This is a genomic window from Mesorhizobium sp. B2-2-3 (genome assembly GCF_006442405.1).
Classification (GTDB): Bacteria; Pseudomonadota; Alphaproteobacteria; order Rhizobiales; family Rhizobiaceae; genus Mesorhizobium.
Genome location: NZ_VFWC01000001.1, coordinates 571251 through 628921 on the forward strand (window position 1 = coordinate 571251; position 57671 = coordinate 628921).

A 57671-nucleotide genomic window follows, 5' to 3' on the forward strand; every position below is an offset into this window, starting at 1 on the left:
GAATAGACCCGCCCGTAGGCAAGCGCCGCCAGCGGTTCGCTGTCGACCAGCACGCCGTCGCAGTCGAATATGATCAATGTGTCTTGCATGCTCGCTCCGGTTTGCGCGCCAGGTGTCACAGGCCGCGTAGCGCTTCAAGAAGTTCGTCGTGAATGAGCCCGTTCGAGCCGACCTTCTGCGTGTCCTCGTCTGCGGAATCGGCACCTGAAAGCGTGGTGACCTTGCCTCCTGCTGCGCGTAGCAGCGGCATGGCAGCCGCGTAGGACACGACGTCGGCCTTGATCGAAACCGCCGCATCGAGCTGGCCGGCGGCGACCATCGAATGTTCAAAGGCCCCTGAGACGATAACGCGCACGCCGCGCGCGCCGACGCCGAGCCGCCGCACGATCTCTGCGGTGCGCGCCACCTCCTCGGCCGAAAAGTGCGACGTCAGCACGACGGCAATGACCGCATCGGCCAGTCTTGCAGTTGTCGACACATTGGCCGTCTTGCCGTTGACGGTCGCGATCCCCTCGCAGGTGTAGTGCGCCTCGAAGCCGGCGGCGGGCGCGACGGTCAGGCCGACCTTCGTCGCACCCTGCTCCTGATAGGCCATGGTGACGGAGAACCACGGCAGGCCGGACGCGTAGTTTATCGTGCCGTCGAGCGGGTCGACGATCCAGCGGCTTTCGCCCAAGATTCCCGTCGTGCCGGCTTCTTCCGACAGGATGGAAGCTTGCGGCGTAAGCGCGCGCAGCCCGTCGATGACAATGCGCTCCGAAGCGAGATCGGCGGCGGTGACAATGTCCAGCCCTTCCTTGCGAGTGACGTCGAGGCGCTCCTCGCGCATCGACATCAACGTCGCGGCTGCCTTGCGTGCGACGGCATCGGCGTCTTTCAGGATTTGACGGTAGTCGCTCATGTTTCGTTTTTCCCGGGGTAGTCGACATCGGTGATGAAATCGTGGGCGGGGCCAAAATCGCCGATCGGGACGACGTGCGAAACGATACCGGTCTGCGGCGACCAGGCGTGCAGGGCGAAAGCCGGCGGTTCGAAGATGAAGCGATTGGGCTCGCCCGGACGAAGATCGAGCGCGACCTGGTGCGCGACGCCCGGCGCGACGAAGCCGACCGTGCCGGCAAAGCGCGTGGTGATGGGTCGGTGATAGTGCCCGCAGGCCACACGCTCGATTTCGGCGTGGGACCTGATCATGTCGCGGAAGCCGTCGCCGACGACGCACATCATGATGTCCATGCCGTGCACGCCGACGGGAAAGGGCGGATGGTGCATGAAGACGAAGGTCGGGCGGCCGTCGCCCTCGGCGAGCCGCTCACCGAGCCAGGCTTCGCGCCGCTCGCAGATCGCACCACCGTCCTCTCCCGGCTGCACCGTGTCCAGCCCGATGAGGCGGACCGGAAGGTCCTCGATCGTATAATGCAGGAAATCCGGCGACTGGCTCAGATAGGGGAATTTCGGCGCCATCACCTCGCGCATTGTCTCACGCCGGTCGTGGTTGCCAGGGATGATGAAGACGGGCATGGGCAGGGCCGACAGCATGTCGGCGACCAGCGCATACTCTTCCGGGCGACCGCAATCGGCGAGATCGCCGCTGACGAGGACGCAATCGGGTGCCGGATCGAGCGCGGCGACGGTCGCGATGGCGCGACGAGTCATGGTGTTGGTCTCGAGACCCTCATAAGCCATCTGGCCATCGGGTCGGATGTGAAAATCGCTGATCTGTGCAATGAGCATCGGGAGGTCCGGCAGTGTGAAGGGAGGGCTGACACAAGAAGGGCGCCACATCGGCGCCACCTTAAAAAGGGCGCGCCAGCCGAAGCCGGCCGGCGCGCGTGGCATGGCGACTTATTTCATGAGTGCCTGTGTTTCGGAGACGAGGCTGTCGAGCCCGTCCTTGATGGATACGTCGCCGCTCATGACCTTGCTGATGATCTCGCGCTGGGTGCGCCAGATGCGGACCGTGTTGCCCGCCGAATAGCCGGGCCACGGGCGCGACAGTGCCATCTGCTTGGCAACGGTGGCGTAATTCGGGTTCGCTTCGTAGAACGGGCCGAGATAGTCGGTCCCGGTGGCGGCCTTGTTGGTCGGGAGGTAGCCGCTCATCTTCACGACCTGCTCCTGCGCCTTGGGGCCGGTGACGAATTTAAGGAATTCCCAGGCCGCCTTCTGCTTTGCCGGGTCGGAGGCAGTGATCACCGCCGCGTTGCCGCCTGTGGGCAGGCCACCCTTTTCCTTGTCGTCGACCGGGAAGACCGCGGTACGCAGCTTGAATCGGTCGCCGATCAGTTCGGTATCCTGGCTGAGACGGGCAGGCGTATCGAAGAAGATGCCAATCTGGCCGGCGATAAAGGCCTGGCGCGACTGATCCCAGTCGATCAACGGCATGCCGGCATCGGTGACGAAGCTGCGGAAATATTCCAGCGCCTTCAGGCCGTGCTCGTCGCCGAAGGCCACCTTGCCGTCCTTGGTCAGCTCGCCGCCGCCCTGCATCAACATGGCGTCCCAGAGCCATTCGTCGGGCCAGTCATGAATATTGTAGGCGAGGCCGGCGATGCCGGAACCGGTGGCCTTGATCTTCTTGGCGAGTTCCATGATGCCCGGCCAGTCGGTAGGCATGTTGTCGGGATCGCCACCGGCCTTTTTAACCAGGTCGGCATTGTAGAACATGATCGGCATGGAAGCGTTGAAGGCCAGTCCGTAGAGCTTGCCGTCCACCCGGCCGAGGTCGAGAATGTTGTCGGCGTAGTTGGCGTCGCGCCATTCCTTCGACTCGGCGTCCATCATCGTGCCGAGGTCCAATATCTGGTTGCGCGCCTTCAGCTTGCCGACCAATTCATGCAGGACGTGATAGCCCGAATAATAGACGTCGGGCAGGTTGTTGGTGATGGAGGCCCGCAGCATGGCCTGGTGGCCTTCGTCGTAGCTGGCCGCCGGCGCGCGGAACTGGATCTTGATGTCGGGATGTTCCTTCATGAATTCCGCGGCCAGCGGCTCATGGAACTTCGCGAAGGCCGGGAATGCGTAGTAGACGTCGAGCGTCACGGGAGACTGGGCCAGCGCTGTCGACGCCGCTCCCAGCAATACGGCCGAGGCCGCGATGATCTTTGACAGGAATTTCATTAAGGCTTTCCTCCGGTTATGCGATTTGCCCGATGCTCTTGAGGCGATGATGCCGCCTTGCCCCGCGAAAGGTGTGGGGGAACGGCGCGACCGGGCTTCTAGCCGCGCCAGTTGTCAGTTTTATTTCACGCCAGTCATCGTGACGCCCTCGATGAAGCGGCGGCGTGCGAACAGGAACGCGAGCAGCAGAGGCGCGGTCAGGATGGTCGCGGCGGCCGTCAGTGCGCCGTAGTTGGTGCCGGCTTCGGCGTCCGAGAAGAACATCATGCCGAGCGGCGGCGGCGCCAGGTTGACGTCGGATATGACGATTAGCGGCCAGTAGAGGTCGTTCCAGTGCGCGACGAAGGAAAACACCGCGAAGGCGGCGATCGCCGGCATGGCGCTGGGCGTGACGATGCGCCACACGATCTCGAACTCGCTCATCCCGTCGAGCCGCGCGGCATGAATGATGTCGTCGGGGAAGGAACGGAAAAACTGCCTGAACAGGAAGATCGCGAAGACTGAGAGGAAGAAGGGCACCATCATGGCGAAATAGGTATTCAGCAGGTCCATCTTCGCCAGCGCGATGTAGATCGGCAGCGCCGGCACCTGTTCGGGCACGCATAGGCCGAGCAGGACGAGGACGAAAAGCAGGTTGCGGCCCGGGAACTTCAGCTTGGCCAACGCGTAGGCGCATGGGATGGCGACCAGAAGCTGGATGATGAGGATGCCGCCGCACACTATGACGCCGTTGAGAGCGAAGCGCAGCAGCGGCGCGCTGGTCAGCGCCATCGCATAATTCTCGAAGCCGTAGAAATGCTTCGGCCAGATCCTGAGCTGGGCGTTGAACACCTCTTCCGGCGGCTTGATCGAGGTCACCAGCATCCACAGGAAAGGCAGGAGAATGAACGCCGCGCCGGTGATCAGGATGCCGTGAGTGATGAACAGAGAGGCGAAGCGTCGGCCGGCGGAGCCAGCTGGTGTGGTTGTTGTGCCCCCCATCGCGGGAGCGGTGATGGTTGTGTCGGTCATCAGTAATGCACCCTGCGGTCCATGACGACGGTCTGGAGGATCGAGAAGACCAGAATGAAAATGAGGAAGATGAAGGTGAGGACCGACGCATACGCCATGCGGAAGTACTGGAAGCCTTCGAGGTAGACTTTGTAGAGCAGGACCTCGGTCGATCCCACCGGACCGCCATGGGTCAGCACCGCCACCGTGTCGAACACCTTGAAGGCGGTGATCGAACTGGTGACGATGACGAACATAGTCGTCGGTCCCAGCAGCGGCCACGTGATCGTCAGGAAGCGGTCGATTTCGCCGCCGCAGCCGTCGATCTCGGCGGCTTCGTAGAGGTCCTTTGGAATGGTCGAGAGGCCGGCCAGAAACAGGATCATATTGAAGCCGACCAGTTGCCAGATGCCGATCACGGCAAGCGTCGGCAGCGCCAGCGAGGGATTGCTCAGGAAGGCGACCTCGCCGATGCCGAGCCAGCGCAGCACCGCGCTCACCGGGCCGAGGCTGGGGTGCAGCAGGAACTGCCACACCGTCGCCATGGCGATGAAGGTCGAGGTCACAGGCAGGAAGTAGATGATTTCGTAGAGCGAGCGGGTGCGCTTGCGGCGGTGAACGAGGACGGCGACGAGCAGCGACAGGATCACCGAGCCGGGCAGGACGATCGCGACGTAGACGAGCGTGTTCTTGAGTGCGCGGCGGAATTCCGGATCGGTCAGCGCGTCGGTGATGTTTTGCAGGCCGACATAATGGACATCGACCTCGCCGAGCTCGTAGTCGGTGAAACTGAGATAACCGAGCACGCCGAGCGGCACGAGAATCGTCAGCACCAGCAAAAGCAGGGCAGGCAGCGCGAAGCCGCCGGCGACCAGCCTCTCGATGAAGGCCTGCCGGGCACCGGGCCGGGCGGGCGGAGCGGGGACCGCGGTCAGGCTCATGATGCGCGCGCTGCCTCTGCGAGGCGCAGCTTTCCCTTGGCGGCGGTGGCCGCGTCTTGGGAAACTTGGGGTTCCACGCGGTTTCCGGCGGCATCGAAGACATGGCAGGCCGAGGGATGGAACAAGAGTTCGGTGTTCTCGACCTCACCGTCCGGCACGCCCGCGCCTATGCGCGAGGTCACCAAAATCCCAGGGAGCGAGGGAACATCGAAATGCAGGATCTTCTCGGAGCCGAGATGCTCGCTGCGCCGCAGCTTCGCCGGAAGCGGGACCTGGTCCGCCGACTGGCCCGAGACCGCGCCGGGCAGGATCATTTCCGGGCGGACGCCGATCGTCGCTTTCTCTCCGGCGGGGAGGGCGGTGCCGATCGGCAGAGGCTTTCCGAGCAATTCCAGTAGCCCACCGACCCCCACCGTCACGGGAATCAGGTTGATCGTCGGGCTGCCGATGAACTGGGCGACCTGGACGTTGGCCGGCCTGTCGTAGAGTTCGTCGGGCGTGCCGAGTTGAAGGATGTCTCCGCCTTCCATCATGGCGACCCGGCTTGACATGGTCATCGCCTCGACCTGGTCGTGCGTGACGTAGACGAATGTCGCGCCGAGTCTCTGGTGAAGCTCGGCCAGCTCGCTACGCATGTGGACGCGCAGCTTGGCGTCGAGGTTAGAAAGTGGCTCGTCCATCAGGAAAGCGGCGGGCTGGCGCACCATGGCGCGACCGAGCGCGACGCGCTGACGCTGGCCGCCGGAGAGCTGGGCGGGCTTGCGCTCTAAAAGAGGTTCAATCTGAAGTTGCGCCGCGATGCCCCTGACCTGCTTGCCGATCTCCTGCATCACCTTGCGGCGCCGGGACGAGAGTAGCCGGACGAGCGGCAGGCGCTCGTAGAGGCTAAGCCCGGTCATCGTCAGGGGCAGGGCCATGTTGTTGAAGACGGACATGTGCGGGTAGAGCGCGTAGCTCTGGAACACCATGGCGATGCGCCGCTCATGCGGCCTCAGATGATCGATCGGCGCGCCATCGACGAGGATCGAGCCCGAGGTTTGCGGCTCGAGGCCGGCGATGATGCGGATGAGCGTCGATTTTCCGCAGCCGGAGGGGCCGACAAGCGTCAGGAACTCGCCATCGTTGATGGACAGGTTGATGTCTTTGAGAACCCGGTGGGGCCCGAAGGACTTCGAAAGGTTCTTTATTTCCACTGCAGCCACTGGGGTTGCTCCGTTTCGCGAACAATTGGGTAGAGGCGCTATCTCGGTGGATAGACCTCATGCACGACATCACCGATGAAAAAGGGTGTGAGGCCCGGAATTTCATGAGGCCGCACGGTGAAATCGGACCCGGAAAAGTCGTAGACGAGCACGCCCAAGGTGGCTTCTCCGGCCATCCCTTCCGGCTGCAAGTGCGCCTCGACGAGGAAGCCGGACGACGGCCCCCACAGGTACCGGACGCCGCCGAGTTGACGATCGTAGAGTTTGTGCAGGTGGCCGCTGGCCACGAAGGCCACGTCGTAGCGGCGCACCATGTCGAGCAGTTGCGCGCGAGGCTCGGGAGTGGGCGCCCAGTATCCAACGTCGCCTTCGGTCGGCTCGCCGATGAAGAGCGGGCGATGGGTGAACCAGCCGATCCGGCGCCCGGACGCTTCGCGCATGGCGTTTTCCAGCCACGCGATCTGCTCCGTTTCGGCCGGCTCGTCGCTGCCGAACAGCATCGAATCGAGTCCGATCAGGCGCCAGCCCTCGATGTCGCGATGCCACCAGTCCGGCCCGAAATGACGTCGCCAGCGGGCCAGGCGTTCTGCGTTGACTGGCTGATAGAGATGCTTGGGCTCGCCCACGTCGTGATTGCCCGGCACGGCGAGATAGGGCAGTCCGATGGAGTCCATCATCTCGGCGCAATAGCGCATGTCCTCCTCGACATCGGCGCCATCCACGGTGACGTCGCCTGTATGGATAACGAGGTCGGCATCGCTTTCCTTCAGCCAGTCGAGGAGCGGCTGGCTGTTGGCATGGAAGTGTCGCTTGCCAGGGCTGAGATGGGTATCGGAAATCTGCACTATTCGCGTCATCGGACGTTCTGGAACCTTTGCCGCGTCTCGCGGCGTTGATCTCGTCGTTTTGAAAAAAGCGCCTGAAGCCGGATGCACTCTTTCCCCTGCCTGTGAAGGTGTGACGACGACGCCGGATTTTTAGGTCCAGGACGCGGCGTCTCCCGCAGGAAAGGCTCACTCGGTTGAAACGGCTTGGACCGGCATATTGAACCTCCCATCGTGTTCTCCGTCCGATGCCCATTGTCAGGGCATTCTGAGGTGCGGAAAACTTCCTCCAGCATTTAATTGAAAAAAATTTCACAGCTTGATAAAAATATCAAGACAAAAATCGCGACCGTAGCCGCACCTCGAACTGCGGCGCCTAGAGGGTGCTGCCGAAGCGGTGCAGATCGACCAGACCGAGATCGAATGTTTGAGCGCGGCCGTGAACCGCTACTTCAAAGAGAAGCTGCGCCCCCAGGACTTGCTGTATGCGTTCTGGGGCGTGCGGCTGTTGTTCGACGACGGCAATGGGAACCCTTCGGCGGTTACGCGCGACTACGTCTTCGACCTTGACGAGACCGGGGACACGCCACTGTTCAATGTCTTCGGCGGCAAGATCACGACCTTCCGGAAATTGGCCTAGCGCGGCCCATCGCCTCGAACATATCTTTCCGCAGATGGGGGGCGACTGGACCGCGAGTGTGCCGCTGCCGGGCGGCAACATGCCGAACGCGGACTTTGAGCCTTCCGTCAACGGATTATGCGAAACATGGCCGTGGATGCCGCGCGCCCTCGTTCATCATTACCGGCGGCTCTACGGCACGCGGTCAGGAGGTGGTGGGCGCCACGGCTGGCATGTCCGACCTCGGGCAGCACTATGGCGGGCTGCTCTACGACTCGGAAGCGCGTTACCTGGTGGCGAGGGAGTGAGGGCGCACGCCCGAGGACATCCTCCCGCGGCATGGCGGGCCCCTTGGGACGACTTGCTGTGGGTCATAAGCTGGACGGTTTGACCGGCGCTAGCTGCCAAGCCAGTCCCGGACAACTCCATTGAATTCGCGTGGGCGATCGATCATGACCATGTGAGCGGCATTGGCGAAAATGTGCATGTCGGCTTGCGGCGCGCGTTCCAGCAGCTTGATGCCGCGCGCCACCGGCACGGTTTCGTCGCAGCCTGACCAGGCTATGAACAGCTTGGCCTGCATGGTGGGCAAATGCGGAAGGAGATGGTCCTCCTGGATCTGGGTATATTCGGTGTCGTCCTTTTTCCGGGCAGCCTGCTTGAAGCGCTCCAACTGACCGGACTCGCAGGCCAGGCGGTAGTTCTTTTTTAGCAGCTCCACGAACTCCGGCGGATTCTTCGTGCTTAGCCTCGCATTGGTTCGCAGAAAGTCTTCCTCGGTGTCGCATCCCTCGAGCACATTATACGCTGCTGCCGCTGCTGCCTGCCAAGCGTGGTCCTCATTTCCGCCGAGGCGCGGGGAGGTCGCACCGCTGCTCACGACGACCACCTTATCGACCAGACCCGGCTTTTCAACGGCGAGCATTGCCGCGATGAAACCGCCTTCGGAATGGCCGACGAGCGCGCATCGGGTAATGCCGAGCGCTTCGATGAAGGCTGAAACGTGATGCCGCCTTTCGAGGCGGGGAACGTGTTTCCCGTCCACCGGCGCATCCGAGAGACCGAAGCCGACCAGATCGGGCGCCAGCACCCGGAAGTCATGCGCGAGTGCCGGGATGGTGTTGTGCCAGGTGGACCAGGCATCGATCGCCAGTGACGAGCCGTGCAGAAGGATCACGGCCGGTCCGCTGCCAGCTTCGAAATAGCGCGTACGGATGCCGCCCGCCACGACATAATTCTCCTTCACCGTCGCCGCGGGTAGCGGCGGACGGGCGGCGTCTCGCGCTTTCAAGCGCCGCCGATCAGCTGACGGATTGGTTTTCAAGCTGTTCGATCATCCCGAGCGCGAACTGGGCGGCTTTGCGTACATGCTTTTTTGCAAGCCGCTCGGCATCCGATGCCCTGCGATTCACAAGGGCGTCGAGCAGGGCTGCCAGCTCTTCCTGAGATGCCTTTCGCCGCTCTGCATCGGAAAGAGAAATCATGCGCAACTGTGAGGCCCGCATATGGATGCTGCGAAGCATCCGTTCCGCCTCGGAATTGTTCGCGCCCGCTACCAAGACGTCGTAGAATCTAGTCTTTGCAGCTATCATTTCGCGCGCCACACCGACGCGATAGGTTTCCATCAACTCGTCATACACGCCCCGACAACGCGTGATATGATCGTCAGTCGCATTCTCGCAAAACAACCTGCATACAAGCGCCTCCAGCGCCTCGCGAAGATCAAAAATGTCCTTCGCGATCTTGGGATCGACGACAGAGACGATAAGCCCCCGGTTGGGCAGGTTCGTGACAAGGCCCTCGTTCTCGAGCTCGCGCATCGCTTCCCTGAGCGACGTCCGCGAAACGCCCATGCGCTCGCAAAGCGTGCGCTCCACCAGCCGCTCTCCCGGCGCCAGTTCTCCGACGACGATGGCGTTGCGGATGGTATCGGCCACCTGCGTGTACAGGCGCGGCGGAGCATGGACTCGCAGATCATACACGGCGGATTTGCTCCTTTGAAACGTGCGCGAACGAGTGCAATTTCACAAGCATATCAGCTTACCGCAAGCATTGTGCTTCATTCAGTGGCCTGAGGCGTTCAGCGGCCGTGGCTCGTAGGCCCCGTCGATGCGGTCGATATGTTCGGAGGTAAGCACTATGTCCAATGCCGCGACTGCCTCGTCGACATGGTCTGTCGAGGTCGCTCCGAAGATGGGCGCGGTAATGCCGGGGCGCGCCAATGTCCAGGCGAGAGCCACCTGCGCCGGTGTCTTTCCGATGTCGGCGGCAACGGCAGCGACGGCTTCGCGCACGGCGTGGTCGCCGTCGCGGTGGTAATATTTCTGCGTATAGTCGTCGCTTTTCGTGCGCGCCGTCTGCTGGCCGGGATTGCGGCGATCCGCGGCAAGGAAGCCGCGCGCGATCGGGCTGAACGGTATCAGGGCAACATCATCGTGGCGGCAGTAGGCAAGCAGTTCCCGCTCGCACTCCCGGTGAGCGGGATTGTATTCGCATTGCATCGAGATGAATGCCGGAAGGTCGCGTGCGCTGGCAGCCGCACGGCATTTTGCGAGTGTCCAGCCGGGCATCGTCGTGACGCCTACATAGAGCGCCTTTCCGGCGCGCACGATATCCGCCATGGCATCGACCAGTTCGTCGAGGTCGGTGTCCTTGTCCCAGATATGCGTCTGGAAGAGGTCCACGTGATCGGTTCCAAGGCGGACCAACGAATCGTCGATTGCCTTGAACAGGTGCTTTCTGGAGTAGCCGCGGCCGTTGCAATGCGCGGCCATCGGGTTTCCCGCCTTGGTGGCGATGACGAAGCTGTCGCGCGGCTGCTTGAGAACGAGTATCTGGCCGAGAATGCGTTCACTCTCGCCAGCCGAATAGAAGTCGCAGGTGTCGAAGAAGTTGATGCCGTGGTCGAGGGCGCGCGCAACGATCGGCGCCGACGCCTTCTCATCGAGCACCCAGGCCCGCCATCCCGCGGATCCGAATCCCATCGCGCCGAGGCATAGCCGGGATACCTTCAGATTGCTCTTGCCGAGCCTGACATAGTTCATGTGTCGATCCGTTGCTTGCGTGATGAGGATTTGGCGTTCTGCCCAGAGTCCCGCAGCAGCGACAGCGCGAAAGCCGCGGATCTTTCGACATACCCGCGCGTGAGCTTTTCGGCGAGGTCGGCATCGCGCGCGCGCAGCGCGTCGAAAATGCCGTGGAGCAAGGCCATCGTATTCCTGCGCCGTTCAGCCGAGGCGACGCGGGTGGTGACGGTGCGCAGATAGGTGACGCGGCCATGCAGGAGAAAGGTCATTTGCCTGGTGATGTCGTTGCCTGCGCCTTGCATGATGATGTCCCACACCGCGTCGAGCTTCTCGGCATGCTGCCTGGCAAGCTCGGAGGTGTCGGTTTCGCCTGCTTCCGAAATACGCCGCGCCAATTCGTCCATTTGTTCCTGGCTGGCCCGTTCGACAAACAGGCGCGCCATGGCCGATTCCAGGATTGCGCGGGCCTCGTAGATCTGCCGGACTTCCCGTTCCGACAAGCGGGTCACGAACATGCCCTTGCCGGCTACCCGAGTCACAAGCCCTTCGGACTCAAGCTGGCTCAGCGCTTCCCGAATGCTTGTGCGGCTTACGCCGGTCTGCTCGGCAAGCTTCCGTTCCACCAGCTTGTCACCCGGCTTGAACACTTCGTTGAACAACGCCTCGCGCAGCGTGACAACGGTCTGCTCGCGCAATGTCGGCGAATCCGCAATCGACCAGTCCGTCCATTCATGCATCGCGGCGTCCTCTCCCGTCGTTCCTTCCATGACAGCTACGCGTTCGACTCTTTCATCACAAGTAGCCGATTCAAATACGGTTGACCATATGCCTGTCTGTCGGTATACCAAAAAAATCGAGTTCGAACGAGGGACCTGGGATGGCGCCGATGCGCACCAAAGACGATCTCATCGCCTATGAGAGAAGCGGTAAGGGCCATCCTCTCGTGCTGGTGCACGGTGTCGGCGCCAACCTGCAAAGCTGGGAGGACGTCAGCCTCCAATTGGAGGGCAGCTTCGACATTATTCGCTCCGACCTGCGCGGTCATGGTCAGTCCGCGCACATCGATTCGGAATATTCCGTCGAGAAGTTTGCCGCCGATATCGTTCGGGTGATGGACGACGCCGGCGTGCGCAAAGCCCATCTGGTCGGCTTTTCATTGGGGGGCTTGATCGCGCAAGAACTGGCCTGTTCCTATTCGGACCGGTTTGAGCGCGTCGTGCTTCTTTCCGCAGTTGCGGGGCGCACCCCCGCCGAACGTGAGAAGGTTGTGGCGCGCCTGCAGATGATCCGCGACGGCGGTATGGACGCAGTCGTTGGTGCTGCGCACGACCGCTGGTTCACCAAGGAATTCGCCGAGCGCCATCCCGATGTGATCGAGCGGCGAATTGCCGAGCTCAAGGCTGTCCACGTGCCGTCTTACCTGGAGGCGTATCGGGTGTTCGGCCTTACCGAACTGGTGGATCGGCTTCCCGAGATCAGACAGCCAACGCTGGTGATGACGGGCGAATTCGATCAGGGGTCGAATGTCCGGATGGCCGAGACGATGCACCGGCTGATCCCCGATTCGGAATTACGCATTCTGGCCGGCCTGAAGCACAGCGTCCTGGTCGAGGCATCAAAGCTGGTGTCCGACCATGTCCGCGAGTTCCTTTTGCGTCCACGCTGAAAATGAAGGGAAGACGAATGAACGAGACGCTATTTGAGCGTGGGCTGGAGCGGCGCAAGGCGACGCTCGGCAGCGAATATGTTGAAAATTCGCTGAGCAAGGCAACCGAGTTTTCCAAGGGTTTTCAGTCATTTATCACAGAATATTGCTGGGGAACGGCCTGGGGTGACGACAGGCTGGATGCCAGGACCCGCAGCATGCTGAACATCGTCATGATTGCCGCGCTCAACCGCATGCATGAGTGGGAACTGCATTTTCGCGGCGCCCTTCGCAACGGGGTCACCCGTGACGAGCTGGACGCGTTGATAACCCATCTCACGATTTATTGCGGCGTTCCTGTCGGCGTCGAATGCCATCGCATCGCCAACCGCGTGCTTGCCGAACTCGCAGCCGGCGGAGTGGAAAAATGACTGGGGTCCTGATCCGCAAGATCGTCGATTTCGTCGAGGACACGCTTATCGAAGGGGGGCGCGTCGCGCCGGTTCCGCTTCGCATGGCCGCCTGCGCGGCGGTAATCCGCAATCCCTGGGCAGGATCGGCATTCGTCGAGGACCTGCAGCCGCACATCATGGAGCACGCCAAGGCTCTCACGGATGCCCTCGTGCCTCGCCTGGTGGCGATCATGGGCGGTCCGGACAGGATAGAAGCGTTTGGAAAGTGCGCGGTGACCGGGACGGACGGCGAAGTCGAACACGCGGCCGGCCTGATCCACACGCTGCATTTCGGCAATGTCTTCCGCATCGCCGCTGGTGGCGATTCCTTTCTCCCGTTCACGAACAAGCGTGCCGGCGCCGGCACCGCGCTCACCGTTCCCTTGACCCACAAGGACGCTGAGAAGAAGGGAAGCCGCGCTCATTTTCTGACCGTGGAATTCACCATTCCCGACGCGCCTGCGCATGACGAGATCGTCATCGCCTTGGGCGCCGCGAGCGGCGGGCGTCCGCACCATCGCATCGGCGATCGGTTCAACGACATGCGGATCATGGGAGTCGATCAGGCCGGCCGGCCGCTGCCAGCCGAGAGCAAATAACGCGCAAGCCTCCGGGTCCTTGCCCGGAGGCCAATAACGGCAATGCCGATAATATCGGGAACTGAACCAACGGAGGATTTGTCATGGATAGAAGGCAATTTATGGCCGCCGTCAGCGGCTTCGCAATCGTGGCCTCTTTGCCGGCGGTAGCGCTGGCTCAAGATACCCAGCCGGTCACCGGCGGCACGCTCAACGTCGGCTTCATCAGCGACGTCCGCACGCTCGACCCGCTTCAGTCGTCGCAATGGACCGAGCGGCAGATCCTTTTCCTGATATTCGATACGCTTCTCGAGACCGAGGCGGACTTCTCCCTGAAGCCTGCCCTGGCGAAAAGCTGGGAGTTTTCGGACGACGGCAAGCGCGTGGTCCTGAAGCTGCAGGAAGGCGTGAAGTTCCATGACGGCACACCGTTCAACGCCGAGGCCGTGAAATGGAACCTTGATGCGCGTCTCGATCCGAAAGGCAACTCATCGCAGCTCAAGTTGCTGGAAGGCGTCAAGAATGTCGAAGTGCTGGACGAATTCACCGTCGCCATCGACATGAAGGAACCTTATCCGCCGCTGCTGGCGCTGTTTGCCGACCGCGCAGGGCTGATGGCTTCGCCAACTGCGGCCAAGAAATACGGCAGCGACGTCGGTTCCAATCCTGTCGGGACCGGTCCGTTCGTTTTCGGCGAATGGGTCCGCGGGTTGCGCATCGCGCTCACCAAGAACGACAGCTATTGGCAGAAGGGAATGCCATATCTCGACGGCATTACCTTCCATGACATTCCGACGAACGTCGTCGGCATTCAGCGCATGGCCATCGGTGAACTGGATTTCATAAGCCAGCTTGATCCGTTGGATACGCGCCTTTCCAAGGCCAGCCCGGACATCGAGCTTGTGCCGTCGAAGGGTGGCGTCTGGTATTCCTACCAGTGGCGGTGGGACGCCGAGCCATATAACAAGCCGGAACTGCGCCAGGCCATCGCGCATGGCCTCAACCGCGACCGCATCAACCAGATCATATGGGCGGGGCAAGGCAAGATTTCCGACAGCTTCACGCCAGACGGCCTGTGGTGGACCCCAACCGATCTGGTGCACTACGAATACGATCCGGAAAAGGCGCGCAAGATCGTGGCTGATTCCGGCCTGAAGGGCACCACCATCAAGCTTGCGGCGCCAAGCGGCGATACGCTGCGACGCTTTGCCGAACTTGCCAAGGAAGACCTCGACGCGATCGGCCTCAACATTGAGCTCGAGCCGGTCCCCCAAAGCGACTACTACGCAAAGGCGGTCTCAGGCGAGATACGCTTCACGCCGATGCGCTGGACGCAACGGGCGGATCCCGACGGCCTGATCCACTATCTCTTCTCCAGCAAAGGCACCGCGAACTCCACGGGGTACAAGAATGACCAAGTGGACAAATGGATCGATGAAGCGCGGGTAATTTCCGATCAGGCGCGCCGCAAGGAATTGTACGAAAAGATCCAGCGTCAGATTTCTGCCGATCTGCCTTACATGCCCGTCGGGTTCAGCGTCGAATTCAACGCCATGCGCAACACCGTCAAAGGGTTCGCTCCGATGCCGGACGAGATCCCGCGGTTCCGTTACGTCTGGAAAACGCAGGCCTGATCTTCATGCTTTGCCGCGGCGCGGCGCGGCGCGCCGCGGCCTCTGGCGCGGGTGGGACCTGGTCCCGCCTGCAACCGGTAGAGGAACTTGATCGCCATTATGACCGCCGCCCATCGGATGTGCCCAACCGCCCGCTTTGCGGGACGGGCGCCCCGGAGGCGTTTCTTCAATCCTTCGCGATGAACTGAGGCCGGCATGCTTGCGCTTGTACTTTCCCGCATAGCGATCATGGTTCCGAACGTTATCGTTCTGACGTTTCTGCTGTTCACGTCGGTGACGTCCTTTCTGGGGACGCCGGCGGCGATCATGCTGGGCGAGAACGCATCCCCCCAATCGATCGCCGAACTCAACGCGAAGCTAGGCTTCGACCAGCCCATTCTGTCGCGTTACTGGAACTGGATCAGCGCCGCATTGTCGGGCGACCTGGGCCGGTCTTATTCCACCCAACAGCCTGTCGCGCAAATGATCGCGGATGCCCTTCCTCTAACGCTTGAGCTGGCATCCTGGGCAATCCTCATCGCTTTCCTGGGCGCCACGCTGATCAATTCGGCGACGTTCATGAAAAAGCTGGTGGACCGGCTCACCGCCGCCGTCAGCATCGTCGGCATCACCGTACCGAATTTCTTTCTCGGACTGCTGCTGATCTACCTGTTTTCGGTTCAACTCCGCTGGCTACCGACGACCGGATGGTCGCCGTGGTCACGGGGCGCCGGGCAGCATCTCATCCACATGATCCTGCCCGTCATCACGCTTACGACCTTTTATTTTAGCTCCTTCACGCTCGTCTACAAAGCCGAATACCAGTCGGTGAAAGGCAGCCTCTACATCCAGGCCGCGCGTTCGAAGGGGCTGTCCGAGGCGCGCATTTCCTACCGGCACATTCTGCCCAACAGCATATTGCCCTTGATCACCTATGCCGGTCTTTCGCTTGGACAACTGGTTGGCGGCGCGGTCGTCACCGAAACCGTCTTTTCGATGCCGGGCATGGGCCGGCTTCTGGTGGAAGCGATCTCGTCCCGGGATTTTCCTGTCATGCTGTCGGTTGGAATGGTGATCATCGTCGGCGTGATGATCCTCAACCTTGTGGCGGACGTGACCTACAGCCTCGTCAATCCGCTCGTGCGAACATCGGCTTAGCATCCAATGAGAAAACTTCCATTCCGATTGGTCCTTGGCCTGACGCTTCTGGTGATCATCACTTTGATCGCGGTGTTCGCGCCCTTGATCGCGCCCCTGCACCCGACCGCCACGACGGTAAACGTCCTCGGCCCGCCTTCGGCTGAAAACATCCTTGGCACGGATCAACTTGGCCGGGACGTGCTGTCGCGCGTCATCTACGGAACAAGGGTTTCACTGCAGGTGGGCGCTTCGGCGGCCATAGTGGCTGTGCTGATCGGCGCCCCCATTGGCCTGATCGCCGGATTTTTCCGTGGCTGGATCGATTTTGTCCTCGTCCAGATCATCGACATTTTCATCGCCTTGCCGGGGCTCGTTCTCGCATTGATCATCACCGCGATGCTCGGGCCATCGGTGGTCAACCTGGCGGTCACGCTGGGTGTCGTCACCGCGCCGACGGTCGCCCGGCTGGTTCGTGGTCAGGTCTTCGTCGTCCGGGAAATGGTCTTCGTGGAAGCTGCGCGCGCCACGGGCGCAAGCTCTTTCTGGATCATCCGCCATCATATCATGCCAAACACGATGCGCGTGGTGTGGGCGCAGTTCGCAATCAATGTGGCCTTCGCGATCTTCACCTCCGCAAGCCTCAGCTTCCTGGGGCTGGGCGTTCCTCCGCCGGCTCCGGACTGGGGCGGCATGGTACGCGACGGTTCGATGTTCCTGCCGATCCTGCCGCTGCTCAGCCTGGGGCCGGGCGCTGCCGTCGCCCTTACAGTTTTCACATTTTATCTTGTCGGGTCGAGCATGAACGAGGCCGCGTCCCGCAATGATCGCTGATTGGAACAGGGAAATGACGTCTAACCAGATCGAGCCGCCGCTGCCGGCATTCATAGAACAACGCCTGCAGGAGTTTGCCGGCCGGGAAGGTGCCCTGAAAGCGCGGCGATGGATGCGGCCGGCGGATGTTCTGATGCGTGTGGAGAACCTTCGCTGCTTCAAGGCTTCGCGCGTCAGTTTTGCCGACATGTTGTTGCGCAGGATCGTTCGCGAACGCTGGCAGATAAGGATGATCTCGGCGGAATGCGGCGATGACGGCGCGGCGAGATTCGTCTACCGGATCGACGCGGAAGGCCATTCCTTCTCCTATATTGCCCGAGCATATCCATGGGACGGAATCGAAAAAGTCGGACGCCGCTCCGATGGCGCGGACCGTGACATGTTCGGCGCGCTCTTCGTCAATCTTGCCAGCCAACAGCGTATCGAGCGGGAATTTGAAACATTCGACATCAAGGCTGAAGGCCAGATGCGTACGGATTCGGATGTGGTCGGCTGGACCCCGGCCAATCGCAGCAGCCGGCATTTCGACGCCGTAGTCGAAGCACTGTCCCGCGGCGAACAGCCCGCCCCCGAGCTCGGCATCGCCTATCTCATGCGGAACGGTGGCTTTCAAAGCAGCGGCCGGAATGGCACGGTTTCCTATCCGGGCATTCCCGAGGGGCATCCGCTGGCGCACCCGTTCTTTGCGGATATCTTCGCCATCTACCTGGTGCGGCTCGTCTCCATCGATCTCGTCAATGCCGTGGCGCGGCGGCGCAATCCGGACGCAGCGCAGCTCGACATTTCGATCGCGCGCGGGCTTGGAATAGGCAACTCCTCAGGCCAGGGCATGTGCGTTGCCCTCCAGCGCTGGCCGCATTGGGTCGCCACATGGGTGACCGTACGCGAGGCGGCTCTTGGCTACGCAAAAAGCCTGCCGGTCGATGCGGGAAGCATTTCAGTTGTCCGCGGCTCGATAGAGAGCACCATCCGCATCTATGCGCAGACCGACCCACAGACGCAGGACTACGTGGTGGCCAACGAAACCATCATCGAGAACCTGACACGCATATCGGCAAGCCTGCGCGAAGGACAGTTTCGGTGCTGGGGCGACGTTGCTGCGCACGTCGCAGAAGTCATGGATGGCGAGACCAGTGAGCAGTTCCACAGCGTACTTCTCGACGTGGTACCGGACTTTTGTGACGCCATCGCGCCCTATTTCCAGATCGGCGCAGCCCGCAAGCGGCAATTGCAGCCAGCAATGACGGTCGCTGAATTGCGCGAGATCCTGCGCAGGAACTACGTCTGGGCTCTCACCGCCGACCGCACGCTTGCCGAAACCCATCAGCACTTCTGGTACCATTCGATCGACAATGGCGAACAAAGGCGCGGCGAGCGGGTCATCGACCCGCACGAGCGTTTCGAATCCTTCATCGATCATATCGGATTGATCCAGAGGCTGGCGGCGGTGCTGGTCAGCCGTGGTGACAAGGAGCGCGCCGGCGACGTCGTCCTCGACCATCCGGACTTGCATTACGCCATTTCGCGGGTGCAATATCTGGATGGCCTGCTCTATGCGGAAATACGCGATCCGCTCGCGCATCGCGATTTCGTCCCCGCCGATCTCATACGGTTTTTCCTTGCGTCGCTGGGCATTCGCGGCTCGACGCCGCTCAGCATCCGCTATGTGCGGGGGACTTTCTTCCAAGACCAGCCGCTGCCTTCGGAATTCCTCGAGCCTGGCAGGCCGGGTTCCCGGGTTCGCAAGCATGAGAATGAGGTCGCCCTGTGAGCACGAGCATGTTTGTTGCCTATTCCGAACTGACTCGCGTCCTGCCGTGGTCGCTCAGGGCGCTGGGCTACGCGTTCGGAACCGCTGACCGGGGCGCTCATCTCGTTGCAACAGGTGCGGCGCTCGATCCGGCTATTCTGGATGAAATTCGCCAGGCGGGACCGCGGCCCTCCCATGGCTTCCGCTACCGGAAATCGAACGGGCTCACGATGCTGGACGCCGCCGGCGTTTCATTTCTGGAAACGGGACCTGCCGCGATCGATGCTCTCGCCGCGCATGCAGGCGGCGCCAAATGGGAAATGTGCCGGATATTGGCGGCGACCGAGCTGTCGCTTGTTCCGGCCACGCTGGTCGGTGCGATGGACTACAATCTCTCCTCTATCGGCATCATCGCCAGGGATGGAACCTTCGACTGGCTGTTGGCTGACCCCGACGCACGGGGTGTGCTTTATTCGGGCCGGGGCCGGGATGCCCTGGCGGCGCTCCTCGGTGAGGACACGGCGGTTCTGGAATCGATCGACGCCGCCGGGCTGACGCCGGGCTGCGCGCTTCTCATGGTCAGCGCCCGCAGGCCTGAACTGAAGGCGTCCGGGCACGTTGCCGTTCGGCCTCGGGAAAAGATCGCCATGGCGCACCAGAAGGGCATTCCCCTGTCGCGCGAGACGCTGGATGCGCTGTACGCGCTCGAAATGCTCACCTGGGCTCCAACTTCGGAGCGCTCTCGCTCGCAGGCGGGCTTCACTGTTGCACCGGCGCCAAACTCATGAGTGAACGGAAATCCGATCCAGTGGTCGAGGTAAAAGGCCTCAACGTCGCTTTCGGCAAGCATCAGGTGGTGCATGATGTCGATCTGGCCATCCATGCTGGCGAGACGCTGGCGCTTGTCGGCGAGTCGGGGTCCGGCAAGAGCGTCACCTCCATGACGATCATGGGACTGCTTTCCGGCAATACCCAAGTGACCGGTTCGGTCATCGTGGATGGCCAGCAAGTGGTGGGGGCGTCGACATCGACATTGCGGCGGGTGCGTGGCGGCATTGCCAGCATGATCTTCCAAGAACCGATGATGAGCCTGAACCCGGTTCTGCAGGTCAGCACCCAAATCAAGGAAATGCTGCGCCAGCATCGACCCTTAAGCGATGCCGAGGCGCGGGAGGAGGGCATCCGGCTTTTCGACCGCGTTCGCATTCCTGACGCGCGGCGGCGGTTCAATGACTATCCTCACATGTTCTCCGGGGGGATGCGGCAGCGGATCATGATCGCCATCGCATTGGCGTGCTCGCCGAAGCTGCTTATCGCCGACGAGCCGACAACAGCGCTCGACGTGACGATACAGGCGCAAATCCTCGATCTCCTGAACGAGGTCCAGCGCGATACCGGCACTGCGATCCTGTTCATCACGCATGACATGGGCGTAGTGGCCAACATCGCCGACCGCGTCATGGTCATGCACAAGGGACGCGTGGTGGAGACGGGAGCAGTAAAGGACGTTTTCGAGCGTCCGCGCGAGGACTATACGAGGATGCTGATCGACGCGGTCCCCCGCCTGGGGCAAGGCGTCGCCCGCTCCTACCGCGCGCCCGCCAAGGATGCTGTGCCGAAGCCGGTTTTGAGCGTGCGCAAGCTGGTGACCCGGTTCGACGTGCGTGGCGGGGCGATGCGTCGCAAGGTGGGGCGTCTCCATGCCGTCGAGGGTCTGAGCTTCGACATCATGCCTGGAGAAACGCTGTCGCTGGTTGGCGAATCCGGCTGCGGCAAGTCGACGACCGGACGCAGCATCCTGTTTCTCAATCCTCCGGATTCCGGCGAGGTGGTCTTCGACGGACGCACGGTGCGGCGCGACAACAGGTCCGATCTTTCGGATCTCCGGCGCAATGTGCAGATGATCTTCCAGGATCCTTTCAGTTCCCTGGACCCGAAGCAAAACGTCGGTGCGATCCTGGCGGAGCCCCTGCTATGCCATGGGTTGGCGACCAGGGCCAAGGCCCTGGACAAGGCGAAACATCTTCTGGAGCGTGTCGGCCTCGAACCGTCGATGATCACCCGTCTTCCGCACGAGTTTTCCGGCGGACAGCGTCAGCGAATCTGCATTGCGCGGACCCTGATGCTCGACCCGAAGGTCATTATAGCCGACGAGGCCGTCTCGGCGCTCGACGTTTCGGTAAAGGCGCAGGTGATCGACCTGCTGCTTGAGTTGCAGGAGGACCTGCGGTTGTCCTACCTCTTCATCAGTCACGACATGGCCATTGTCGAACGTGTCAGCCACCGCGTGGCGGTCATGTATCTTGGCGAGATCGTGGAGATCGGGCCCAGCCGCGAGGTGATAGGGAATCCGAAACATCCCTATACCCAGAAGCTGATGGCAGCGGTGCCGAACCCGGAGCCGGCCGCGGACAGGCACCGCTTGATCGGCAAGCCAGTGACGGAATTGCCGTCTCCCGTGCGGCCGCTCGATTTCATTCCGCCGAACCGGCAGCCTCGCGCGGTCGGACCCGACCACTTCGTGATCGAGTGACAAGCTTTAACGAGGGCGCTTCAGATGGACGCCCTTGAACGAATCCGGGCAAGGCGCTTCCCGATACCTATGGAGAATTCGATGAACACACATGCTGATCAGTTCCGAATTGGAGAGAAGGCGGCGTCCTTTTTACGCCAGGAGAAAAAACTCCTTATCGATGGAAAATGGGTGCCGGCTCAGTCCGGGAAGATTTTCGACACATATGATCCGGGCACGGGACGCATAATTGCACAGGTTCCGGAGGGCGACGCCGCCGATATCGACAATGCCGTCAAAGCTGCGCGGCAGGCCTTTGAAGAAGGCCCATGGAGCCGCATCACGCCCAGCGAACGTGGACGTCTCATCTGGAAACTGGCGGATCTGCTGGAACAGAACGCCGATGAACTGGCCGAACTGGAGGTTCTCAACAATGGCAAGCCGCTTGCCAATGCCCGGAATTCCGACGTCACGCTCAGCGTGGATATGTTCCGCTACATGGCGGGCTGGGCGACCAAGATCACAGGCGAAACCATTTCGATCTCTGCGCCGGACAAGTACCATGCCTTCACGGTGCGCGAGCCGGTCGGCGTCGTCGGGCAGATCATTCCGTGGAATGCGCCACTGCTCATGCTGGCCTGGAAGGTAGCTCCGGCGCTGGCCACCGGCTGCACGATCGTGCTCAAGCCGGCGGAGCAGACGCCGCTGACGGCGCTGCGCTTCGGTGAACTGGTCCAGGAGGCCGGCATTCCCGCCGGCGTGATCAATATCGTGACCGGTTTTGGACCTACGGCGGGCGCAGCGATAGCCTCGCACCCCCAGATCGACAAGGTTGCCTTTACGGGTTCCAGCGAGATCGGCCGCGTCATCGTCAAGGCTGCCGCGGGCAATTTGAAGAAAGTGTCGCTCGAATTGGGAGGGAAGTCGCCCGTCATCGTCTTTCCCGATGCTGACATGTCGGTTGCCATTCCCGGTGTCACGCAGGGCATTTTTGCCAATAGCGGCCAGGTCTGCACCGCAGGATCGCGGCTGTTCGCCCACAAGAAGGTGTTCGACCAGATCGTGGATGGGATCGGCCAGCGGGCGGGGAACATCCGCGTTGGTCATGGCCTCAGCGAAGGCGTCCAGATGGGGCCGGTCATTTCCCCGGTCCAGTGCGACCGCGTCATGAGCTATATCGAGCAGGGCAGGAGCGCCGGTGCAACGGTGGCGTTTGGCGGCACGCGGATAGGCAATGAAGGCAACTTCATTGCGCCGACGGTGCTGACCGATACCCGACCCGACATGGCGGTGGTGCAGGAAGAGATTTTCGGTCCTGTCCTGTGCGCCATGAGCTTCGATGACGACGACCTGGAACAGATCGCGCGGCAGGCGAATGACAGCATCTTCGGACTAGCTGGCAGCGTCTGGACGCGGGACCTAAGCGTCGCCCACAAGATGGTACGGCGAATTCGCGCGGGCCGGATCGGGGTCAACGTACACGGCTCGGTGGACGCGGCGATACCCACCGGCGGCTTCAAGCAATCCGGCTGGGGCAGGGAACGGGGACAGGAAGGGCTGAACCTTTATACGGAGACCAAGTCGGTCATCATGTCGCTTTGAAGGCCTGCCAAACCTTTCGCGAACAGCCGGCAAGGTCGATCCTATCCATGCCGGCCATATGGCGGCGGCATGACCCCCGGTAACGAATATGACTGTGGCGCGCCATCGACCAGGAAGGCTATGTAACGATCGAGTACCGGCAAGCAGCGAGGTTCTGTTGAGCGCTTTGGATCGCCCGCTGTCACGCGTCCTGCGCGACGTGACCAGCCTCATCAATTCCAGCGTCGACCTCGAGACAACGCTGCAGCACCTTGTCGATGCGGCATGCCAGCACGATGCCTGGTCGATGGCGGCGGTGATGAGCATCGATCAGGCGGATGGCAATGCTGTGGTCGTGACCCGGCATGATCCTAGCCAGTTGACGAAGTCCTATCGCAACCGCTGGACGCTGGCGACAAGTCCATCCCTCATCGCGTTGACCCGCAATGATCCGGTGATCATTCGCGATGCCCAGGAGAGCATCGAATTTCCGGGCTATCGGGAAGAGGCAATCCAGCGCGGTTATCGCACTGTCGTGGTTTTGCCTCTGGGCTGCCGGGACATGGAAGACCGCGCGATGGTCTTGTCGGTGCAGTCGCGCGACGTTGTCGATCTGTCAGCGGCCGATCTCGCATTCCTGCAGACGATCGTCCATCTGGGCGCCATAGCCGTGGACAAGGCCCACAGGCTAAGGGCGGAACATGCTGCCGCCGCGCAACTCCAAAACGCACTTGCCGCGCATTCCTCCCTGATGCACCAGGTCCTGTCGGACGGTTCCGTCGCATCCGCGGCTTCCATGGTCGAAACCTTCCTGCCGAACGCAATCGTCGTGGTGGATCTGACTGCCAACCTGGTCGTTGCCGGACGTTCGCCCAAGCCGGACCTCATCGACACCGACCGCTGGCGCGAGGAGATGGACGATTGCATGAGCCGCCAGTTTCTCCGTCTTGCTCGCGATATCTCGGACCAGGCCGGGCTTGAAATGCGCAAGCTGTACCTGAACTGCGGCGGCCATCACCTCAACCTGCCGGCGGCGGTGGAGCCGTTGGTCGTGGATGGCAAGACGGTAGGGGCGCTGATCGTGTTTTCGCTCGACGCCAATTTCGGCGACCTCGATCATCTTCTTCTTCAGAGCGCTCGGTTCGCGCTCAGCGTCCAGTTGATGCGCAGCCATTTACGGTTCCAGACGGAATCGCAGACTTCCAGCGAATTGTTCATGGAAATCGTTTCCGGCAACTGGCGCAACGTGGACGATTTGACGGCGCGGGCGCGCCGGCTCGGCATTGACGTAAACGCCACCGCCAGGCTGGTCGCGATCGGCCTCCCGGAAACTGTGCCGGAAAAGGGCAAGACCATACCCGAACTGCACCGCTCCATCATGCGGCTCGCCGGCCAATTGGCGCCGCAGGCGACCGCCGCCGCATTGGGCGAGATCATTCTGTGCCGCATTCCCGACGCGCCCCGCGACGCGGACACGGTGGTCAAGACGTTTGTGCGCAAGCTGATCGAGGAAACGCAGTGGCTGATCGGCACCAAGCCGATCATCGTGGCGGGTAAGACCTGTTCGAGCATTCACGACTATCCCCAGGCATGGCTTGAATGCGAGCGCATGATCCGTCTTGCCGTCCGCTTCAACCGTACCGGGTTGCTTGCGCCCCAGGACTTCGGTCCTTTTCCGCTGCTGCTTTCGGCGGCCGACAGCAAGGAAGTGAGGTCGTTCGTGGATATCGCCATTGGCGCGGTCGTGCGTCACGACGAGGCGCATGCAACGGACTATATCAGGACCCTGACCGTCTTTCTGGAGCACGGTTGCCGCAGCCAGGCCTGCGCGGACGCGATGGAATTGCATGTTACTACGCTTCGTTATCGCCTGAACCGTATCCAGGAACTGTTTGGCATCGAGATCGATTCACCCGAACGTCGGTTCGCGCTTGAACTGGCAATACGCCTCAACGAGACCATTGCCCGGGAGCAACCTGTCTGATGCGGTCTCTGCTTCGTGTCCTAGGAGTCTGACTGCCGCCTCTCCTGCGTAGAGCAGGAAGACCCTCTCTCACGTCCCTTTATCCTTCCACCCTCCTGGAGAGGCAGGACGCATGACGGACAAGAGGGAAAAAGAGCTGAGCACGATCGATCCAGTGGAACTGCGGCGAACGTTCGGCACCTTCGTCACGGGCATCACGGTGGTGACGACGCGGGACGAAGATGGTTCGCCGCGCGGCATGACTGCGAATTCCTTCACCTCAGTCTCCCTTGAGCCGCCGCTGCTGCTCGTCTGCATAGGAAAGAGCGCCAGCAGCTTTCCGGCATTCAACACGGCCGAAGGCTTCGCCGTCAACGTACTGCACGAGCGCCAGAAGGAGGTGGCGAGCCTCTTCGCCTCGAAGTCACTCTCCAAGTTCGAGACGATAGCCCATACTACCGTGCATACGGGCTCGCCGGTGCTCACCGACAGCCTTACCTGGTTCGACTGCACGGTGCATGACCGTATCGAGGCGGGAGACCATGTGATCCTGATCGGCCGGGTGCGTGCTTTCGGCACCAGCCCTGCCGCTCCGCTAGGGTTTTGCCGGGGGCGCTATGTCTGCGTGGAAGACCCGATGCCGCCTGGCTGGACGCCTTCCCATCGCATGATCATCGGCTACCTGGTCGAGCATGACGGCCGCATCCTGCTGCGCGACGATGGCGCCGGAGGCTGGGAACTGCCGACGGCAACGCACCGTAAGCCGGGCGACATGCTCAGCTTCGAAGGCGGCGGCGTGGTTGCGCCGCTCACCAGCGATGCGTTTCTCTATTCGGTCTTCGATGTGGCCGACCAGCAGCCCGGTTATGTCGTTTACCGTGGCGCGCTCGCGGGCCCGCCCGGCGAAATTCCGGATTTGTCGCCGTCGCTGAGGTTCTTTGCCCATGAAGAGCTGCCTTGGGACAGCATTCCGATCAGGCAGATACGCGCAACGCTGCGCCGTTACCTGCATGAGCGCGCGGACTCTCGCTTCGGGATCTACGTCGATTCCAGCGATGGCGGCCGGGTGGCGATGATAGACGGCGCCCCGCGTCCGTGGCGGTCGCTTAACGGCTTGGCCGGCGACCGAGAAACCGCGAAGGGATGAGATGATGGACCTGACGCTGAAAATGATCGAAGGATCGCGCCAGGATCTTTTGATTGCCGGGGAGCGCGTCGCGCCGCGGTCCGGCCGCTACATGCCGAGCTACGATCCGACGAACGCGGCGCCTTGGTATGAGGTTGCCGACGCCGGGGCGGATGATGTCGACGCCGCCGTGCAGGCAGCCAAAAGAGCGTTTCACGATCCGGCCTGGCGCAGGCTGACGCAGACGGATCGCGGCAAGCTGCTGCGCCGGTTGGCCGATCTCATCGCGGAACACGCCGATGAACTCGCGGCCATCGAGACGCGTGACAACGGCAAGCTTCTGAAAGAGATGCGTGTGCAACTGCGCGCGGCGCCGGACAGCTATCTCTATTTCGCCGGAATGGCCGACAAGCTGCATGGCGAGACCATACCGGTCAATAAGCTCGATATGCTGAACTTCACGCTGCGCGAGCCCATCGGCGTGGTGGGCATGATCTCGCCGTGGAATTCACCGCTGATGCTGCTGACCGGCACGCTCGCACCCTGCCTGGCAATTGGCAATACGGTCGTGGTCAAGCCATCAGAGCATACTTCCGCGTCCACCCTTGCCCTCGCCGAACTGATTGCAAAAGCGGGCTTCCCGGCTGGCGTTTTCAATGTCGTTACCGGCAAGGGCGCCACGGCGGGCGAAGCGCTGACCTTGCATCCCGATGTCGCCAAGATCGCCTTCACGGGCAGTACGGCAACCGGCCGCCGCATCGCCGCCAACGCTGCCAGCCGACTTGTTTCGTGTCAGATGGAACTGGGCGGCAAGTCGCCTCATGTCGTATTCGCCGATACCGACATCGAGCGCGCGGTGAACGGCGTGGTTGCCGGCGTGTTCGCCGCTGCCGGGCAGACCTGTATCGCAGGCTCGCGCTGTTTCGTCGAAAAATCCATCTATGCCGCATTCGTAGAAAAGCTGGCGGATCGTACCAGGCGCGTGCGTATCGGCCATCCGACCGATGAGGACACGGAAATCGGTCCGCTGGCGCTCGCTGCCCAACTCGACAAGGTCGAGCAGTATGTGGACTACGGCGTCGCCGATGGCGCGCGGCTGGTTGCCGGAGGCCACCGGCCGCGGCGGGACGACCTCCCCGGCGGCTGGTATTACGAGCCCACGGTTCTGGCGGATGCGCGCAACGACATGCGCTTCATGCGCGACGAAATTTTCGGGCCCGTCGTGGGCGTCGTGTCGTTCGACAATGAAAGCGAGCTGATTGGGCTTGCCAACGACACCCATTATGGGCTGGCGGCGGGTGTCTGGACCCGCGACATCGACCGGGCGCTGCGCTTTGCGCGCAACGTTGATGCCGGCACGGTCTGGGTCAATACGTATCGCTCTGCTGCTTACATGTCGCCCTCCGGCGGGTTCAAGGAGAGCGGTTACGGCAAGCGCGGGGGCTTCGAGGTTATGCGCGAGTTCTCCCGCCTGAAGAATGTCGTCATCGACTACTCCGGCGCCACGCAGGACCCGTTCGTAATCCGTTTGCGCTGACGCTCATCCGACGGTTCCCTAATATTCGAAAAGGTCATTGCCATGAAATTTTCCGTTTCCCTGAACATGGAGAGGTTCAGTCCCGACAAGGATATGCGCCAGGTGGCGGCTGAGACGCTGGAACTGGTCCGTATGGCCGATGCCGGCGGCTTCGAGACCGCCTGGTCGCCCGAGCATCACACGATTGAATTCACGATCGCGCCCGGCCCGTTCCAGTTGCTGGTCTGGTGGGGAGCTCATACCGAACAGATCCGGCTTGGCACCGCCACCATCGTCGCGCCGTACTGGACCCCGATCCGTCTCGCGGGAGAGGCCGCACTTTGCGATCACCTGACGGGAGGGCGGCTGGAATTCGGCATCGCCCGCGGCGCCTATCAGTATGAATTTGACCGTATGGCGGGAGGCATCCCGCAACAGGAAGGCGGCGCCTACATGCAGGAACTGCTGCCGGCAGTCCAGAAATTATGGGCAGGCGACTACGCCCACGAGGGTAAGTATTACCACTTCCCGCTGGCAACCTCGGTGCCGAAGCCCTTGCAGCAACCCAACCCGCCCATCTGGGTGGCGGCGCGTGACCCCGGCACATTCGATTGGGCGGTGCGCAATGGCCACAACATCCTCTCCACGCCGTTGTCGCGGCCGGTCGCGGAAATCGGCATTCTCGGCGACAAGTTCAAGAAGGCGGTCCAGGATCATCCCGAAGTGCCGAGGCCGCGGTTCATGATGCTGCGCCGCACTTGCGTGTATGAACGTCCCGAGGACTGGGAACTGCCGGTTCGCTACAGCTATCAATATGGGCGCAGCTTCGAGAACCTGTTCCAGAACATCGGCACGGTGAAGAACGGCTTTCCTGAAGCGGTTTCTTACGACACCGTTGGCAACAGCGGCGACTACGATCCGCGGTCGATCCGCGACAATCTCCTGTTCGGCACGCCGGACGAGGTGGTCGAAAAGCTGATGGTCTATGAAGCGGCGGGCGTAGACCAGTTCTGCCTCGGCCTCGCCTTCGACCTGCCGTTTGAAGTGCAGAAGAAATCGCTGGCGTTGTTCATCAAGGAAGTGATGCCCGTATTTGCGATGCGCGAGAAGGAAGCGGGCAGGGAAAAGTCGCGGGTGATCGCCTGATGGGAGCTGTCGCGCCATGATTGTCGAGGAACGCATCTACAAGATAAGGGCCGGCCGTCTCGCCAGATACATGCAACTTATCAGCGAGGAAGGCCTTGCCATCCAGCAGCCGATCTTGGGCAACCTGATCGGCTATTTCCGCACCGAGATCGGACCTCTCAACCATGTCGTGCATCTATGGGGCTATAGCGACCTGAACGACCGCGCCGAGCGGCGTCAGCGGCTGGCCGAAGATCCCGCGTGGCGGGCGTTTACGGTCAAGCTCACCGAGAATATCGAAACGATGGAAAACCGAATCCTGATCCCGACCGATTTTTCACCGCTGCGGTAGGTTCAAGACCTCGCATCCCGCTTGCCCGACCGCGAAAGAATCCAGGAGCCGGTCCGTGGTCATCACCCAGCCGTAGTTGCGTGCGAAAGCATCGAGCATGGCCTGCCGGCTGGGCGGATGGTTGGAAGAAACAGCATCCTCCACCACAATCGTGGGATAACCGAAATGCACGGCGTGACGGCAGCTATCTTCGACGCACATCTCCGCTACCGTGCCGACGAATACCAGACCGTCTACCGCAAGCAGCTTGAGCGTCTTGGCAAGATCCGTGGCATGAAAGGCGCTGAAATAGACCTTGTCCAGCACGATGTCGTCGTCCTGTGGCGCAAGCTCGTCGATCACCTCCGCGGCATCCCGCAGGCCCTCGACATCGCCGTAGGATCGCATGAAGCCCGGCACGCACGCATGGGTCGGCGCATCGGTCAGCTTGATCCAGGTCAGCTTGCCGGCCAAGGCCTGATACAGGGGGTCGGCAACGTATCGCGTGAATACCACCGCCTTGCCGTTGCCGCGAAACGCCGCAATGAGTCTGCTGATCGAAGGTATGGTTTCGCGCGCGGATGCAACCTCCATCGGCGCATGCCTGCGCACGAAATCGTTCTGCATGTCCACGACCATGAGGGCAGGGTTTTTAAGCGAAGCCAGCACGCCGTTCCTCCATACAGGCGTCCCGGATTATACCTATCCGGGTAGCGGAGAGCCTATATCATCGAACCCGCGAGCCGTATGCTTTCCTTCGTAGCATTGGGCTAGGCGGGTATCCTGCCGAACGGGGGAAGACGGCGGGTGCAGTTCTATCTTCATTAATCGGGATCGTGGCTCTGGAATGTGCTGACTATCGTCCGCCAGGCCAGGAGTGGAGGACAGGTGTGACGGATCGCATAACGGTCGAGGGCGTGTACAAGATTTTCGGCAGATCGCCGGAATCGGCTTTGGCCATGCTGAAGTCTGGCGAGACAAAGGAAGCTGTGCTCCAGAAGACCGGGCAGGTCGTCGGCTTGAGCGACGTGTCGCTGTCCGTTCCCGTCGGTTCGATTTACATGATCATGGGCTTGTCCGGCTCCGGTAAGTCGACGCTTGCGCGATGCATCAATCGCCTCATCGAGCCGAATGCAGGGCGCATCCTTATCGATGGCGAGGAGATCACCGGCGCCAGCGAAGCGCGGCTGCGCGAAATCCGCCGGACGCGTATCTCCATGGTGTTCCAGCACTTCGGCCTGTTGCCGAACAGAACGGTGTTGGAGAATGCCGAGTTCGGCCTGAAACTGCGCGGTGTGCCAGCCGCCGCGCGCAGGAAGAAGGTGATGGAGGTGCTGGAGGTCGTCGGGCTGGCTTCGTGGGCAAATCATCTTCCCGGTACGCTGAGCGGCGGCATGCGTCAGCGCGTCGGATTGGCCCGCGCACTCGCCACGGATGCCGATGTCCTGATCATGGACGAGGCTTTCAGCGCGCTGGACCCACTCATCCGCAGCGAAATGCAGGACGAACTGCTGCGCCTGCACAGGACTTTCCACAAGACCATCCTGTTCATCACGCATGATTTCCAGGAGGCGCTGAAGCTCGGAAGCCGGGTCGCCATCATGGCGGATGGAATGGTGATGCGCGAAGGCGTTCCGCAGGACATCGTGACCAAGCCCGGCAATGACTACGTCGCCGCCTTCACCCGCGACGTCAACCGGGCCCATCTGTTCGATGCGAGTTCCGTGATGGTGGAAAGCAGCCCGCTCCGGCTAGACGGACGTGCGTCTGGCGGCCGCGATGCCGAGGGCGAACCGGTGTTCATCGTCGACGATTCGATGCAGGTCGTGGGTGTCGTCGGACCACGCCAGTTGCCACGCCTCGCCGATGGTTCGGCGATCCAATCATTGATGAGCAAGGACTATGAGACGGTATGCGGCACGGAAAAGCTGTCGGTGGTGGCCAGCCTGTGCCATCGAGACCGGCCGATAGCCGTTGTTGACGAGGGCGGCCGATATTTGGGGCGTGTCGATCCACTCCAGATCCTGTCCCGCATTGGCGCTCCGGCGGCGGCTTCCTCGCAATCCCGGGGAGCGGAGGCCTGATCATGCTGGATGTCGATAATCTCTATGTCATCCCGCTGGACCAATGGATCCAGGTCGGCGTCCGCTGGCTGGCAATGCATTTCCGGCCGCTTTTCCAGACCATCAAGTGGCCCGTCGAGACCCTTCTGACCGCGATCGACCATGGACTCCATGCCATTCCGTTTCCGATCCTGATCGGGATCTTTGCCCTCATCGCATGGCGCTCCGCATCGCGTGGCGTGGCTATATTCACGCTGCTTTCGCTGACCCTGATTGCCTTCATGGGCCTGTGGGCGGAAGCGATCACCACCCTGTCGCTCATCGCCACGGCAATCGTGGTGTGCGTCATCCTTGGCATTCCAATCGGAATCCTGTGCGCGCGCCACGATCGCGCCTGGACCATCGTGCGGCCGGTGCTCGATGTCATGCAGACGACGCCCAGCTTCGTCTACCTGGTCCCGGTGGTCATGCTGTTCGGCGTCGGAACGGTGCCTGGGGCAGTCGCGGTCATCGTGGCGGCGATATCGCCGCTGATCCGCTTCACCAATCTCGGGATTCGTCTTGTCGACAAGGAGATGGTCGAGGCGGGGCGGGCCTTCGGTGCCACCGATCGCCAACTTCTCTGGGAAGTCCAACTTCCATTGGCCTTGCCAACCATTCTGGGCGGCCTCAACCAGACAGTACTGATGGCTATGGTCATGTCGGTGATCGTATCCATGATCGGGGCCGAAGGGCTCGGACTTGTGGTCCTGCAGGGGCTGGGACGTCTCGATGTCGGCATGGCTGCCGTCGGCGGCATCGCCATCGTCCTGCTAGCCATGATCCTCGATCGCATCACGCAGGGCCTGGCCAACCAGGACAAGGCCGGACCAACCCGGGGCATCCGGGCCGCCCTGGCTCAGTTGCTGCGTCCCAGAAATGAGGAAGCGGGGAGTTTCGAAACGAACCACCAGCAGGTTTGAACACCGTCTCGATCAGGCGGAACGACGCAACAAATATCACAACAAGGGGAGAATACATGTCGGCGAATTATCGATACCGCAAAGGGCTGAGACTGGCCTGCGCCATGGCTGTTGCAGCAACCATGATGGGTGGGCAGAGTTTTGCGCAGGATAAGCCTGGCGAAGGCAAGACCATTCGTTTCACGTCCTCCGACAGCCTGGGCGCCAACTATATTCAGGACCAGGTCCTGATAGCGGGCCTCGAGAAACTCGGTTACGACGTAAAGTTGTCGACCATGAACATGTCGGCGATCCTGCAGGCCATTTCGCAGGACGACCTCGACATGACCGGCGACATCAACTGGCCGCAGGCCGAGCCCGCCATCGCACAGATCTCGGATACGGTCGAACTGATCAATGAAGGCACGATCGCGGGCGGCGGCATCAACGGCTACATGATCGACAAGAAGACAGCCGAAGCCAACAACATCACCAATGTCTCGCAACTAAAGGACCCGAAGATCGCCGCCTTGTTCGACACCGACGGTGACGGAAAAGCCAATCTGGTGAATTGCGATCCCGCTTGGAAGTGCGGTGACGTCGTCGATTTCCAGGTCAAGGAGTTCGGCTTGAGCGATACGGTGCGCTCCATCCGCGCCAAATACGAGCCGCTGATCGGCGAGGTCTTTGCACGGGCCGACCGAGGAGAGCCGATCCTTCTTTACACCTGGAGCCCATCCTGGATCGTCTATCGGCTGAAGCCCGGCAAGGACGTGGTGTGGCTGCCGATCCCGTATGACGCTCTTCCCGAGGGCGTATCGAAACCGAAGACGCACGAGGTCAAGGACGTGGTTGGCTGTGCGGGGGGGCAGAACCCATGCCGCATGGCGGTTGGCCCATGGAACTGGCGCACGCTCGCCAACAAGAAGTTCCTGGCTGACAATCCGGCGGCCAAGAAATTCATCGAACAAGCGAAATGGTCGCTGGACATCTGGAGCCAGTGGGAAGGCGATCTGGGGGCCGGCAACAAGACCGACGCCGAGATCAAGAAGATCGCCAACGACTGGATTGCCGCAAATCAGTCGGAGTTCGATGGCTGGGTAAAGAATGCGGCTGCCGCCGGGAAATAATCCGGGCAGGCCTCTATCGTGGCCTGTTATCACAATGGTGGCGGACCCTGTCCGCCACCATTGTCGATTGAGGAGACCGATTGCCGGCCAAGCGTTTTCGCTTCATGGCGACGTTTCCTTATGGGGAGCGGCTACACAGGCTCATGCAAAGGGCAGGCGATCGTTTGGGCATGCGGCCTCAGAGACGATTATCTCGGGATAAATAGCTGCCGCCGCGCCTGATCGAGCGCGGGCCGCTTGGTATAGTGAGAAAAACTGAGTGAAGCCTTATTTCACGCGCAGCTATTACTCTAGGTCGCGCGTGAAGGTTCCGTTCTCCTTGAGCCCCCCGCTGTCGTGGAACTTGACATCCAGACGCCAATGCGAACGGCGGCGGCATGTCGCTACAAGCGCGAAACCGTCGCCAGGGGCGAAACTTGTCTGCACCTCGCAACAATACGGCCCCTGCTCAGGATCGGGATCGGGAAAGCAAAAAGTCTCGTTGGCCTGGAAATTGTCGGCAGTTCCGTTCGCAAACGGATATGGCGCGTACAGCGCCGAACTGTGGATACAATGCAGGATGCTCTGCTTGCCGGTTTTGCTGTTTGTTACACGAGCGGTGACCAGGCTGCTCACGTGCTCGTCACCCGACAGGAATACCAGTCCCTTTATTTCCTTGTTGCACACGAACCTGAGCAGTTTATGTAAGGAAAACGGGTATCCATCCCACGCGTCCGAACGCAAGGCACAAGTGGGGGCCTCGGCCACCTCCCGCCGCCGCGGCAGCACTGCCGAGGATGTGAGAACAAATTTGGGCATTTCGGTGTGTTCAGGCTTGGTAAGCCATTCACAAAGTTTGGCGAATTGCGTTGAACCCATGATCCGCGCTTCGCACCAGTTCGAAACCGTCCGTCCTTGACGTTCGGTGCGCGTGTCGCAAAGGAAGAATGGCATACCGTTGTGGGTTAAATCGTCTCGCCAGATGTGTGCCGGCAGACGCTTTTCCAGCACCTCGGTCTTGCCACGTTCGTACCTGAAGTAAGCCAGCTTCCCAGGCTTTATGACGATATCATTCTTGCGCATCGCCGGGTCGGGGTCTTTTGCCCAATTGTCGCGAATCTCATGATCGTCCAGCATCATTTCAACCGCCATGTCCAAGCGCTGCATCACCGCCTTCACACCGCGGCTCTGGCCCCGGCGTTCGTAGGGTATTCGGAATCGGTCGTTGACTACCTTAGGGTCGAAAAGCCCTGCCGTAGCGTCGATATATACCTGATCGCCGGCCAGCAGCAGCAACGTTGGGGCGCCGGGTTTGCCCAGTAGATCGCCGAGCGCGAGCAGAGACGCATCCGCGGGCCCTCGTGTCGCATGCTGACCGTCGGGCATGTGGTCGAGGAAATCACTGGGGTATTGGCAACTTGCGAGAGCGAATGAAAGGTTCGATACCGCGCGGGCATCGCTCTTGTGCCGATGGCTTCTGTGCGACCTTCCAGGCCTGCCGACGATCAGGCCACCTCGCAAATCATCCAATGTGTCAGTCTCGAGCGCATACCGAATAGCCTCGGCGGCCCTCTTCACCGCGTTCTTGGCATGCGAACCTGTGTCGAGGATTTCAGGTGGTGATCCCGCCGCGTCGGGCAGTTTCGGTAACCGAGCCAAGCCGCCAATACCCTGCGCCTGAACGTACAGCAGCAAGACCAATACCTGCTGCGCTTCAGGCCACTCATGGAGCGGAACTTCAAATACGTAAGGAGATGCGGGTTGCTTAATATAGTAATGCGGAAGACTATTATAGAGGCTATCGTCCCTCTGTCCTTTCTCGTCGCCGCGGCTCGTAACCGGCGGACCGATCATGTGCAGGCGGTCGCCCTTTGCGTAGACGGGAACAATGAAAGCTGCATGAGGCAAGCCCCGCCCTCCGCTATCGGCCGCTTGCACCAGGATCTTGCCCGCCTCGACCTCTACGCGCACTCCGAAGGCGGGCGCCCTGGCTTCAGAGGGGAGAGAATGCGTCATGGCTTGTCCTCCAAGGGGCCCGGCATATCGGAGATATCCGGCATTCCGAGGTATTTCGCTATAACGCCGCAGATCGACGAGGCGTCTTTGCCGATCAGGCAATCCTGATGACCGTGGCCGGCAATGCACCAGGTCAGGTAGGACGGTTGGCCGAGCGCCAGGAACTGGCCGCTTTTGTCAATAAGATCCCTGATTTCTTCCTCCGATTGCACCGCCTCGACCGCATGCAGAGATGAGTTCAAATGCGGCACGCCGGCCCCTTTGAGCATATTTCGCATCAGTCTTAGCGTTGAGGGGGCGACCAAACCGTTTTCCGCTCCATGGATCGACATCATCGGGAACTTCAGTCGATCCCTCACCCGGTCCGGCAGCACATAGCGATTTATGCCGGCGCGATCGGTCACGGTGTTGAAGCCAGCAAAATGTATGACCTGCGAGACTGTCTCGACGCTGAGCGGGCCGAAGAAATCGTCGATGTGGTCGAGTACGAGGTCAGAGAGATTGTTGAGCGAGAAGGTGCGTGCATAGAGCGCGTCCATCCGATGTCTTGTGCCGACCCAAGGCGTCGCTTTGCCTGGGGGCCAGAGGGGATTCTCGCGCCGATACTCGTCGGACGGCAGCCACATTGCCGAGAGCGCTCTGTCGAGCAATTGACCGGCGAGCGAGATATCGCCATGCGGACTAAACACATAGTCTTCAAGTTGAAGAAAATAACGTACATATCGCATCACATATGCGGCGAGCACATTTGCCGAACTCAACAGCATTGCCGGGCCGACTTGCGAAAACACCACGCGCCCGATCTTATTGTGCAAATTCCTTCGATCATGCTCGCCAAGCACTGCCATGCTGAACATTGCCGCGCCCATGCAATGGCAGACGACATCGAGCCTTTCCTGCCCTGTCGCAGCCAGCACGTGTTGGACGGCGATCGGAATGTCATTCTCCGCCATCTCCTCAAAAGACCAACCGCCTGTGGCGGTAGTCAGGCCTGAACTCGATCGCATATCGAGCACCCAGACATCGCGCCCAGCATCACACAGCGATTGAGCGAGGTTGCCGGGTACGGCAGCATGAGCAAATGTGGTGCCGCTCGCACTGTAACCATGGATGAGCAAGACGGGGCGTTTCGGGACGCCCTTCTCGATCACCTTTGCGGAACTGCCGTCATAGCGGGCCAGGCGAATGCGGATCGGCGGGCTGAGCTGACCTTTCAAGGTCAACCAGTCGATTTGGGGCGCAGGTAAGCCCGGCACCGCCCCGGGCAACCGTTGTGGTTCACGCGCAGATGGCGGGTCGGGGCGGCGAAAACTCAGTGCATGTATCTGAAGCACGACGCGAAAACCGTAGAGTATGAAAGAGGCCAGATCTGCCAGTGCCGCGACACGGTCTTGCTGCCCCACTATCCGCAGCAGAGGCACCGATTGCCGCGCCAGGTATCGTTTGTTTAGCTCTAGCGACGGTAGCTTCTTGCCAATGACGGTCTTGCTCATCTGCGGGAAAACTTCGACCGACATCTCCATCAATTGCTGCCAAGGGCTGGCGCCGCGCGCATAGGTGAGCCGCTTCACCGCTCTGATTTTCTTCTGCGTGAACAGAGAGCTGTCGAACCTCGCGCCCGTGCCGAGATCTTCCGGCTCGACAACCTTGTCGATGTGCAAATCGTATTCGATCAGGCGGACCCCGCCCGCACGCGAGCACAGGTGCAGAATGTCGAGCAGTCTGAGATGGGATGCCCCTCCGCTAGGCGGCGTGAGACGCAACCATTCCTGGCCCTGGCGGACCAAGCGGTAAGCAAAGTCGCGCATCCCGCGGTTGAGCGCCCACGCAAGGATAGCGCGCAGCATTCGGGGCACGGGGCGCGATTCTTCCAGATCGAACAGGTGGAGCGATCCCGAGATCTCCGCCTCGAGCGCAACATGGCTTTCATAGGCCTGATCTGCAATGGGGTCGAACTCCTTTCCTGCACGCAGAATGCGCAGCCGACCATGGGCAATCGGCAAACACCGTCCACGGGGCGTTTGCAGCGCGTAGAGATCGGTGAGCACCACCGGCTTGGTGGTTAGCGTCAGTTCGACCATGTGTGGTTTCACACCGCTGCCGCGCATCGCCAGAGGGACCTTGCCGCGCACCTGTTCGGTCAGTTCGATGCTGGTAGGCGTAGGCGCAGGGTTCGTCCGCGGCGTGGAATATATCGGCCGCGTTTCGCCACGAGAGTTCCCAGGCAAGGGGGCGTTGATCAAACGGCCGCCACTGAGTTGCCATTCCTCCTTGAGCTCGGTGATCGCTCGCAATGCCAGAACGGCTATGGTCAAGGCGGGATTGATGCCGAGGGAGGTGGGCACGACCGAGCCATCGAGCACGATCAACCCTTCGTGAGTGCGTCTGAGGCCGACCGCGGCGGCATCGAACACGCGGCCGCAATGATCGGTCACGCCTTGGCGAACGTCGTCACCCATGGCGCAGCCCCCAAGGGGATGCACCGTCAGCAGCGGCCCGCGTTGGCGACCGAACACGGCTTCGAGCCTGTCGGACAAAGGTCGCCACAACAGGTTGTTCACCAGCCGTCCGCCCAATCCAGACTCTCGAAGCAACTTGCCAAGGCGCGCATGATGGTTCTCCAGCCGGGGGTCCAGTCGCAACTCCGGCCAGCGCACCGTGAGCATCCCGTCGGCGAGCATTTTTTCAGCATCCTTTTGCACCCCGTCGGCGCGCAATTTTTCGGCATCCTTTTGCATCCCGTCGGCGCGCATTTTTTCAGGATCCTTTTGCATCCCGTCGGCGCGCATTTTTTCAGGATCGCCTTGCATCTCATCGGCGCTGTTTTGCATCGAGGGCCCTAGCGCAAGTGCTCCCTCCGCGTCGTCGCGGCCGATCATGGCCAGCACCAGGGAGTTGGTGATGGCGGCAGGATTGACGGCTGCGTCGTCTACTCGTGAAGGATCCGGCTCATGCTTCGCCCAGTCGCCATCGGCGACGCGATTGAGCACATCGAATGTGGTGGCGCTTTCCTCAAACAGGCGGCGCAGCGGTCCCGGTACGGCAAGATCCTGGATCACCAGGTCAGTAGCCGCGTTGCCGTCGCGCAGATCGATCATTGCGGTTATTGTCGGGCCGACCGCGCGACCGCAATCCTCGCTTTTGGTGTTTGGGGCCGGATCCTCGGTTTCATCAGCGACGCCATTCACCCTTGCCGCCAAATCATGGGCAACGACGAGCATGTCACCATTGGCGGAGAACTTGCCTCCCAGCTGATCGGAGAACTTTATCCCGCGGATTTGCGAGCGCATCAAAATTTCCGTCGAGCCGAATGTGCCTGCTGCAAGGATCACGCGCCTCGCCAGCAGCGCGAACGGGTTCCGCTGGTTGTCGCGTAGATGGCCATCGGTGTGATTGACGTCCAACTGCCATCCTTCGCCCGCGCGCAAAACGCGCAAGACGGTGGCGCCAGTGACGATTCGTACTCCGCTTTGTCGAGCCAGCCGCAACAAATTCAGGTCGAGGGATTCTTTGGCATTGTAGTTGCAACCAGTGGCGCAGTCGCCGCAACGGCGACATTTGCTCATCGCGACCCCGGCGTGGTTGGTGTGGCAATCGGAAGCGACGGTTATGTGAGCGGGCCGTGCTTTGCCACCAGCCAAATTTCTAATTGCTTCGGACTTGGCCAGGAAAGGCTTGGTGACACGTATCGGCTTGGCTCCCAGCCAATCGCGCAGCCGTTTACCCGTCTCCTCGAGATTCGTATCTCTGCGGATTTTGGTGGGCCAGCGTGCTTCCCGGAAAATCTCCAGCAGCGGCATCTCCATCACGCCGGCGTTGATTAATGAGCCTCCACCCAAGCCACACGCGACGAGAGCTACCGCGTCGTCGCTGCAGCGCAAGTCGTAAAGACCATCGAACACGCCGCGTTGGCGTTTCGCAAAGGGGGTGGCAAAGCGGATGTGGCCACCCAGATCGGCCAATCGCGAAGGGAACATTCCGGCCAAGTACTCCTTGCCGCGTTCGAGCACGCAGATTTTTAAAGATTGGCCTTGCACATCCTTGCAGCTACTCAGTTCGGCGGCAGCCACCGAGCCGCCATAGCCGCTGCCAACGATGACAACATCAAAGTCATATCCGCCCTTGACAGTTGCCCTTTCCGTATCGGCGATCTGCGGAAAATCGTGGACCAATGTCTCGAGTCGGTGCGAGAGCCAAGCCGTCGCACGTGGCGGCTCCGGCGCTGCCTTGATGTGTACAGGCAATGCGTCCTCCCTAATTTAGATATCAATCATATACGAAATTTGGTGTAACGTCAGGAAGTCACGCAATCTATCGGGGCGATATTCATTCCCTTTAGGAAGTGCGCGGTCGGCGGTGCCTTTCTCTGCCCTGAAACCATGGGCACGGCTGCGGGAAGGAACCCATGGAGGGTACTTGCGAGCTACTTGAGAGTTTTCTGCCGCTGGAATTACTCGGTAGAATTCACGCACTTCGAGCGGATGGCCCAGTAGCCGTCGAATTCCAGGCTGCAGTGGTGTTTGTCGATGTGTCCAGATACACGGCCTTGGTCGAGCAACTAGCACGACGGGGGCAAGAAGGACTTGAAAGAATCCCGAGCCTGCTTAGTCACTCCTACGCGCGATGCGTAGAGCAAGTATACAATCGTGGAGGCGAGATTTTGTACCTCGCCGGCGACGAACTGCTAGCCTACTGGTCGGCGGATGTCCGCGGACTTGAAAGCGCGGTGCGAGCGGCGACAGCCTGTGCCAAGGCAATCTGCGGCGGCCAGAACGAGCGTTTGGAGGACGGAACAGCTGAAATCGCACCCGCGCTGCATGTTGGAGTAGGGGCGGGGGCCCTCTGGGCGGCGGCTTTAGGCGGTCAGCCGGTCTGGACTCTCTTTGCAGGCGGAGATGCCATCATGCAGGCCGCTCAGTCCCAAGCGGCTGCGCGCCGATGGGAATATGTACTTTCCGACAAAGCCAACTTGGCCCTTGCGCAGCCGTCTCAATCGCGGCGCAGTCGGCCTACGCTGGCTTCTCCGCCTCCGGGCTGGCTGGCAAGGTTTTTGCCTTTGCAGCTCAGGGACCTGCTGTCCGAAGCCGACTTGCGCTCAGTTGCCGCGGACAGCGCCGTTGCCATCCGTTCCGAAGAAGATCATCCAACGACCGCCCGCTTAGACGCCCTGGCGGAGATTAGGCCGATCACCGCCCTTTTCGCGCGAATTGCCGGACTTGACCATCGTCAACCTCAGGCGCTTGCGCGCTATCAATTGCTATGCGCGACCCTCCAGGAGGATCTGCGTTCGCGCGGTGGGCCGGCCGGCGAGTTGCTCTTTGACGACAAAGGTCTGATTTTCTTTGCGACGTTCGGAGCGCGAGGCAGTTTCCACCGCGACGATCCTTGCCGTGCCGTCGATGCTGCTCGCGCGATCCGTCTGACGGCCCAACGCTTGGGCCTCTCCGCGTCGATGGGCGTGGCTACCGGCGATGCGCTTTTTAGTGTTGTCGGAAGCGCACGTCGGCGCCAGCTGATGGTGATCGGCGCGCCCGTGAATCGGGCGGCGCGGCTTATGACGGCGGCATCGGCAAACGTTCTCTGCGATGCACCAACAGAGCGAGCCAGCCGGACGGCGTTTTGGTTCGAAGAACACGGCACGTTGCAACTGGACGGACTTGGGGACATGGCAACGGTATTTTGTCCTATGGATCCGCGCGCCCCGGTCCAACCTCTTAGTCCGCTGATTGGTCGGCAGAGCGAGCTGGAGTTCCTGAAACGTACGTTCGAGGAGACCCGCCGTGGAGGCAGGCGTTTGCTCGTTGTCTTGGGTGAGTCGGGCATTGGAAAAACCGCTTTGATCAGAGCTTTCACGGACGAACTGCGCTCAACCGCAATCGAGGTTTTGACCGCGCGCGCCGAACGTGACGATCGCCGGACATCGCTCCTGCCATGGCGGCGGGTGCTTGTGTCCCTTCTCGGCCTACCGTCCTACAGCGATGGATTTGCGGTGCTTGATATCGTCACACAACGGGTTCAAGGCAACTCGTCGCTCGTTGGGCGACTGCCCTTGCTAGGTGATGTTCTGAGCATCGAAATTCCCCAAAACGACGGGACGCGACATCTGGAGGGACCTCATCGCGCTGATGCCACCATGCGTCTTTTGGGTGATCTCATGGATAACTTGGCACCGCGCCCGTTGGCATTGGTCCTGGAGGACAGTCAGTGGCTGGATTCGGCATCGTGGCGCCTCGTCGAGTGGGTTCTCTCATCTCTGTCCTCGTTGCTTCTGGTCCTGTGCGTACGCTCGGACGAAGTTCCGGAGGAGTTAAAAAACCTACGAAGGCGAGCCGAGGCCACAAGAAGGAATACATCCGGAACGGAACCTGACGATCCCGCGCGCCTGTGTCGTATCCTGGATCTTGAGGAACTCAGCGAGGCGTCGATTTGCGAACTGGTCGCCCGCACGCTCGGGGATGTGCCCCCACATGGCGAACTGGCGCGCCGGGTCTCGGCCTTAGCCGGTGGCAATCCGTTTTTCGCCGAGGAGATAGCGCTGACATTAAAGAGCCAGGGGCTCATCGCCATACGCGATGGTTTGTGGTGTCCGATCCGCCCGCTCGAGAGCCTTCGATATTTCGAAGGTGTCGATCGGGTCATTCGGGAGCGCGTTGATCGATTGGAGACCCCAGTCCAGCACGTTCTCAGGGCTGCGGCCGTGATCGGGCGTTCATTTACCGGCGAGGCCCTGGCGACGTTGCTCGAGGGCGAGTTGGATCACGACGGTGTGGGTGCAGCTGTCGAGTCGCTCGTGGCGGCGCATCTCGTGCGTCAGGGCACTGGATCAGGGAACTACGAGTTCCGTCATGATCAAATCCGAGACGTCGTTTATGGCTCAATTCCCAGTGAAGTGCGACAGCGACTTCATGCAGCTCTGGCCGCTTGGATCGAGTCGAGCCAGTCGGCCGCCATGGGCGCGGATGTCGCGGCCCTCGTTCAGCATTTTGAGGCCGCCGGAAACAATTTCAAGGCAGTTGGATATGCCAATTTGGCAGCAATCAAGGCGCTGCAGGTCGGTGCGTTTCGAGAGGTCGAGGCGTTTCTGGAAATCTGCTTGAGATACGAGTCGAAGCAGCCTTGGAGTGCTGAGCAAAGACTTCAGTCGGTGCGTTGGCGCAGGCAGCTCGGCGAGGCCCATTACAGTCGTGGCGACCTCCATGCTCAGGGCATTTCGGTGAGGCGCGCCCTCACCTTGGCGGGCACGCCGGTTCCACGTTCCTCGGCAGCCCTTTTGATGCGGCTGCTTGGGGGTGGAATGCGGCTCGCGTTCCAACAAGTGTTCCCTCCTTCGCTATGGTCAACTCAGGGTGGTGTGCTGGACTCCTGGGAGCGAGAACTAGCTCGCTGCCTTAACCAGGCGGCGGTCGTGGACTATTTCGAGCTTCGCTTTTCGCGAGCGTTTTCCCACACCGTCGCGGCTGTCGCCCATGCGGAGCGCACGGGGCTCACCATGGAGATGGTGATCGCGTCCGCCCAACTGGCATGCGGGCTGGGAATTCTGGGGCGCCGGCGCGCTTGCAACTACTTCATGGCAAGGGCAGAACGGGTGGTGACTGCGCTCGCCGATCCAGCGGTCCATGCCCACCTGTGTAATCTCGATGCGCTCTGGCGCATCGGCCGCTGCGACTGGCTGATGGTAGATCGTCGTCTGGATCAGTCTCAAGAGCTGTGTCTAAAGGCGGGCGATCAACTAAGTTGGTGCAACGCCCAGGCCATGCGCTTCTGGTCAATGTACTACCGCGGTGAATCGGGTGCGCTGGAGTACACCGCCCAGGCGCTGCTCTCCCGCGCGCAGAACAGCGGAAACCTCCAGCAAGAGATTTGGGCGCTCCGATGCAAGTCGTTGTGTGTGCTCCACACGGATAGCCCCCGTGAAGCGGTCGACATCCTTCGGCTGACCACGTCCGCTATGGTCGGATCCGCCGATCTCGCCGACTTGGTCTCCGCCAAAGGGTCGCTTGCGCTCGCGCTTGCACGGGTCGGGCTCCATGCTGAGAGCCTTCGGGCTGTGGTCGAGACGCTACGCCTGCTGCGCGAGATGCGTCGCCCGACTGTGCACAGCACACTGCCCGGCATTGCCGGCGTGTGCGAAGTGCTTCTGCGCGGCAGGGAGGTAGGCCTCTCGCGCGAGTACGACCAGTGGCGCCACTGGGAGCGCCAAGCGCTGCATGAGCTCAAGCGTTACCGCCGCGCGTTTCCTGTCGGCACTGCTCAGTATGGGCTGTGGGTCGGCGTGGCCCATTGGCTGGACGGGCGCGGTGACCGCGCCGTCTCTACTTGGCGGCAAGCACTCGCGGCTGCACGGCGCCTCTCGTTACGCAGGGATCAGTCGATCATTGCGGCCGAGCTGAGGCGCCGGCAAGACAAGATCTAAGATACTCTCCTGCGTTGGAGTATCCGATCGGCAACTTGGGGGCGACATGGCTTTTGGCGGCGCGAACGAAAGAAATGATCTCCCGCGCCTTGCACGGATCGATCCGCGCCTGTTCGATCTTCTTTTCAGCGGCTGCAAGGTTGAACGCCACGCGGCGGGCCAGATCCTCTTCGTCCAGGAAGATCCATCCGATCGTATTTACGGGGTGACGAGCGGGACGGTGGAGATCTCGATGTATTCGCCGGGAGGCCGGAAGCTGGTGGCCAATATCGAGCTTTCGCACAGCTTGGTCGGAGAGATCGGCGCGCTCGACGGGCGCCCGCGCACCGCAACCGCCACTTGCCTGACCGTTTGCGATCTGGCCTCGCTCGGTCGGAAGCAGCTCTTCGATCGCATCGAAAAAAACCCACCTCTGGCACGCGCCATGATTGAGCTTTTGTGCGCACGGCTGCGTTGGGTCAGCGGCGAACTTGGCGATCAGGCTTTCTTCGGCATTGAGGCCAGGCTGGCAAAGCGACTGGCCTTTTTGGCCGGCGTTATGGCGGATGGCTCAGGTTGGATACCGATCTCCCAGTCCGAACTGGGGGAGTTCCTGGGCGCCACGCGCGAGTCCGTCAACAAGACGCTTAACGATTGGCGCAACCGTTCGATTATCGCAATCAAGCGTGGTGGCCTGCGCATAAAGAACGCCGGTGCGCTTCGTCACATCGCCGAGTCACAGGACGATGACTGATGTCGCCGTTCGCAATCGGCGCGCATCAGAGCCGCGAAATTAGATTGCGCAACGAAGACCGGATCGGCATGAAGGGATAGTCCTCCACCTGTCGTGGCGACGAACTGGGAACCTCCGTTCAGCATCCTGACGCCGTCCCAGGCGATTGGACCTAACACGGGCTGTCGCGCGATCTATGGTCGGGCCTTTTCTCAATAGTCCGTCGGTCAGTCGGTACCCGCTCAAGGAGGCAGAGCGGTGGCGCTAGCCACCGCTCTTATCTGGATCAATTCCGGCAGTCCGGGCTGACAGGATCGTACTGGTGTGGGCTGACCCCCATGCACTTGGAGTTCGAAGCGCCACTAGGCAATCCGATCGACCCGGTCGGGAAGCCATACACCGCTTCTTCTGAAGCCAATGAATGTTGACCCTTCAAGTCACCCGGGGCTTCGAAGTCACCATTGTCGGCTCGCAGACTGTGGACGAAGGTCGAGTCGATCGCGAACGAAGGCACCGTGAGGATGAAGAATGCAGACGCAGCTGTAATGATCTTATACATGTTTCTCTCCCTTTGGTTGATGGCATCACAAAATTCGTGATGAGAACGAAATTGGCTTAGTTTAAAAACCAACTTCCTCTTCGGGCTTGATCTTTGCTATTTTCTTTATGATCTGTCCGAAAGAGAGACTAAATTGCCTGCTCTGTCATCTCTTGTACGCCGCGGGTGAGATTTGTATGTGAAGGAATTCACGCAGGGTGCTAATATGATCGACGGGACGCTTTTCATTCCCGCTGCTTCAGCACCGGGATCGGAACGAGGGACATCGGCTGGTACTGAGCCAGTCTTCGAAGGCCCGCAAGATCAGTCAAGTCGATGAAGCGCGCGTTGCTGGTGATAAGCTGTTCGGCGCGCAATTGCTGAATGATGCGATTGAGATGGGGCACGCTCAACCCGAGCGCGTCCGCCATGATTTCCTGTGAAAACGGCAGATCGAAACTTGCTTCGTCGGCGCGTTCGACTTCCAGGAGACGCGCGTGAATCTCCAGCAAAAGGTGCGCCAACCTTTCAATCGGAGTGCGCCGACCTAGATTGACGATGTGTTCCGCATAAGTCGCTGCCTCTTGGGCGGCGAGCCAACTTAACACCAGACCGAATTGGGGCTGCTCGTAGCAGAGACGAATGTACGCGTCGAACGAGCAGACGGCGTAGGTCAGTTCGCTCACGGCAACGACCGAACAAGTGGATCGATCGAAAAAGCTGACCGGGAATCCAATGACATCACCGGGCAGGATGAGCTTCAGGATTTGCCGCCTGCCGCTGCGCAGCAACCTGTAGCGGATCGCGTAGCCGTCTTTAACAAAGCACAGGTTTCGGAACTCGGAGCCGTGAACGACGAGTTCCTCCCGTTTCCGAATGGTAAGATCGCGCTCGAAGATTGCCTCAAGACGTTTGATGTCTAGCGAATCCAGCTTCATTGCACGTGTCAGTCGGGTCACGATCGGGTGGCCGGTCAGCGGCATGCCATGCTCCAAATGTTCATGACCTTCAACGAAACTTTCCTATGCTTATTAATCCAGATCAATGAACAGAATTATCAAACGAAAGTTGTATTGACTGGCAGGCCTACGCCACTGCGAATGCCCATGCAAATAGGCCATTTTCAGCGTTTCGCTGGAAAAAACCGGTTTGCGGGAACAACAAATGAGAGCCGTCCGACGGCTCCACGCTAAGGAGGAACAGCTGATGCCGCTCGACGATCAAAATACTTCCAATATATCCCGCCGCACCATGCTGCACGCGGGCGCAGGTCTTCTCAGTAGTGCCGTTCTGCCCTTATCCAGCTTTGCGGCTTTTGCAGCCGACGACAAGCCCGCGATAGGCACCTGGCCGGCCGGGTCGGCGGGCGACACCGTCTACATCGGAGCCGCGGTGCCCCTTACCGGTGCCTATGCCGTGCAGGGTGCTGATGAACTTAAGGGCTGGCAGCTGGCGGTCGACCACATCAACAACGGCCATGAGTTGATGAAGGCGTTGGCGCCGAAAGTCGACAAGGGGTTGCTCGGCAAGAAGGTCGAGCTGTTGTCCGCCGACAGCGCGGCCAAGCCGAACCAGGCCGTCGAGCTCGAGCAGAATTTCATCCACCAAAACAACATCATCCTGATGACTGGCTCGACTTCATCGGCGGTCGCGGTTGCGCTCAACAAATTCGCGCAGCGCGAGAAGATCCTCTACGTCGCGGGCATCTCCGGCTCAAACGACACAACAGGCAAGGACTGTGTCCGCTACGGCTTCCGCCAGAACTTCTACGGCCAGACCGCAGCCAACGCGATCGGCCCGATCCTTCTGAAGACCTACGGAAAGGGAAAGAAGGCGGCATTCATGACGCCGGACTACACTTACGGTCACACCGTCACCAAGTCGGTGAACGACTACCTGACCTCTCAGGGTGGATGGGAGATGGTGACGGACCAGGTCTCGCCGCTAGGCACCCAGGATTTCAGCCAGTATCTGACCAACATCGCCAATTCGGGCGCCGAATTCATTGTCAACGTCAACTGGGGCCGCGACGCGGTGCTGTCGATCCAGCAGGCCAAGCAGTTCGGCCTGACTCCGAGCATGAAGATGGTCATCCCCTACCAGATCCCCTTCCTTGCCAAGGAAGTAGGCCCCGAACTGACAGCCGGCGTTTTTGCCGCTACCGATTTCTGGTGGACCCTGCAGGACAAGTATCCGCTCGCCAAGCAGTTCGTGGACGCGTTCCAGAAAAAGTTCGGTTATCGGCCGGAATGGGGCGCCGAAAATGCCTATGTCAGCTTCGCTCATTGGGCGCGCATGGTGTCGCAGGCCGGTAGCTTCTATCCGCCGGACGTCATCAAGCAATACGAGAAGGGTGAGACCATCCCTTCACTCGTCGGCGACGTTCACTATCGGCCGGAAGACCATCAGTGCGTGCGACCGGTCGTACTCGTCCAGGGTAAGGACCCCAAGGACATGAAGAGCGACGACGACTACTGGAACGTGGTCGAGGTGGTCGATGGCGCGCCGCTGATGCAGAAGCCTGACGAGTTCGGCTGCAACCTGGGCAGCTACACCTGATATCCCGCAGCGCCTTCTCCGCCCGCCACGGGTGGAGAAGGCGCTCGCGCCGGGACTGGCTCTGGCTGGACGCAGACGGTTCGTCTCCCGGCGGTCGGCGGTGGGATGTCGATTGTTCGCGACTTGTCTGCCAAACCCTTGCTGGCGCGAGGGCAGGGCATATTTTTCATGATTAAGGTGGGCGCAGAGTGATCAACTGGGCAAATTTCATCTCGCAGTGCTTCAATGGGCTCGTGCTCGGCGCGCTTCTGGCGCTGATCTCCTCCGGGCTGACCATCATCTACGGGACGCTCGGCGTCCTGAACCTTGCCCACGGCGCGATGTTCATGCTCGGAGGCTATGCCGGCTGGCTCGCCTATACCTACACAGGTTCATTCCTCGCCGCGGTCGCGGCCGGATCGCTGTTCGTGATGATCGTCGGGGTGTTGATCGAGCGGCTGATCATTCGCCATTTTTACGCGCGGCCGCTCGAGGACCAGCTTCTCGTCACGTTCGGGCTCGGCATCGTCTTCGTCGAGACGGTCCGCTTCTTCTTCGGCAGCCTCTCGCGCACGGTGCCGCCGCCCACCTCGCTGGTCGGCATCACCCATCTGGGCTTCATGGTCTATCCCACCTACCGATTGGCGCTGCTCGGCATCGTCGCCCTGGCGCTGCTGATGCTCTATGTCGTGCTCTATCGCACCCGCATCGGGATGATCGTGCGAGCAGGCATCGAGGATTCGGTGATGGTCGATTCGCTTGGAATCGACGTCTACAAGATCTTCATGCTCGTCTTCGGCATCGGAGCCATGGCGGCCGGCTTCGCCGGCATTGTCAACGCACCCGTGGTGTCGATCGCGCCCGATGTCGGGGAAGCCATACTGGTCCAGACCTTCGTGGTCGTGGTGATCGGCGGCGTCGGTTCCTTTCCGGGCGCGATCCTCGGCGGCCTCATCGCCGGCGAAATCATCAGCATCACCTCGATGTTCAATCCCGGTTATTCCTATGTCATGCTGTTCGTGGCGATGACTCTGGTGCTGGTGCTTCGCCCGCACGGGCTGCTCGGCACGGCAGGGCGCGAGTAGACGCGGTCGCCATGAACATCAAACATCCCTTCCTTGTCGAGCTTCTGACGGCGCTGGCGCTCGTCCTGGCGCCGTTCGTGCTGCCCCATCTCGGCTTTTCGCCCAGCACGATCAATCGTATCCTTATATGGGGCCTGTTCGGGATCGGCTTCGACATCCTGTTCGGCTACACGGGATTGCTGTCGTTCGGCCAGTCGGCCTTCTACGGTACTGGCGGGATGTTCGCCGCCTATCTCCTGACTGAAACCGGCTTCTCCTATGTCATGGCTGCCATCGTCATGGGCGCCGTCGTGTCGGGTGTCGTCGGCTATGTGATCGGCCTGATCGCCCTGAGACGCACCGGCATCTATTTCGCCATGATCACGGTGGCCATCGCCGAAGTCTTCTTCTTTGTCGAGTTCAATCCGCTCTCGGCATTCACAGGCGGCGAGAACGGCTTGCCTGGCGTGCCAACCCCGGTCGTCAACCTCGGCTTCACGGTGCTCGAATTCAACACCGACTGGACGATGTATACCTTCCTGGCGTTCTGGTATTTCGTCGGCATTGTCGTCGCACTTCGCATCGTACGCTCGCCCGTTGGCGCGATCCTTTCGGCGATCCGCGACAATCCCCTCCGCGCCGCGGCGCTCGGCCACGACATACACGGCTACAAGCTCACGGCCTTCGTGGTTGCGGCGATCTATGCCGGCTTTGCCGGCGGCCTGTTGGGCGTCATGCAGGGCTTCATGCCGCCGGACGCTTTCATGTTCGACACGTCCGGCCAGGTCGTGATGCAGACGGCGATCGGCGGTGCCGGCACACTGTTCGGGCCGCTGGTGGGCGCGACGGTGTGGCTGTATCTGAGCGACTTTTTCCAGAACACATTGCATCTCGGCGCCACATGGAAGTTGGTGCTCGGCATCGTTTTCGTGCTGCTGGTCTGTTTCCTGCGGCGCGGCATCGTCGGTGCGATCGTCGATCTCTATGGGTTGACCGGCGGCCGCAAGCGCATCGAACGGGCCAATACCGCGGTCGAGAGTGCGCCGCACGTCGTGACGGTCGTCGAACCGATGCCGGCGCGCCGGCATGGCACTGCGCCAGCATCCGGACCGATCCTGCAGGTGCAGGGCCTAACCAAACGCTATGGCGGCATCACAGCCAACAGCAACATCGACTTCAGTGTCGATCATGGGGAGATACGGGGCATCATTGGACCCAACGGCGCGGGCAAGACCACGTTCTTCAAGATGCTCACCTGCGAGATCGCGCCGACCTCCGGCCGCATCATGCTGGCCGGCCGCGACATTACGGGCATGGGCGTGTCCGAGGTGTGCCAGCTCGGGCTCACCAAGAGCTACCAGATCAACCAGCTGTTCGACCGCCTGACGGTGCGGCGGAACCTGATGATTGCCGCGCTGGGCGAGGCGCGTGGAAAGTTCCGGCTTGACCTGTTCAAGAGTATCCACAGCGTTCCCGGTCTCAATGAGCAGGTCGAGCGAACGGCGGCGCTGGTGAACCTTACGGCGCGGCTCGATCGGCCCGTTTCGGAACTGGCCTATGGCGAGAAGCGGCGGCTGGAAATCGGCCTTGCGCTGGCGACGTCGCCGAGCCTGCTCCTGCTTGACGAGCCGCTTGCCGGCATGAGCCCGCGCGAGCGCGTCGAGACCGTGGCGCTGCTCAAGTCAATCGCGCGTGGACGCACGATGATCATCATCGACCACGACATGGATTCGCTCTTCGAGCTGGTCGAGAAAGTGACCGTCCTGCAGGAGGGCAGGGTACTGGTCGAAGGCATGCCCGCTGAGATCAAGACCAACGCAAAGGTGCAGGAAGCCTACCTCGGCGGGGTACATGGAGAGGTGGCATGAGCCTGCTCGAAGTCAGGGCGTTGAACAGCTATTATGGCGACAGTCACATTCTGTTCGACGTCTCATTGAGGGTCGAGAAAAACGAGGTCGTGGCGCTGCTCGGGCGCAACGGCGCGGGCAAGTCGACGACGCTGAAGAGCCTGATGGGCGTGGTGACGCCACGAGCCGGCTCGGTTGAGCTCGACGGGGTTGAGCTGGTTGGCAGGAAGGCGCACAGCATCGCTCGGGAAGGCATGCAGCTCGTGCACGAGAATCGGCGCATCTTCGGCAGCCTGAGCGTCGAGGAAAACATCATTCTGGCCGGATTGACCGCCGACGACCGCTGGCCGCTGGAACGTATCTACACGATGTTCCCACGGCTGAAGGAACGGCGCACCAGCCGGGGCACGGATCTCTCGGGTGGCGAACAGCAGATGTTGGCCATAGCCCGTGCATTGGTGCGCAACCCGAAGATCCTTCTGCTTGATGAACCCTTCGAAGGACTTGCTCCAGTCATTGTGCACGATCTGGTGCGCGCCTGCCGCGAACTGGCCCAGGCAGGGCAGACAATCGTGCTGGTGGAACAGAACATCGCCGCGACGCTGGCGCTCGCGAGCCGCGTTTATATCATCAACAACGGCCATATCGCCCACGAGGGCCCGGCCGCCGAGCTCAAGACACAGCCGGGGCTGCTGCAGCATCATCTCGGCGTCTAGGGGCGAGCAGCCGCGGATGGCGTTCGACTTCCGACCGCCTTCGGCCATCCGTGCTTCATGCCGGCGACTATCCAGGGCCATCGCTTGCAGGACCATATCGCCTTCTGGCACCAGCCGCTGATCGCCGGAAATATCAGGACAGTCTCCAGGTTGGAGTCGGCCTGGATGATTGCCGACCTGCCGTGTTGGAAAAGAGAGGCACCGTTCGATTTTCGAGGAATTTCAAGTCGAGCCGGCGCCGGCTTCGGCGGCAATCGAGCAGATGATCGCGTGGAACCCGGAACGGATCGTGTCGACGCACGGTTGATGGTCTCCGGCGGTGCGGTGGGCGAACTGAGGCGAGCCTTCCGCCGGGTCTTATAAAGAGTGTTTCGCCGGCTTGTGCACCGCAAACGAGCGCTCTGATATTTGGCGCGAGGACACCGAGATGACTGAACGACCGGAGAGATATCGAAATGCGATTGTCCCTCATATCTACGTCGACGGGGCGTCGGATGGGATCGCGTTCTACGAGCGGGCATTCGGAGCGATGGAATTGTTCCGAATTGCCCACCCAGGCGGCAAAATCATGCACGCCGAGATTTTGATCTGCGGAGCCGTGATCATGATCGGGGATCCGGACGAGAGACTATACGGCGAGCCGCGGACACTTGGTCGCTGCACAGCTGGCCTTCACATCTTCACTGATGATAACGCGACCTTGCTGCGGCGCGCGGTCAAGGCTGGCGCGGAAGAGATTCAGCCACCCACGAATATGTTCTATGGCGCCAGTTCCGCCACCGTGCGCGATCCCTTCGGCCACGTCTGGGTGCTCCTGTCGTGGAGGGAGGACCTCGATCCGGCAGAGATGGAACGGCGCGGGAATGCGCTCCTGGCCTAAAGAAGAAAACGCTGGCGACATGCTAAATGCGGCTGTTCGCTGTGCGGCTCGTTAGTGAGAACCGGCTCGGAAACCTCCGCGAGGCAGTGAGCTTCGCCCGAGCGGCGTCGCAGCATTCTCCACAGGACGTGAGAGGTGTGGGGCATCGAGATTGCTCCCGGATCTCTGAACCCGCAGCGTCAATCATTCAGATGCTTCGCGTCAGGGCATCGGCCTTTGCCGCTTTCCATTCCGCCGGCTCCGCCCTGCGCCATTCGGTTTCCCCTGCGGCGTGCCGAGCAGCACGCAAACGGCGATTTCATGAAGCGGTTGCGCGGCGCCTTGGACGACGTAGTCCAGGCTCGAGCGATCGGAGATCAGGGTCGGCAGGCGCAAGGTGCCGATCAATCCTTCCGCCTCGAAGCGGGAGCGTAGAAGTTTGTAGAGTCCGGCATTGCAGGTAAACGGGCCGGTGATGAACACCTTCTCGGGGAAAAGCAGCCTGCAGGCGTTCCCCAGCGCGCGCGCCATAAGATCGACGGCGACCCGGATTTCGGGAATATCCGTCAGCTCCATCGTCTCGATTTGGCTGGAGAGGAGTTCCTCCTCCCCTGAAGCCCACGGATATATCTCCCGTATGACCGGCAACAGGGCTGACAGCGAAGCTGCTGTTTCGAGACAGCCCCGGTTGCCGCATCCGCAGGGGCGATCCTTGAGCACGTTGAAACGCCAATGGCCGATTTCGCCGAAGGGGCCGCCCTGGCGCATCGGCGCATCGTCGCTGCCGCGATAGGCCAGGCCGATGCCCCAACCCCAATGAAGAATGAAGGCGCCATCCAGCCTTTCCATGCCCGGCACGGCGTATCGGGCGCTCAATTCGACATCCAGTTGGCGAAACAGGAACACGCGCGGCGTGATGCCATCGAGCGCCTTGCCGACGTCGAAATCGCGAACGTTCGGCCATCGCGAGGTCAATATCCACGTCCGGGTCTTCACGTCCACGATGCCGGAAACGGCAACGGACGTTCCGACATGACGCATGCCAGACGGGCAGCTGCCGAGCAGACCGGCGACAAGGTCACGCATCGTCGCGGTCATGCGGGCCGAATCGGCGTCGGACGGAACATGGGCGGTTTGCCGGGCGAGGACACTTCCGCGGAAATCGACAAGGACGCCAACCAGTTCCTGGCTGGAAACAAGAAGGACGGTCGCGCCCGCGCAACCGGGGTTCAAAACGATTTGCGCCGGTGGGCGGCCACGGCCGCTCACCTGGCCGACGCTTTGCTCGATGATGCCCCTGCCGACGAGGTCGGCGATGGCGCGCGAGATCGCCATCGAGGTCATGTCCAACTCGGCGGCAAGTGCGGCGCGGGATTTGCCGCCGCCTTCGTGCAGGCTGGCGATGACGCGTGCGCAGTCGCGTTGGCGGGCGTCCTCGAAATCCGCGGTGTAGAGCGTCAACATGCCCGGATTCTTTTCCTTTCGCATTTCTGGATAACATTATTCAAAAATGGCTTGCAAGCGGTATCAAGCCGTGTACTCTCCGCGTAAGGAATCTTGGCGATCGGCCGCAACATGATTACTCCCGGTCTGGTCGACATGCAGGTCAATGGCTTCGCCGGCGTCGATTTCAACTCGGGGACCCTGACGGCGGCGGAACTCGACGAAGCGCTGGAGGCCCTCCTGGCGTGCGGCGTGACAGCGTGCCTGCCGACGATCATCACGGCAAGGCCGGACGAATTGTCGGCGCGGTTCAGCGCTCTCGACAAGGCTGTCTCCGAAAGCCGCCTCGGTCCCCTCATGTGCCCCGGCTATCATCTGGAAGGTCCGTTCCTCAATCCCGCCCCGGGTTATTCCGGATGCCATCCCGCCTCGGCGATGACCGCTGCGGATCCTGCGCTCATTGAGCGTCTGCAGTCGCTGCTCAAGCGCCCGATCCTTTTGACGACGCTGGCTCCCGAAGTGGAAGGTGGCATTGCTTTCATACGGGCCATGAACCGGCACAACATTCTTGTTTCGATCGGCCACTCGGCTTGCGGTTTTGAGCTCGTGGCGCAGGCCGCGGCGGCTGGCGCTGTCCTTTCCACCCATCTCGGCAACGGGCTGCCGCAAACCTTGCCGAAACTGGACAATACCCTGTTTGCCCAACTGGCCGAAGACCGTCTCGCCGCGACATTCATCGCCGACGGGATTCACGTTCCGCCAGGCGCGTTGAAATCGCTGGTCCGGGCAAAAGGGCTGGACCGGTCGGTCCTGGTTACCGATGCCGTTTCGGCGGCCGGTGCGCCGCACGGGTCTTACGAATTTGCCGGAATGCGGGTCGAGAGCCGCGCCGATGGCTCGGTCCGCGTTCCTGGCGGCATCGGGCTCGCCGGGTCGGCGCTGCGACTGGACGACGCCGTGCGCAACCTGGTGCGCTGGGGCATCGCCGGTTTCGCACAGGCTGTCGATATGGCCTCGGCAAATGTGATGGCGCTGCTGCAGCCGGTGCTGGACGCGCATGGCCTTCGCGTGCCCGCCAGCGAGATCGAGTGGGCGCCCGACATGACCATCACCCATGCGCGCGTCGGAGAAGAAGAACGCGAATACGACCGGCAAACGACAAAATGGGAAGGAAGACAACCATGACTGCTCGTGAACTCAAGGTGAATCGCCGCACCATCCTTGGCGGCATTGGCGGTACATTCCTCGCCGGCACGACGCGGGCCTGGGCGCAGTCACCCAAATTGCCGGCATCGCCGGTCGTCATTTCGGTGATGGACGTGGGCGGCGCGCTGGCGCTTTCGCAGCCGGCCTTCGAAAACTACGCCAAGAAATATCCCGAGCGCACCGAACGGATCGTCTTCACCAAGGCGCCGGTGACCGAGCTTGCCGGAAAGCTGCGCGCGCAGCAAGAAGCCAACCGCGTCGATATCGACATGGTGCTGACCGGCTCCGACGGTCTGGCGGCAGGCCTAGCCAACGGCACATGGATCAAGATTCTGCCTGATTTCAACGACAAGTTTCCCAAAATCGAGGACAATTACGAACCGGCCGCACTGGCCCTGCACAAGAAGCAGGGCGCAGGATATGGCGTTGTCGTCAACTACTATCCTTCCGGCCCGCTGATCGAATACGCCCCTGAGCGGGTGAAGGAGGTTCCCGGCTCGGTCGAGGAGCTGCTAGCCTGGGCCAAGGCCAATCCGGGCCGCTTCATGTATGCGCGGCCCACCAATTCCGGCCCTGGCCGCACATTCATGATGGGTCTCCCCTACCTGCTCGGCGACAAGGATCCGCAGGATCCCGTCGACGGCTGGGAGAAGACGTGGGGTTATCTGGCAGAGATCGGCCAGTATATCGACTATTATCCCGCGGGCACCGGCGTCACCATGAAGGAATTCGGGGAAGGCAGCCGCGACATCATCATTTCGACCACGGGATGGGATATCAATCCACGTGCCCTCGGCATCGTGCCGGAATCGGCAAGGATCGGCACGCTCAAGGGCTTCCATTGGGTTTCGGACGCCTTTTTCATGTGCGTTCCGAAAGGCATTTCCGACGACAAGCTCGCCGTGGTGCTTGATCTGATGGCATTTTTGCTTACGCCCGAAGCGCAGGCTTATTCCTACGATGAGGGCTATCTCTACCCCGGCCCGGCGGTGAAGAACGTGCCTGTCTCCATGGCGCCGCAGCACAGCCAGGACATCGTCAAACGTTTCGGCAGGGACGAGTATGCCAGCCTCATCGCCGACAACCCGATCGAACTGCCGCTGCCGCCGGAAAAGATGATCGCCGCCTTCCGAAAGTGGGACGAATTGGTCGGCGCAAAGAAATCCTGATGCTTCGCCAAAGGCCGGCCGCGTCGAGGGGCTGGCGCTAGGATAATGCAGCATGCCAGGCGCGGCCTGACGCGGCCTGTCCGCGACGGGACCTTCAGCGCAGCGGGGCGTCATTTGCGTTGCATTCGATACTAATAGACTAATATATCATTCGTCTGGGAGAGCCGGGATGAAAGTGTGGAGATGCCGCTCTTTCAAGGAGATAAATGAGGAGGACGACGACGATGTTCACGATTTCACGCCGCCAGGCGCTCGGCGGATTGGCCGGGTTTGCAGCGCTGCCCTTTGGCAGGTCATTCGCCGACGAGCTTGCCCTGCCCACTTCGCCGGTGGCGCTCAACATCATTGATGTCGCGGGCAATCTGCAGCTTACCCAGGCGGCAATCGAGAAATTCGGCAAGGAAAATCCGGGGCTCGTCTCCAAGATCACGTTCTCGCGCGCGCCGTCCCCCGAACTGCCGGCCAAGCTCGCCGCGCAGCAGGCGGCCAACCGGGTCGACATCGACCTGGTGCTGACGGGGCCGGGTGCCATGTCGGACGGCATCACCCAGGGCCTGTGGATCGACGTGTGGACGAAATACCCCACTGTGCTGCCCAAGGCTGAGGACGTCTATCTCGACAGCGCCTTGATGATGCAGAAGAACTTCGGCCAGAACGAAGGCGTCGCCGTCGTCTATTCGCCGTCGGGCCCACTCTTCGAATATGCGCCGGACAGGGTCAAGACCATCCCCAGGAACACCGACGAACTGCTGGCGTGGGTGAAGGCCAATCCCGGCAAATTCTGCTATGCGCGGCCGGTCAATTCGGGACCGGGCTGGACCTTCCTGATGGCCATGCCCTACATCCTCGGCGACAAGAATCCTTCCGATCCCATCAATGGCTGGGAGAAGACCTGGGCCTATCTGAAGGCGCTGGATGAAGGCATCGATTACTATCCCTCCGGCACCACGGTGACGATGAAGGAGCTGGCCGAGGGCACCCGCGACATGATCGTTTCCACCTTCGGCTGGGACATCAACCCGCGTGTGTTGGGCATCGTGCCGAAGGAGATCGAGACGTTTGCGCTCGAAGGCACGCATTGGGTGCCCGATACGCAGTTCATGTGCATTCCCAAGGGCGTCGCGGAGGAAAAGGTCGCGGTTCTGGTCAAGCTCATGGCCTTCATGCTCGAACCCGCGCAGCAGGCCTATACCTACGACAAGGGCTATTTCTATCCCGGTCCAGCGGTCAAGGGGGTACCACTCAGCGCCGCGCCGCAGGAAAGCCAGGACGCCATCGCAGAGTTCGGCCGCCCACAATATGAAGAGCTGATCAGGAAGTTCCCGGTCGAAGCGCCGTTAAAGCCGGAAGCACTGGTCGCCGCCTTCGAGAAATGGGACCGCGAGGTCGGTGCCAACAAGATGAAATAGCGGACCAATGCGATTTGCCGTGATCGGCATCGATCATCGTCACGTCTATGACCTGATCGGTGGGCTTCTGGATGCCGGCGCCGAGTGCGCCGGCTACGATCCCGCGACGACCGATCCCAAGGTTGCCGCCGGCATCGCCGAGCGTTTTCCACGGATCGCGCCGGTCGAACGACGGCGCCTGATCGAGCATCCCGCCATCGACCTCGTCGTTACCGCGGCTGTCCCCTCCGACCGGGCCGCCATTGCCGTCGAGGCCATGTGGCATGGCAAGGACGTGCTTGCGGACAAGCCCGGCCTGACCACGTTCGAGCAGCTTGCCGCCGTGCGGCAGACCGTGCGTGAGACGGGACGCATCTTTTCGATCTGCTTTTCGGAGCGCCTCCTGACCCGAGCCTCGACGCTGGCGACGCAGCTGGCGATGGAGGGCGCCATCGGCGAAGTCATCCATGTGACGGGCCTGGGGCCGCACCGGCTCAACCGTGCGCTACGCCCGGCGTGGTTTTTCGATCCCGTGAATTACGGCGGCATCCTGGTCGATATCGCCTCGCACCAAATTGATCAGTTCCTGTTCTATACTGGCTGCGCCGACGCGAATGTCGTTTCAAGTGCGGTCGGCCATTTTGGCGCTCCTGACATTCCAGCATTCCAGGATTTCGGCGACATCCTCCTGCGGGGAGACAAAGCGAGCGGCTATATCCGCGTCGACTGGTTCACCGCCGACGGGCTGCCGACCTGGGGGGATGGAC

The 57671-nt window shown here is 61.2% G+C and carries 48 protein-coding genes and 1 pseudogene (2 of these 49 cut by a window edge); 31 read left to right on the plus strand and 18 right to left on the minus strand.

From position 1 onward, the window contains the following. The 8 genes from FJ951_RS02615 to FJ951_RS02650 all read right to left on the minus strand — a co-directional run. Positions 1 to 89: the 5' portion of an HAD family phosphatase gene (locus tag FJ951_RS02615; RefSeq protein ID WP_140498514.1), read on the minus strand. It extends 592 nt beyond the left edge of the window; the window shows 89 of its 681 coding nt (coding positions 1-89); its start codon is at positions 87 to 89; its stop codon lies off the left edge, out of view. 26 nt (positions 90 to 115) lie between these two features. Next, entirely contained in the window at positions 116 to 901 is a 786-nt protein-coding gene (locus tag FJ951_RS02620) for an inositol monophosphatase (RefSeq protein ID WP_140513412.1), read from the minus strand. Beyond that, the gene (locus FJ951_RS02625; RefSeq protein WP_140513414.1) at positions 898 to 1731 is read right to left on the minus strand and encodes a phosphodiesterase; all 834 of its coding nucleotides are present in this window, start codon (positions 1729 to 1731) and stop codon (positions 898 to 900) included. The genes FJ951_RS02620 and FJ951_RS02625 overlap by 4 nt, the downstream gene beginning before the upstream one ends. A gap of 111 nt (positions 1732 to 1842) precedes the next feature. Beyond that, positions 1843 to 3117, minus strand: a complete 1275-nt coding sequence (locus FJ951_RS02630; RefSeq protein ID WP_140513416.1) for an ABC transporter substrate-binding protein — start codon at positions 3115 to 3117, stop codon at positions 1843 to 1845. Positions 3118 to 3237: 120 nt separating this feature from the next. Continuing rightward, on the minus strand, positions 3238 to 4098 hold the full coding sequence (locus FJ951_RS02635) for a carbohydrate ABC transporter permease (RefSeq protein ID WP_140498557.1): 861 nt from the start codon (positions 4096 to 4098) through the stop codon (positions 3238 to 3240). Positions 4099 to 4127: 29 nt separating this feature from the next. Beyond that, positions 4128 to 5048 carry a sugar ABC transporter permease gene (locus FJ951_RS02640; protein WP_140498510.1) on the minus strand — a complete coding sequence of 307 codons (921 nt, stop codon included), beginning with the start codon at positions 5046 to 5048 and terminating at the stop codon, positions 4128 to 4130. Beyond that, positions 5045 to 6250, minus strand: a complete 1206-nt coding sequence (locus FJ951_RS02645) for an ABC transporter ATP-binding protein (protein ID WP_140513418.1) — start codon at positions 6248 to 6250, stop codon at positions 5045 to 5047. The genes FJ951_RS02640 and FJ951_RS02645 overlap by 4 nt, the downstream gene beginning before the upstream one ends. A gap of 38 nt (positions 6251 to 6288) precedes the next feature. Next, positions 6289 to 7095 carry a metallophosphoesterase gene (locus FJ951_RS02650; RefSeq protein WP_181167343.1) on the minus strand — a complete coding sequence of 269 codons (807 nt, stop codon included), beginning with the start codon at positions 7093 to 7095 and terminating at the stop codon, positions 6289 to 6291. A 358-nt stretch (positions 7096 to 7453) separates the two neighbouring features. Here FJ951_RS02650 and FJ951_RS28685 point away from each other — a divergent pair. Beyond that, positions 7454 to 7998: pseudogene (locus FJ951_RS28685) on the plus strand (glycerol-3-phosphate dehydrogenase); the annotation flags it as partial. Positions 7999 to 8090: 92 nt separating this feature from the next. Here the strand turns inward: FJ951_RS28685 and FJ951_RS02660 are convergent. From FJ951_RS02660 to FJ951_RS02675, 4 genes are all read right to left on the minus strand, one after another. After that, on the minus strand, positions 8091 to 9017 hold the full coding sequence (locus FJ951_RS02660; protein WP_140513424.1) for an alpha/beta hydrolase: 927 nt from the start codon (positions 9015 to 9017) through the stop codon (positions 8091 to 8093). Beyond that, positions 8995 to 9675, minus strand: a complete 681-nt coding sequence (locus tag FJ951_RS02665) for a GntR family transcriptional regulator (protein ID WP_140513426.1) — start codon at positions 9673 to 9675, stop codon at positions 8995 to 8997. Before FJ951_RS02665 ends, FJ951_RS02660 begins: the two co-directional genes overlap by 23 nt. An 81-nt stretch (positions 9676 to 9756) precedes the next feature. Further along, positions 9757 to 10737 carry an aldo/keto reductase gene (locus FJ951_RS02670; protein ID WP_140513428.1) on the minus strand — a complete coding sequence of 327 codons (981 nt, stop codon included), beginning with the start codon at positions 10735 to 10737 and terminating at the stop codon, positions 9757 to 9759. Continuing rightward, entirely contained in the window at positions 10734 to 11456 is a 723-nt protein-coding gene (locus tag FJ951_RS02675) for a GntR family transcriptional regulator (RefSeq protein WP_181165366.1), read from the minus strand. Before FJ951_RS02675 ends, FJ951_RS02670 begins: the two co-directional genes overlap by 4 nt. Positions 11457 to 11605: 149 nt before the next feature. Here FJ951_RS02675 and FJ951_RS02680 point away from each other — a divergent pair, with 149 nt between their 5' ends. The 15 genes from FJ951_RS02680 to FJ951_RS02750 all read left to right on the plus strand — a co-directional run bounded on the left by FJ951_RS02680 (position 11606) and on the right by FJ951_RS02750 (position 28903). Then, the gene (locus FJ951_RS02680; RefSeq protein ID WP_181165367.1) at positions 11606 to 12385 is read left to right on the plus strand and encodes an alpha/beta hydrolase; all 780 of its coding nucleotides are present in this window, start codon (positions 11606 to 11608) and stop codon (positions 12383 to 12385) included. A 17-nt stretch (positions 12386 to 12402) separates the two neighbouring features. Beyond that, positions 12403 to 12795, plus strand: a complete 393-nt coding sequence (locus FJ951_RS02685) for a carboxymuconolactone decarboxylase family protein (protein ID WP_140498501.1) — start codon at positions 12403 to 12405, stop codon at positions 12793 to 12795. Next, entirely contained in the window at positions 12792 to 13415 is a 624-nt protein-coding gene (locus FJ951_RS02690) for an amino acid synthesis family protein (protein WP_140498500.1), read from the plus strand. Before FJ951_RS02685 ends, FJ951_RS02690 begins: the two co-directional genes overlap by 4 nt. A gap of 101 nt (positions 13416 to 13516) precedes the next feature. Then, complete coding sequence (locus tag FJ951_RS02695) at positions 13517 to 15028, plus strand: ABC transporter substrate-binding protein (protein WP_181172191.1); 1512 nt, start codon at positions 13517 to 13519, stop codon at positions 15026 to 15028. A 195-nt stretch (positions 15029 to 15223) separates the two neighbouring features. Then, positions 15224 to 16165, plus strand: a complete 942-nt coding sequence (locus FJ951_RS02700) for an ABC transporter permease (RefSeq protein ID WP_140513435.1) — start codon at positions 15224 to 15226, stop codon at positions 16163 to 16165. 72 nt (positions 16166 to 16237) lie between these two features. Next, on the plus strand, positions 16238 to 16978 hold the full coding sequence (locus FJ951_RS02705) for an ABC transporter permease (protein WP_224619722.1): 741 nt from the start codon (positions 16238 to 16240) through the stop codon (positions 16976 to 16978). A gap of 13 nt (positions 16979 to 16991) precedes the next feature. Beyond that, positions 16992 to 18749, plus strand: a complete 1758-nt coding sequence (locus FJ951_RS02710; protein ID WP_140513437.1) for a hypothetical protein — start codon at positions 16992 to 16994, stop codon at positions 18747 to 18749. Positions 18750 to 18757: 8 nt separating this feature from the next. Continuing rightward, positions 18758 to 19516 carry a hypothetical protein gene (locus FJ951_RS02715; RefSeq protein WP_140513439.1) on the plus strand — a complete coding sequence of 253 codons (759 nt, stop codon included), beginning with the start codon at positions 18758 to 18760 and terminating at the stop codon, positions 19514 to 19516. Further along, entirely contained in the window at positions 19513 to 21261 is a 1749-nt protein-coding gene (locus FJ951_RS02720) for an ABC transporter ATP-binding protein (protein WP_140513441.1), read from the plus strand. The genes FJ951_RS02715 and FJ951_RS02720 overlap by 4 nt, the downstream gene beginning before the upstream one ends. 24 nt (positions 21262 to 21285) lie before the next feature. Further along, positions 21286 to 22842, plus strand: a complete 1557-nt coding sequence (locus FJ951_RS02725) for an aldehyde dehydrogenase family protein (protein ID WP_281405584.1) — start codon at positions 21286 to 21288, stop codon at positions 22840 to 22842. An 88-nt stretch (positions 22843 to 22930) separates the two neighbouring features. Continuing rightward, positions 22931 to 24805: a helix-turn-helix domain-containing protein gene (locus FJ951_RS02730; RefSeq protein WP_140498493.1), complete on the plus strand. Its 1875-nt coding sequence runs from the start codon at positions 22931 to 22933 to the stop codon at positions 24803 to 24805. Positions 24806 to 24917: 112 nt separating this feature from the next. Further along, a complete protein-coding gene (locus tag FJ951_RS02735) occupies positions 24918 to 25931 on the plus strand; it encodes a flavin reductase (RefSeq protein WP_140498492.1) in 1014 nt (337 codons plus the stop codon). Positions 25932 to 25935: 4 nt separating this feature from the next. After that, the gene (locus FJ951_RS02740) at positions 25936 to 27447 is read left to right on the plus strand and encodes an aldehyde dehydrogenase (RefSeq protein WP_140513569.1); all 1512 of its coding nucleotides are present in this window, start codon (positions 25936 to 25938) and stop codon (positions 27445 to 27447) included. 42 nt (positions 27448 to 27489) lie between these two features. Continuing rightward, positions 27490 to 28572: an LLM class flavin-dependent oxidoreductase gene (locus FJ951_RS02745; RefSeq protein WP_140498491.1), complete on the plus strand. Its 1083-nt coding sequence runs from the start codon at positions 27490 to 27492 to the stop codon at positions 28570 to 28572. A gap of 16 nt (positions 28573 to 28588) precedes the next feature. Next, positions 28589 to 28903: an NIPSNAP family protein gene (locus FJ951_RS02750; RefSeq protein ID WP_140498490.1), complete on the plus strand. Its 315-nt coding sequence runs from the start codon at positions 28589 to 28591 to the stop codon at positions 28901 to 28903. Here FJ951_RS02750 and FJ951_RS02755 read toward each other — a convergent pair. Then, a complete protein-coding gene (locus FJ951_RS02755) occupies positions 28889 to 29551 on the minus strand; it encodes a cysteine hydrolase (protein WP_140498489.1) in 663 nt (220 codons plus the stop codon). The two genes, FJ951_RS02750 and FJ951_RS02755, sit on opposite strands and share 15 nt — an antisense overlap. Positions 29552 to 29772: 221 nt before the next feature. On the opposite strand from FJ951_RS02755, the gene FJ951_RS02760 reads away from it, so the two are divergent. The 3 genes from FJ951_RS02760 to proX are packed head-to-tail and all read left to right on the plus strand — an operon-like array spanning position 29773 to position 33016. Then, the gene (locus tag FJ951_RS02760) at positions 29773 to 30966 is read left to right on the plus strand and encodes a glycine betaine/L-proline ABC transporter ATP-binding protein (RefSeq protein WP_140498488.1); all 1194 of its coding nucleotides are present in this window, start codon (positions 29773 to 29775) and stop codon (positions 30964 to 30966) included. A gap of 2 nt (positions 30967 to 30968) precedes the next feature. Continuing rightward, positions 30969 to 31907, plus strand: a complete 939-nt coding sequence (locus FJ951_RS02765) for a proline/glycine betaine ABC transporter permease (RefSeq protein WP_140498487.1) — start codon at positions 30969 to 30971, stop codon at positions 31905 to 31907. Between the two features lie 56 nt (positions 31908 to 31963). Beyond that, a complete protein-coding gene (proX, locus tag FJ951_RS02770) occupies positions 31964 to 33016 on the plus strand; it encodes a glycine betaine/L-proline ABC transporter substrate-binding protein ProX (protein WP_224519139.1) in 1053 nt (350 codons plus the stop codon). A 285-nt stretch (positions 33017 to 33301) separates the two neighbouring features. On the opposite strand, the gene FJ951_RS02775 is transcribed toward proX, so the two are convergent. Continuing rightward, positions 33302 to 35011: an alkaline phosphatase D family protein gene (locus tag FJ951_RS02775; RefSeq protein ID WP_140513443.1), complete on the minus strand. Its 1710-nt coding sequence runs from the start codon at positions 35009 to 35011 to the stop codon at positions 33302 to 33304. Next, positions 35008 to 39255, minus strand: a complete 4248-nt coding sequence (locus tag FJ951_RS02780) for a GMC oxidoreductase (protein ID WP_140513445.1) — start codon at positions 39253 to 39255, stop codon at positions 35008 to 35010. Before FJ951_RS02780 ends, FJ951_RS02775 begins: the two co-directional genes overlap by 4 nt. A gap of 416 nt (positions 39256 to 39671) precedes the next feature. On the opposite strand from FJ951_RS02780, the gene FJ951_RS02785 reads away from it, so the two are divergent. Together FJ951_RS02785 and FJ951_RS02790 are read left to right on the plus strand one after the other, a co-directional pair. Continuing rightward, on the plus strand, positions 39672 to 43424 hold the full coding sequence (locus tag FJ951_RS02785) for an adenylate/guanylate cyclase domain-containing protein (RefSeq protein WP_181172192.1): 3753 nt from the start codon (positions 39672 to 39674) through the stop codon (positions 43422 to 43424). Between the two features lie 46 nt (positions 43425 to 43470). After that, positions 43471 to 44157, plus strand: coding sequence for a Crp/Fnr family transcriptional regulator (locus FJ951_RS02790; protein ID WP_140513449.1), 687 nt, complete (start codon positions 43471 to 43473; stop codon positions 44155 to 44157). Between the two features lie 265 nt (positions 44158 to 44422). Here the strand turns inward: FJ951_RS02790 and FJ951_RS02795 are convergent, their stop codons facing one another. Beyond that, positions 44423 to 44695, minus strand: coding sequence for a hypothetical protein (locus FJ951_RS02795; protein WP_140513451.1), 273 nt, complete (start codon positions 44693 to 44695; stop codon positions 44423 to 44425). Between the two features lie 224 nt (positions 44696 to 44919). After that, positions 44920 to 45657 carry a Crp/Fnr family transcriptional regulator gene (locus FJ951_RS02800; protein ID WP_140498481.1) on the minus strand — a complete coding sequence of 246 codons (738 nt, stop codon included), beginning with the start codon at positions 45655 to 45657 and terminating at the stop codon, positions 44920 to 44922. Positions 45658 to 45880: 223 nt separating this feature from the next. On the opposite strand from FJ951_RS02800, the gene FJ951_RS02805 reads away from it, so the two are divergent. The 6 genes from FJ951_RS02805 to FJ951_RS02830 all read left to right on the plus strand — a co-directional run bounded on the left by FJ951_RS02805 (position 45881) and on the right by FJ951_RS02830 (position 51719). Continuing rightward, the gene (locus FJ951_RS02805) at positions 45881 to 47233 is read left to right on the plus strand and encodes a substrate-binding protein (protein WP_140513453.1); all 1353 of its coding nucleotides are present in this window, start codon (positions 45881 to 45883) and stop codon (positions 47231 to 47233) included. A 188-nt stretch (positions 47234 to 47421) separates the two neighbouring features. Beyond that, positions 47422 to 48297, plus strand: coding sequence for a branched-chain amino acid ABC transporter permease (locus FJ951_RS02810; protein ID WP_140513455.1), 876 nt, complete (start codon positions 47422 to 47424; stop codon positions 48295 to 48297). Positions 48298 to 48308: 11 nt separating this feature from the next. Next, positions 48309 to 50144: a branched-chain amino acid ABC transporter ATP-binding protein/permease gene (locus tag FJ951_RS02815; RefSeq protein WP_140513457.1), complete on the plus strand. Its 1836-nt coding sequence runs from the start codon at positions 48309 to 48311 to the stop codon at positions 50142 to 50144. Further along, positions 50141 to 50839, plus strand: a complete 699-nt coding sequence (locus FJ951_RS02820; RefSeq protein ID WP_140513459.1) for an ABC transporter ATP-binding protein — start codon at positions 50141 to 50143, stop codon at positions 50837 to 50839. The genes FJ951_RS02815 and FJ951_RS02820 overlap by 4 nt, the downstream gene beginning before the upstream one ends. 84 nt (positions 50840 to 50923) lie before the next feature. Beyond that, on the plus strand, positions 50924 to 51202 hold the full coding sequence (locus FJ951_RS02825; protein WP_140498476.1) for a hypothetical protein: 279 nt from the start codon (positions 50924 to 50926) through the stop codon (positions 51200 to 51202). 64 nt (positions 51203 to 51266) lie between these two features. Next, positions 51267 to 51719, plus strand: a complete 453-nt coding sequence (locus FJ951_RS02830; protein ID WP_140498475.1) for a VOC family protein — start codon at positions 51267 to 51269, stop codon at positions 51717 to 51719. 201 nt (positions 51720 to 51920) lie between these two features. Here FJ951_RS02830 and FJ951_RS02835 read toward each other — a convergent pair whose 3' ends face one another. Continuing rightward, a complete protein-coding gene (locus tag FJ951_RS02835; RefSeq protein WP_181172193.1) occupies positions 51921 to 53033 on the minus strand; it encodes an ROK family protein in 1113 nt (370 codons plus the stop codon). Between the two features lie 240 nt (positions 53034 to 53273). On the opposite strand from FJ951_RS02835, the gene FJ951_RS02840 reads away from it, so the two are divergent. The 4 genes from FJ951_RS02840 to FJ951_RS02855 form a co-directional block, all read left to right on the plus strand. Beyond that, positions 53274 to 54326 (plus strand): N-acetylglucosamine-6-phosphate deacetylase, encoded by a 1053-nt coding sequence (locus FJ951_RS02840; protein ID WP_140513463.1) that lies wholly within the window; start codon positions 53274 to 53276, stop codon positions 54324 to 54326. Further along, positions 54323 to 55516, plus strand: coding sequence for an extracellular solute-binding protein (locus FJ951_RS02845; RefSeq protein ID WP_140513465.1), 1194 nt, complete (start codon positions 54323 to 54325; stop codon positions 55514 to 55516). Before FJ951_RS02840 ends, FJ951_RS02845 begins: the two co-directional genes overlap by 4 nt. Before the next feature lie 224 nt (positions 55517 to 55740). Beyond that, positions 55741 to 56925, plus strand: a complete 1185-nt coding sequence (locus tag FJ951_RS02850; RefSeq protein WP_140513467.1) for an extracellular solute-binding protein — start codon at positions 55741 to 55743, stop codon at positions 56923 to 56925. A 7-nt stretch (positions 56926 to 56932) separates the two neighbouring features. Beyond that, on the plus strand, positions 56933 to 57671 hold the 5' portion of the coding sequence (locus FJ951_RS02855) for a Gfo/Idh/MocA family oxidoreductase (protein WP_140513469.1). It continues 284 nt past the right edge of the window; the window shows 739 of its 1023 coding nt (coding positions 1-739); its start codon is at positions 56933 to 56935; its stop codon lies beyond the right edge, outside the window.

Excerpts from the sequence above, each read along its gene's own strand:
- FJ951_RS02625 (WP_140513414.1), bottom strand. The coding sequence starts at position 1,731 with ATGCTCATTGCACAGATCAGCGATTTTCACATCCGACCCGATGGCCAG.
- FJ951_RS02745 (WP_140498491.1), top strand. The coding sequence starts at position 27,490 with ATGAAATTTTCCGTTTCCCTGAACATGGAGAGGTTCAGTCCCGACAAG.
- FJ951_RS02845 (WP_140513465.1), top strand. The coding sequence starts at position 54,323 with ATGACTGCTCGTGAACTCAAGGTGAATCGCCGCACCATCCTTGGCGGC.
- FJ951_RS02685 (WP_140498501.1), top strand. The coding sequence starts at position 12,403 with ATGAACGAGACGCTATTTGAGCGTGGGCTGGAGCGGCGCAAGGCGACG.
- FJ951_RS02790 (WP_140513449.1), top strand. The coding sequence starts at position 43,471 with ATGGCTTTTGGCGGCGCGAACGAAAGAAATGATCTCCCGCGCCTTGCA.
- FJ951_RS02820 (WP_140513459.1), top strand. The coding sequence starts at position 50,141 with ATGAGCCTGCTCGAAGTCAGGGCGTTGAACAGCTATTATGGCGACAGT.
- FJ951_RS02675 (WP_181165366.1), bottom strand. The coding sequence starts at position 11,456 with ATGCATGAATGGACGGACTGGTCGATTGCGGATTCGCCGACATTGCGC.
- FJ951_RS02805 (WP_140513453.1), top strand. The coding sequence starts at position 45,881 with ATGCCGCTCGACGATCAAAATACTTCCAATATATCCCGCCGCACCATG.
- proX (WP_224519139.1), top strand. The coding sequence starts at position 31,964 with ATGTCGGCGAATTATCGATACCGCAAAGGGCTGAGACTGGCCTGCGCC.
- FJ951_RS02620 (WP_140513412.1), bottom strand. The coding sequence starts at position 901 with ATGAGCGACTACCGTCAAATCCTGAAAGACGCCGATGCCGTCGCACGC.
- FJ951_RS02670 (WP_140513428.1), bottom strand. The coding sequence starts at position 10,737 with ATGAACTATGTCAGGCTCGGCAAGAGCAATCTGAAGGTATCCCGGCTA.
- FJ951_RS02640 (WP_140498510.1), bottom strand. The coding sequence starts at position 5,048 with ATGAGCCTGACCGCGGTCCCCGCTCCGCCCGCCCGGCCCGGTGCCCGG.
- FJ951_RS02710 (WP_140513437.1), top strand. The coding sequence starts at position 16,992 with ATGACGTCTAACCAGATCGAGCCGCCGCTGCCGGCATTCATAGAACAA.
- FJ951_RS02830 (WP_140498475.1), top strand. The coding sequence starts at position 51,267 with ATGACTGAACGACCGGAGAGATATCGAAATGCGATTGTCCCTCATATC.
- FJ951_RS02815 (WP_140513457.1), top strand. The coding sequence starts at position 48,309 with ATGAACATCAAACATCCCTTCCTTGTCGAGCTTCTGACGGCGCTGGCG.
- FJ951_RS02630 (WP_140513416.1), bottom strand. The coding sequence starts at position 3,117 with ATGAAATTCCTGTCAAAGATCATCGCGGCCTCGGCCGTATTGCTGGGA.
- FJ951_RS02750 (WP_140498490.1), top strand. The coding sequence starts at position 28,589 with ATGATTGTCGAGGAACGCATCTACAAGATAAGGGCCGGCCGTCTCGCC.
- FJ951_RS02690 (WP_140498500.1), top strand. The coding sequence starts at position 12,792 with ATGACTGGGGTCCTGATCCGCAAGATCGTCGATTTCGTCGAGGACACG.
- FJ951_RS02695 (WP_181172191.1), top strand. The coding sequence starts at position 13,517 with ATGGCCGCCGTCAGCGGCTTCGCAATCGTGGCCTCTTTGCCGGCGGTA.
- FJ951_RS02715 (WP_140513439.1), top strand. The coding sequence starts at position 18,758 with ATGTTTGTTGCCTATTCCGAACTGACTCGCGTCCTGCCGTGGTCGCTC.
- FJ951_RS02725 (WP_281405584.1), top strand. The coding sequence starts at position 21,286 with ATGGACGCCCTTGAACGAATCCGGGCAAGGCGCTTCCCGATACCTATG.
- FJ951_RS02795 (WP_140513451.1), bottom strand. The coding sequence starts at position 44,695 with ATGTATAAGATCATTACAGCTGCGTCTGCATTCTTCATCCTCACGGTG.
- FJ951_RS02680 (WP_181165367.1), top strand. The coding sequence starts at position 11,606 with ATGCGCACCAAAGACGATCTCATCGCCTATGAGAGAAGCGGTAAGGGC.
- FJ951_RS02850 (WP_140513467.1), top strand. The coding sequence starts at position 55,741 with ATGTTCACGATTTCACGCCGCCAGGCGCTCGGCGGATTGGCCGGGTTT.
- FJ951_RS02635 (WP_140498557.1), bottom strand. The coding sequence starts at position 4,098 with ATGGGGGGCACAACAACCACACCAGCTGGCTCCGCCGGCCGACGCTTC.
- FJ951_RS02840 (WP_140513463.1), top strand. The coding sequence starts at position 53,274 with ATGATTACTCCCGGTCTGGTCGACATGCAGGTCAATGGCTTCGCCGGC.
- FJ951_RS02775 (WP_140513443.1), bottom strand. The coding sequence starts at position 35,011 with ATGACGCATTCTCTCCCCTCTGAAGCCAGGGCGCCCGCCTTCGGAGTG.
- FJ951_RS02735 (WP_140498492.1), top strand. The coding sequence starts at position 24,918 with ATGACGGACAAGAGGGAAAAAGAGCTGAGCACGATCGATCCAGTGGAA.
- FJ951_RS02765 (WP_140498487.1), top strand. The coding sequence starts at position 30,969 with ATGCTGGATGTCGATAATCTCTATGTCATCCCGCTGGACCAATGGATC.
- FJ951_RS02740 (WP_140513569.1), top strand. The coding sequence starts at position 25,936 with ATGGACCTGACGCTGAAAATGATCGAAGGATCGCGCCAGGATCTTTTG.
- FJ951_RS02730 (WP_140498493.1), top strand. The coding sequence starts at position 22,931 with ATGACTGTGGCGCGCCATCGACCAGGAAGGCTATGTAACGATCGAGTA.
- FJ951_RS02700 (WP_140513435.1), top strand. The coding sequence starts at position 15,224 with ATGCTTGCGCTTGTACTTTCCCGCATAGCGATCATGGTTCCGAACGTT.
- FJ951_RS02835 (WP_181172193.1), bottom strand. The coding sequence starts at position 53,033 with ATGGCGATCTCGCGCGCCATCGCCGACCTCGTCGGCAGGGGCATCATC.
- FJ951_RS02800 (WP_140498481.1), bottom strand. The coding sequence starts at position 45,657 with ATGCCGCTGACCGGCCACCCGATCGTGACCCGACTGACACGTGCAATG.
- FJ951_RS02720 (WP_140513441.1), top strand. The coding sequence starts at position 19,513 with ATGAGTGAACGGAAATCCGATCCAGTGGTCGAGGTAAAAGGCCTCAAC.